The organism is Streptomyces sp. BK340 (assembly GCF_007827595.1).
Taxonomy (GTDB): domain Bacteria; phylum Actinomycetota; class Actinomycetes; order Streptomycetales; family Streptomycetaceae; genus Streptomyces.
Genome location: NZ_VISR01000042.1, coordinates 1 through 57,671, shown reverse-complemented (window position 1 = coordinate 57,671; position 57,671 = coordinate 1). Strand labels below are relative to the sequence as shown.

37 protein-coding genes and 3 pseudogenes (1 of these 40 running past the window's edge) are annotated in these 57,671 nt (G+C 67.2%); 14 read left to right on the top strand and 26 right to left on the bottom strand.

Translation table 11 applies throughout. The annotated features are described in order from the left end of the window. On the bottom strand, positions 1-185 hold the 5' portion of the coding sequence (locus FB157_RS43925; protein ID WP_145886946.1) for a sigma-70 family RNA polymerase sigma factor. Its footprint begins 457 nt before the window's first position; only the first 185 of its 642 coding nucleotides appear in the window; it begins with the start codon at positions 183-185; its stop codon lies off the left edge, out of view. 522 nt (positions 186-707) lie between these two features. On the opposite strand from FB157_RS43925, the gene FB157_RS43920 reads away from it, so the two are divergent. The 3 genes from FB157_RS43920 to FB157_RS43910 all read left to right on the top strand — a co-directional run bounded on the left by FB157_RS43920 (position 708) and on the right by FB157_RS43910 (position 5,105). Next, entirely contained in the window at positions 708-1,262 is a 555-nt protein-coding gene (locus FB157_RS43920; protein WP_145886945.1) for a WhiB family transcriptional regulator, read from the top strand. A 303-nt stretch (positions 1,263-1,565) separates the two neighbouring features. Then, the gene (locus tag FB157_RS43915) at positions 1,566-3,224 is read left to right on the top strand and encodes an aspartate ammonia-lyase (protein WP_261386951.1); all 1,659 of its coding nucleotides are present in this window, start codon (positions 1,566-1,568) and stop codon (positions 3,222-3,224) included. Between the two features lie 222 nt (positions 3,225-3,446). Further along, positions 3,447-5,105, top strand: a complete 1,659-nt coding sequence (locus FB157_RS43910) for a CdaR family transcriptional regulator (protein ID WP_145886942.1) — start codon at positions 3,447-3,449, stop codon at positions 5,103-5,105. Positions 5,106-5,359: 254 nt separating this feature from the next. Here the strand turns inward: FB157_RS43910 and FB157_RS43905 are convergent. Further along, positions 5,360-6,046 (bottom strand): annotated as a pseudogene (locus FB157_RS43905) (M24 family metallopeptidase); the annotation flags it as partial. A gap of 496 nt (positions 6,047-6,542) precedes the next feature. On the opposite strand from FB157_RS43905, the gene FB157_RS43900 reads away from it, so the two are divergent. Together FB157_RS43900 and FB157_RS43895 are read left to right on the top strand one after the other, a co-directional pair. Beyond that, positions 6,543-6,911, top strand: a complete 369-nt coding sequence (locus tag FB157_RS43900; protein ID WP_145886940.1) for a hypothetical protein — start codon at positions 6,543-6,545, stop codon at positions 6,909-6,911. Between the two features lie 176 nt (positions 6,912-7,087). After that, positions 7,088-7,534: an Lrp/AsnC family transcriptional regulator gene (locus FB157_RS43895; RefSeq protein WP_145886938.1), complete on the top strand. Its 447-nt coding sequence runs from the start codon at positions 7,088-7,090 to the stop codon at positions 7,532-7,534. 180 nt (positions 7,535-7,714) lie between these two features. Here FB157_RS43895 and FB157_RS43890 read toward each other — a convergent pair whose 3' ends face one another. The 7 genes from FB157_RS43890 to FB157_RS43860 form a co-directional block, all read right to left on the bottom strand. Continuing rightward, positions 7,715-9,382: an ABC transporter ATP-binding protein gene (locus FB157_RS43890; protein WP_186581952.1), complete on the bottom strand. Its 1,668-nt coding sequence runs from the start codon at positions 9,380-9,382 to the stop codon at positions 7,715-7,717. Between the two features lie 59 nt (positions 9,383-9,441). Beyond that, positions 9,442-10,458, bottom strand: coding sequence for a DUF1611 domain-containing protein (locus FB157_RS43885; protein ID WP_145886936.1), 1,017 nt, complete (start codon positions 10,456-10,458; stop codon positions 9,442-9,444). A 315-nt stretch (positions 10,459-10,773) separates the two neighbouring features. Further along, the gene (locus FB157_RS43880; RefSeq protein WP_261386948.1) at positions 10,774-11,883 is read right to left on the bottom strand and encodes a M20/M25/M40 family metallo-hydrolase; all 1,110 of its coding nucleotides are present in this window, start codon (positions 11,881-11,883) and stop codon (positions 10,774-10,776) included. Then, complete coding sequence (gene menC / locus FB157_RS43875) at positions 11,880-12,989, bottom strand: o-succinylbenzoate synthase (RefSeq protein ID WP_145886934.1); 1,110 nt, start codon at positions 12,987-12,989, stop codon at positions 11,880-11,882. Before menC ends, FB157_RS43880 begins: the two co-directional genes overlap by 4 nt. A gap of 64 nt (positions 12,990-13,053) precedes the next feature. Continuing rightward, positions 13,054-13,839 (bottom strand): GNAT family N-acetyltransferase, encoded by a 786-nt coding sequence (locus FB157_RS43870; protein WP_145886932.1) that lies wholly within the window; start codon positions 13,837-13,839, stop codon positions 13,054-13,056. Positions 13,840-14,038: 199 nt separating this feature from the next. Beyond that, a complete protein-coding gene (locus FB157_RS43865; RefSeq protein ID WP_145886930.1) occupies positions 14,039-15,412 on the bottom strand; it encodes an aldehyde dehydrogenase family protein in 1,374 nt (457 codons plus the stop codon). Positions 15,413-15,431: 19 nt separating this feature from the next. Continuing rightward, positions 15,432-16,499: a homoserine dehydrogenase gene (locus FB157_RS43860; RefSeq protein ID WP_145886928.1), complete on the bottom strand. Its 1,068-nt coding sequence runs from the start codon at positions 16,497-16,499 to the stop codon at positions 15,432-15,434. 294 nt (positions 16,500-16,793) lie between these two features. Between FB157_RS43860 and FB157_RS43855 the strand changes: the two genes are divergently transcribed. After that, positions 16,794-18,044: a cytochrome P450 gene (locus FB157_RS43855; RefSeq protein ID WP_186581951.1), complete on the top strand. Its 1,251-nt coding sequence runs from the start codon at positions 16,794-16,796 to the stop codon at positions 18,042-18,044. A 41-nt stretch (positions 18,045-18,085) separates the two neighbouring features. Here FB157_RS43855 and FB157_RS43850 read toward each other — a convergent pair whose 3' ends face one another. Next, positions 18,086-18,826, bottom strand: a complete 741-nt coding sequence (locus tag FB157_RS43850; RefSeq protein WP_261386950.1) for an IclR family transcriptional regulator — start codon at positions 18,824-18,826, stop codon at positions 18,086-18,088. Between the two features lie 559 nt (positions 18,827-19,385). On the opposite strand from FB157_RS43850, the gene FB157_RS43845 reads away from it, so the two are divergent. The 3 genes and pseudogenes from FB157_RS43845 to FB157_RS47805 all read left to right on the top strand — a co-directional run. Continuing rightward, positions 19,386-19,994, top strand: coding sequence for a UbiX family flavin prenyltransferase (locus tag FB157_RS43845; protein WP_222441028.1), 609 nt, complete (start codon positions 19,386-19,388; stop codon positions 19,992-19,994). 100 nt (positions 19,995-20,094) lie between these two features. Further along, positions 20,095-21,150 (top strand): nitronate monooxygenase family protein, encoded by a 1,056-nt coding sequence (locus FB157_RS43840; protein WP_145886920.1) that lies wholly within the window; start codon positions 20,095-20,097, stop codon positions 21,148-21,150. Positions 21,151-21,523: 373 nt separating this feature from the next. After that, positions 21,524-21,709, top strand: a pseudogene (locus FB157_RS47805) (helix-turn-helix domain-containing protein); the annotation flags it as partial. A gap of 745 nt (positions 21,710-22,454) precedes the next feature. Here the strand turns inward: FB157_RS47805 and FB157_RS43830 are convergent. The 8 genes from FB157_RS43830 to FB157_RS43795 all read right to left on the bottom strand — a co-directional run bounded on the left by FB157_RS43830 (position 22,455) and on the right by FB157_RS43795 (position 32,886). Beyond that, entirely contained in the window at positions 22,455-23,366 is a 912-nt protein-coding gene (locus tag FB157_RS43830; protein WP_222441026.1) for a glutaminase, read from the bottom strand. Positions 23,367-23,585: 219 nt separating this feature from the next. Beyond that, positions 23,586-24,575: a C40 family peptidase gene (locus FB157_RS43825; protein ID WP_261386947.1), complete on the bottom strand. Its 990-nt coding sequence runs from the start codon at positions 24,573-24,575 to the stop codon at positions 23,586-23,588. 88 nt (positions 24,576-24,663) lie between these two features. After that, positions 24,664-25,146, bottom strand: a complete 483-nt coding sequence (locus FB157_RS43820) for a poly-gamma-glutamate biosynthesis protein PgsC/CapC (protein ID WP_145886916.1) — start codon at positions 25,144-25,146, stop codon at positions 24,664-24,666. Beyond that, complete coding sequence (pgsB, locus tag FB157_RS43815; protein ID WP_145886914.1) at positions 25,143-26,447, bottom strand: poly-gamma-glutamate synthase PgsB; 1,305 nt, start codon at positions 26,445-26,447, stop codon at positions 25,143-25,145. Before pgsB ends, FB157_RS43820 begins: the two co-directional genes overlap by 4 nt. A 14-nt stretch (positions 26,448-26,461) precedes the next feature. Beyond that, positions 26,462-28,825, bottom strand: a complete 2,364-nt coding sequence (locus FB157_RS43810) for a HAMP domain-containing protein (protein ID WP_261386946.1) — start codon at positions 28,823-28,825, stop codon at positions 26,462-26,464. A gap of 612 nt (positions 28,826-29,437) precedes the next feature. After that, positions 29,438-30,034 (bottom strand): hypothetical protein, encoded by a 597-nt coding sequence (locus FB157_RS43805; protein WP_145886912.1) that lies wholly within the window; start codon positions 30,032-30,034, stop codon positions 29,438-29,440. Positions 30,035-30,304: 270 nt separating this feature from the next. Beyond that, a complete protein-coding gene (locus FB157_RS43800; RefSeq protein ID WP_186581949.1) occupies positions 30,305-31,351 on the bottom strand; it encodes a S8 family serine peptidase in 1,047 nt (348 codons plus the stop codon). A gap of 290 nt (positions 31,352-31,641) precedes the next feature. Beyond that, on the bottom strand, positions 31,642-32,886 hold the full coding sequence (locus FB157_RS43795; RefSeq protein WP_145886909.1) for an RNA-guided endonuclease TnpB family protein: 1,245 nt from the start codon (positions 32,884-32,886) through the stop codon (positions 31,642-31,644). Between the two features lie 27 nt (positions 32,887-32,913). Here FB157_RS43795 and tnpA point away from each other — a divergent pair, with 27 nt between their 5' ends. Further along, positions 32,914-33,330 carry an IS200/IS605 family transposase gene (gene tnpA / locus FB157_RS43790; protein ID WP_145886907.1) on the top strand — a complete coding sequence of 139 codons (417 nt, stop codon included), beginning with the start codon at positions 32,914-32,916 and terminating at the stop codon, positions 33,328-33,330. 113 nt (positions 33,331-33,443) lie between these two features. On the opposite strand, the gene FB157_RS43785 is transcribed toward tnpA, so the two are convergent. From FB157_RS43785 to FB157_RS43765, 5 genes are all read right to left on the bottom strand, one after another. After that, entirely contained in the window at positions 33,444-36,785 is a 3,342-nt protein-coding gene (locus tag FB157_RS43785; RefSeq protein ID WP_145886905.1) for a right-handed parallel beta-helix repeat-containing protein, read from the bottom strand. Positions 36,786-36,864: 79 nt separating this feature from the next. Next, positions 36,865-38,028 carry a hypothetical protein gene (locus FB157_RS43780; RefSeq protein WP_145886903.1) on the bottom strand — a complete coding sequence of 388 codons (1,164 nt, stop codon included), beginning with the start codon at positions 38,026-38,028 and terminating at the stop codon, positions 36,865-36,867. A gap of 239 nt (positions 38,029-38,267) precedes the next feature. Then, a complete protein-coding gene (locus tag FB157_RS43775) occupies positions 38,268-38,675 on the bottom strand; it encodes a VOC family protein (protein WP_186581948.1) in 408 nt (135 codons plus the stop codon). Positions 38,676-38,790: 115 nt separating this feature from the next. Continuing rightward, entirely contained in the window at positions 38,791-39,810 is a 1,020-nt protein-coding gene (locus tag FB157_RS43770; RefSeq protein ID WP_261386945.1) for an EamA family transporter, read from the bottom strand. Between the two features lie 217 nt (positions 39,811-40,027). Further along, on the bottom strand, positions 40,028-41,140 hold the full coding sequence (locus FB157_RS43765) for a terpene synthase family protein (protein WP_145886899.1): 1,113 nt from the start codon (positions 41,138-41,140) through the stop codon (positions 40,028-40,030). 288 nt (positions 41,141-41,428) lie between these two features. Here FB157_RS43765 and FB157_RS43760 point away from each other — a divergent pair, with 288 nt between their 5' ends. The 4 genes and pseudogenes from FB157_RS43760 (at position 41,429) to FB157_RS43740 (ending at position 44,359) form a co-directional block, all read left to right on the top strand. Beyond that, positions 41,429-41,692 carry a hypothetical protein gene (locus FB157_RS43760; RefSeq protein ID WP_145886897.1) on the top strand — a complete coding sequence of 88 codons (264 nt, stop codon included), beginning with the start codon at positions 41,429-41,431 and terminating at the stop codon, positions 41,690-41,692. A 730-nt stretch (positions 41,693-42,422) separates the two neighbouring features. Then, positions 42,423-42,962, top strand: a complete 540-nt coding sequence (locus FB157_RS43750; protein ID WP_145886895.1) for a winged helix-turn-helix domain-containing protein — start codon at positions 42,423-42,425, stop codon at positions 42,960-42,962. Then, positions 42,959-43,509 (top strand): annotated as a pseudogene (locus tag FB157_RS43745) (transposase). Before FB157_RS43750 ends, FB157_RS43745 begins: the two are co-directional and overlap by 4 nt. A 286-nt stretch (positions 43,510-43,795) precedes the next feature. Further along, positions 43,796-44,359, top strand: coding sequence for a hypothetical protein (locus FB157_RS43740; RefSeq protein WP_261386944.1), 564 nt, complete (start codon positions 43,796-43,798; stop codon positions 44,357-44,359). A gap of 356 nt (positions 44,360-44,715) precedes the next feature. Here FB157_RS43740 and FB157_RS43735 read toward each other — a convergent pair whose 3' ends face one another. From FB157_RS43735 to FB157_RS47800, 3 genes are read right to left on the bottom strand one after another with little or no spacing between them, the layout of a single operon-like run. Further along, positions 44,716-45,036, bottom strand: a complete 321-nt coding sequence (locus FB157_RS43735; protein WP_145886893.1) for a hypothetical protein — start codon at positions 45,034-45,036, stop codon at positions 44,716-44,718. After that, on the bottom strand, positions 45,024-45,827 hold the full coding sequence (locus tag FB157_RS43730) for a hypothetical protein (protein ID WP_145886891.1): 804 nt from the start codon (positions 45,825-45,827) through the stop codon (positions 45,024-45,026). Before FB157_RS43730 ends, FB157_RS43735 begins: the two co-directional genes overlap by 13 nt. Before the next feature lie 12 nt (positions 45,828-45,839). Continuing rightward, complete coding sequence (locus FB157_RS47800) at positions 45,840-57,557, bottom strand: hypothetical protein (RefSeq protein ID WP_222441025.1); 11,718 nt, start codon at positions 57,555-57,557, stop codon at positions 45,840-45,842. Positions 57,558-57,671 lie beyond the last annotated feature (114 nt).

Genomic DNA, 57,671 nt, shown 5'->3' with positions numbered 1-57,671 from the left:
CGGAACAGGTAGCTGCCGTGCAACCGGTACAGCTCATGCAGGGTCTCTTCGTCGAGCGTGGCACGCTCGGTCGGCGGGGCCTCATCTGCTTCCTGAACCGATACGCGCCCCTGATCGCCGCCGCGCCGCTCAGCCGTCTCGGTCCGCCCTCTGGACGCTCTGTCGCCCGAACGCCTGACCTGCATTCCAACCACACTCCCGTTGGCCGCTACATGTGCCGGAGCCCCTCACCCGGTCACCGCTGTGATGCGGGCGCGGTCCTCCCCTTCCCGGCCACCGAGGGTGTCTTCCGTCGCCAACGGCATCCCAACGAACCGCCAAAGCGCCATGCCGACGAGGTTCGCAGGGGTGAAACTTCGCGGTCGGCCGCCTGAGCGCCGGGCCCCTGACGCCCCCAGGTGCACGCACTGGGACACGGCGACAGGCCGATGGACCGATCGATACCGACCCCGGACAGGCGCGTGAGCGCCATGTGAACTCCGCGCGCCCCTCCGCCGTTCACAGGAACAGTTAGTCGCTCCTGACAGCCGAACCCCGGATACTCCAGCCGCCACGCGGTGGAGACTCCTGGTCGCCTCCCTGGCTAATCCGCCCCGCACTACCCGTCGCGCCCGGCCGGAGCGGCCCGAGTCGGCGTCGCACACGCGACACAAGTGTCACGGTTCCCAGCTACCGATCCCGATCAAACATCCGCAGGAAGGTCGACGATGCCTGCTTCCCCCACTGGCCGGCCCCAGTTCGCCCAAGGGCTCGCCCGCGAAACAGGGCACGAGGCCGCGGTGCCGTCGGCAGCACCCCCCTGTTCCAGCATCGATCCGGAGCTGTTCTTTCCTTCTGGCCACTCCCGCTCGGACCAGCTCTGCACCGACGCAGCGAAGGTCGTCTGCTCGACCTGCAGGCTGCAGGACCGATGTCTGGAGATGGCGATGCAAGAGCCCCAGCCCCTTGGAATCTGGGGCGGTCTGACCGCAACCGAGAGGCGAGGCCTCAGCCAGCGATCGCGCGATCTGTGGTGCGGCAGCGAGCGTCTCGTCGAGCGCCTCGCCGCTGGGGAGCGGCTGTACGTGCGGCCACCGCACCGTCTTGCAGTCGTGCTGCGGCTGCAACAGCTCGGATGGGGCAACCAGAGGATCGGTGATGCGATCGGCACGACGCTCCGTGCGGTGTACCAGGTGCGCGGACAGACCGCTCGTGCCCTCGCCTATCTCCGGGTACTCGGTTTCGATCTTCCGGACGTGCCGAACGGCCCAAAGGACGTGTGACCGGCCCCGCAAGAGCTCAGATCCCGTTCGGCTGAACCCGGGCTTCGACCACTTCCGTTCATCTGAATGCAAGAACCGGGCTGCTCAACAAGTCGGCCTGGCCCGCCTCAGGCCACACCTACACGCCATGACGGGACTGCCGCTGAGGCCCAGCTGGCGATGGGGCAACATCCAGATCCCCCTCGGCACCGGCGCGCCCCCCCACCTGGGGATATGGTCCTGGGCTTGCTTCCGTCCGGGACGGAAGCAAGCCCAGGCTTTGCCCCCAACGCGCTACGAACGGATGCAGCAATGACCACCGGCATGATTCCTCCCCAGCCCGTGCCTGCCCCTCCCCAATCCGACGATGAGGTGCGGCAGCTCCGATACGAGCACGATCTGCTTGGTGAGCGCGCCGTAGCGGACGATTGCTACTACGGGGTCCACACGCTGCGTGCCATGGAGAACTTCGCCATCACGGGCACCGCCATTTCCGCCTACCCGGCCCTGGTCACGGCTCTGGCCTGTGTGAAGCAGGCCGCCGCTCTAGCTAACCGGGAGGTGGGCCTGCTTGAGCCGGACAAGGCTGACGCCATCATCCGTGCCTGTGAGGAGATCCGCGCCGGAGCCCTGCACGACCAGTTCGTCACCGACGTCATCCAGGGTGGTGCCGGCACATCCACGAACATGAACGCCAATGAGGTGATCGCCAACCGGGCCTTGGAACACCTGGGTCATCCCAAGGGCTCCTACGAACACCTTCACCCGCTCGAGCATGTGAACGCCGGGCAGAGCACCAACGATGTGTACCCGACCGCGGGAAAGATCGCCCTGCACTTCGGCGCACGTGACCTGCACGACGCCATGGAGGCCCTTCAGAAGGCCTTCTCAGCCAAGGCGATCGAGTTCGCAGACATCCTCAAGGTGGGCCGCACCCAGCTTCAGGACGCTGTGCCGATGACACTCGGCCAGGAGTTCGCCGCCTACGCGGTCATGCTCCAGGAGGACCGTGAGCGTCTGACTGAGGCCTGCGAGCTGATCCAGGAGATCAACCTTGGCGGCACCGCGATCGGCACCGGACTCAATGCGCACCCCAGATACGCCGGGCTGGCCTGTCGCCATCTCACGACGATCACCGGATTCCCGCTTTCCACCGCTGACGACCTGGTCGAGGCCACTCAGGATGCGGGGGCATTCGTCCAGCTGTCCGGGGTGCTCAAGCGCATCGCGGTCAAGCTCTCGAAGACATGCAACGACTTGCGCCTGTTGTCGTCCGGACCGCGGGCCGGATTCGGCGAGATCGTACTGCCGCCGGTGCAGGCCGGCTCCAGCATCATGCCTGGGAAGGTCAACCCGGTAATCCCCGAAGTGGTCAATCAGATCGCCTACGAGGTGATCGGCAACGACGTTACGGTCACCTTCGCCGCGGAAGCCGGGCAGCTCCAGCTCAATGCCTTCGAACCGGTGATCGTCCACAGCCTTCTCAAGAGCCTGACGCACCTTCGAGCGGGATGTCTGACCCTGGCCGAGCGGTGCATTTCGGGAATCACCGCGAACCGTGAGCACCTCGCCCGGCAGGTAGGCCGCTCCATCGGCCTCGCGACCGCCCTGAATCCTCATATCGGGTATGAGCAGGCGACAGCAGTGGCGCAAGAGGCCTTGCTCAGCGGCGCCAGTGTGTACGACCTTGTCCTGGACAAGGGCCTGCTCAGCAGAGAGCAACTCGGGGAGATCCTCCATCCGCGCAATCTGGCCTGTCCGGGCAGCGCGGAATCAGCTGCGAAGCCTGCACGTCACACGGATCTTCAGAGTTCTGGGGAGGCAGACGCCCGCCAGGCGCATCCGGGCCGCCGCAGGCTCGGAAACGAGTGCACCATCTGTGACGACTGGGGCACGCTGGTGCCGGGCGACGGTCAGAACGGCACAGTGCCCTGCCCTTACTGCAGGCGTGGTCGGGAAACAGTCACCACATCAGAGGTGTGAAGCGCAGCTTTGCCCTGCACCGCACCAGGCGGTGCAACGGTCCGTGGGCCACCATCGACCGCTCGCGTCTCTCGATGCGGGCATCTATCACAACCGCGACGGTCGGCAGATCTCTTCGTATGTCATCACTAGGAGGGGTGGCCAGGTGTGTCCCGCCTGCATGTGTCACCCAGCGCCGCAAGATCGTCTTCTAGCACAAAGGGCTTACCAATAGTGGGGACCATGCGTCCGGGAACCGGTCTCAGCCGCGTGCTCGACTATCTCGGAACCACACTCCTTGATCTCATCCACGGTGACCCGGACATAGTCGACAACATCGGTGGCATAGCAATCCACGATCCTATGGACGAGCCGGAGCTTCCGAACCACGCTCTGGTGCTCGGGGTCGGTGTGGAGGGGCCTTATGAGATCACACGGCTGCTCCATACCTTGGGCGGCCATAGAGCAGCCGGGCTGGTGGTACGCGCCCCCGTCCCCGACGACGAGCGGATCAGAGCTGCCAGCCGGCGCTCCGGGACGGCTCTGCTGACTCTTACCCGCGGCGCCTCCTGGTCCCAGCTCGCAGCGTTGCTCCGGTCAGTCCTGGCCGAGGGAACAGTAGGCGGAGCAAGGCCGGGAACGCTGACCGGCATGCCATCGGGGGATCTCTTCGCCATCGCCAATGCAGTTGCTGCACTACTGGACGCCCCGATTACGATCGAAGACCGCAATCACCGGGTTCTGGCCTTTTCCAACCGCCAGGATGAGGCCGACCCATCCCGGGTGGCGACGATTCTGGGCCGACAGGCACCTGAGTGGATCACTCAACGGCACGAGGCACACGGCGTCTTCCGCGAGCTGTACACAACCGGCGACCCGGTCTACTCCGGGCCGATCGACGCTGCCAACCTGCCCCGTGTCGCCATTGCAGTGCGCGCCGGAGATGAAGTGCTTGGCTTCATCTGGGCGATAGCACCCGGGCCGCTCACCGCGGAACGCGAGAAGGCACTGCAGGAAGCCGCTCAAGTCGTAGCGCTGGAATTGCTCGGGATCCGAGCAGGCGCCGACGTATCAAGGCGGGTCCGGACCGACCTGGTGGGGACCGCGCTGGAAGGTGGTCCCGGCGCGGCAGAAGCACTGGTACGACTGGGCATGGTCGAGCAGACCACGGTCGTCATGGCCTGCGCCCTCAAAGAACAGGCATCGGACGACCAGTCTGAGTCTCATGTGAGAGTGGCAGACGAGCGGCAACGGCTGGCCAACGCTCTTAGTCTGCATCTCTCGGTGGTTGACTCCCGGTCTGCAACCGCGCTGATCGGCGAGGTGTGCTACGGAATCGTGCCGATCGTGCGCAGCCAAACGGATGCCGAAGACCGTGCGGTGCGCATCGCGAAGAACTTCCTGGACCGTACCGGTGACAGGGTGACGGGTGTGATCGGGGTGGGAACACCAGCAAACGACGTGGCCGGGCTGGCAAGCTCGCGCCTTGCCGCGGAGCGAGCACTCAGGGTGCTCCGTTCCAGACGAAGTGGCCGATTGAGGGTGGCTCGGATCGCCGACATCCACGTCGACTGGCTGCTCCTCGAGCTCGGCGGCATCGTCGCGGCCGAAGGCAAAGAGCCGATCGGGCCATTGGCCCGGCTGATCGCCTACGACACCGCACACAATTCAAGACTGGTGGAAACCCTGCAGGCGTGGCTGGACACATTCGGTGACGTGACCAAGGCGAGCGCCAGGCTGGCCGTCCATCCGAACACTCTCCGTTATCGCCTGCGTCGCGTCGTCGAGATCGGTGGCATCGATCTCGACGACGCGGAGAGCCGATTCGCAGCGATGCTCCAGCTACGCCTGATGCTCCCGCCGATCACTTCGGATCGGTTGATGGCCGAGGGCAGCAAATGATTCTCCTGTCGCCGGCGTCTCGTTCATGACGAGCTCCTTGAGCATGCTGGCCTACCGCGCTGGCGGAACGGGTGGACAGGACGGTCCAGCTGCTGACGGCGGGCGGTTTGGGCCGTAGCGGGCACTGCCGAGCGTTGCCATCCCGCGGTGGCCAGCCCGGGCGGCGCAGGAAACGGTTCAACGAGTGCCTCGCGACACCAGCTGATCGGGAACGTTGAACGCTTATCGATGAGTTCTGCCTGCTCGTCGCAGCCGAGGGTCAGGAGTTCCTCGTAGAAGCCGCCGAACCCGTGTTCGCGGTTGACGAGGTGGATCTCAACGATCCAGTGACAGCGGCGGCCCGCCTTGTCGTTGCGGCGTAGCGGGGTGTCATTCGCGGGGGCGATGTACGACTCCGGCTCCGCGCCGTCGATCTTCTCGTGGTGGAACTCGCCGACCAGGTGCCCAGCATGCCAACCACCCAGTTCCCAACCAACCTCTGCCGCCAGTCGCTCCACCTCGGCGTACAGCTCATGTCCGGTGATGTCAGGGTCGCTCTCGAAGTGGCGCTTGCCGGCCCTGAACACGCGGGGCAAGTCGTCGCACAGCCGATGCTTGACCGGGTCATCGCCGAAGACGAACGTCCGACCGAAGTCGGCCTCGTACTCCTCAAAGATCGGCCCGAAGTCGGCGAACACGATGTCGTCTGTGGCAATGACACGGTCCGGCGGATTCTCCCGGTACGGCAGGAGGGTGTTCGGCCCGGATCTCACGATCCGCTTGTGCCAGTGCCGAGTTGTTCCGAACAACTCGTTCGCCAGGTCCCGGATTCGGTCGCTGACCGCCCGCTCCCGCTCTCCCGGGGCGACCAGCCCACGTTCCTCGATCGCCGTAAAGAGCCGTTCGGCCTTCGCCTGGGCATCCAGTAGTCGTGCCGCGCGCGCGGGTTCCCTATCCACCATAACAAGGGAGTTCAAAGTAATGAACTTTACAGTCAAGTTTATTACACTTCAGAGGGTGCTCAGATCGCAGCGCAAGGCCGTCGGCAATCGCCACACGCCTGGGCGTGTTCACCTGCATGCGAACCGAAGGACACACGACCGATCGACACGTCGCCCGGGGGGCTGCCGTGACCAATTCGGCAGCCCCCGGGCGCAGCTTCCGGCCCGGGGGAGGTATGCCGGCAAGCTGTGAACACCCAAGGATCGCAAGGGCGTTCACTGAGGAACACGGCCCCTGTTCATCAAATGGTTCACCGACCGCGACACGCATGGACCCACGTCAAGCGGAGGCACGTCCGGGGATGCACGAAACAGGGCTCTCCCCCATGCACCTCCCACCGCATCTGCCCTGGTGTGGCGCCCGGTCCGATGAACCCATACCTCGGCCGCGCCCGTTCACCTGGACATCTAGACCCGGTTCTCGGCTCGCGCCTCAATGCCATGTGAGGCGGAAGGCGTGGCGGTGACGGCCTGCCGCCAACTGCCGCGCAGGAGAGTGGCCGTCGCCATGGCGGCCAAGCAATATGCGGTCAAGGAACAGGCGCTCTTTTCGCCCTGTGATTCACGGCAGTGTTGTCGACCGAGTTCGTTCAGGGTGCAGCATTGGCCAAGGTGGTCAACGCCAGCACCAACCTGGGAGCGCTTCTGCTTCACAGAGCGAGGCCATGTCATGTGGACCCTCGGCATGAGTGTGTGCAACATCCTGGGAGCTCGGTTGGGGACAGAGATGGCACTGCGCAAGGGCACTGGTTCCATCAGCACGGCCCTCATCGCAGTTTTGACCATGATGGCTGCCGATCTTGGCTACAACCGGTTCCACCAGTGAACTTCCGGACAGGCGGACTCTCGAACTGCGGTAGTCCCACGAGCCGACACCCGGTAGATTGTGCGCAAAGCGACTCTCGTCACGGCTGACCGCGCGCTGCGACATCAAACCGTGCTACTCAAAGCGGGCCGGCTACCCCTGACGAACGCCGTTCCTCGTGGACGCAGGAGACATCAATGACCAGGCGAACGCCGGACGAGTTGGACAGACGCATCCTGGCCGAGCTGACAAGGAATGCCCGCATACCTCACGCAGAACTGGCCGACCGGGTCCTCCTGTCCAGGAACGCGGTGCGCCAACGCATTGATCGCCTTGAACGCGACGGATACATCCAGGGGTACACCATCATCTCCGGCAGCGGTGACCGGGAATCCCCTCCCTTCTGCGCCATGATTTTCGTCTATCGCCATGACAGAATGCGTGGCGGTGACGTCATCCGCACCCTGAAGGAAATCCCGGAAATTGTCTCCTGCGACGTCATGAGCGGCGAGCTCGACCTGGTGATTCGAGTGGAGACGAAAGCGTCTGACCGTATCCAGGAAATCTGGTCGGAAATTACCGAGCTTCCCGGAGTGCGCGACACAATGACGACCGTCGCCTTGTCCACTGTGGTCAGACGGTAGAATATTTCGCGTACCCAGGCAATGCAAAACCGTCCTTCCCTTCATCGGGTAGGCGACGATCCTCGCGAGTTCGGCCACGGCCGCGACGAGTCCGCGCACGCCATGAAGAAGTACACCGATCTCAACTCCCAAGTCGCGTCTCCACCCATGGCCGTGATCGACGGCTTCTGACCGGGCTTCTCAGCCGTTGTGAAGCCTAGTCCGGCCCGGCTGGTTGGCCTTCTGGTGGCGAACCGTCAACACCCTGTCGGCGATGTGCCATATCGAGTCCGCCCGTTCCGCGAAACAGCGATCCTGGCTGACGTAGATCACCGTGCCCGGATACCAAGCGAGCACCCTGTCCAGGGCTTCTCCGCCCACAGTGGTTTTCGACTCCACCGCGTCGAGCAGCAGCACCCGAGGTCGGCTCCGGAGCGCTCTGGCCAGCGCCACCTGATTCCGGGCAGCCATCGACAGTCCCTGACCGCCCTCCCCTACCTTCGTGCGCAGGCCCTGCGGCAGCAACGCGGCGAGCGCTTCGTCCTGCCATCGACGCAATTCGGTGAACGTCGCGGCCTCGTCGGGCATGTCCTGTTGCCGGGCCGTACCCTCGCCATGCCGCAGGTTCATCTCCACGCTACCGCGCAGCAGGGGCAGTTCCGGACTGACCAGCCGGACCGCTTGCCGGAGCTCGTTCGGATCGCACCGGGCGATGTCCTGGCCGTCGAGCAAAACCGTGCCGCCGTCCGGTACATGCAGCCGCGCCAGAACGGCCAGCAATAGGGACTTGCCCACCGCCGCATCGCCCTGCAGGCACACCCGTTGCCCTGGAGGCACGACCACCGACGTGCCGCCCAGCAACCCAGAAATGCGTACATGTACCAGCTCCAGCTGCCCTGGACCGTCCAGCAGCGGCTCAGGGGCAGCCGGCTTGCACAGGCGAGCGGGGGTAGAGATCACCTCCGCGATGCGTCGCCGGGCCACCTGCGACAGCTGCCAGTACTCCTGCACCCTGACCAGAGAGGAGAGCGGTGGCCCCAGGAAGCCCGCGACCGGCATGAGGGAGAGCAGGGCATCCGGGCGGGCTCCTGCTGCCACCCCCGCGCCGATCACGACCAGACCGGAGCCGGTACGGGCGGCTTCCGCCACTGCCTCGAGTGCCCCGTTCAGCCGTGCCTGCGCCACCACGGCGTCGCTGAACTTCTGGCTACGCCGCGACAGGACCCGGCGGTCACGCGCCCCGCGGCCGAGTGACTGCATCACGGCGAAGTGGGTGGCGCGCTCGTTGACGAAGGCTGCGAGACGGCCGTTGTGGCGACGGGTCTCCTTCACCTTGTCACGCAGCCTCCGGCCCACCAGGGCCGCCGCGGCCCCGCACAGCAGGACCAGGACCGCCGTGGCGGTTCCTGCCACCGGCGAGAACACCGCCAGTACAGCCAGTGTGCACAGGACGAAAACGCCGTCCGCCAACAGGGTGGCGACACCCCGGCTGACCCACTGCCGCAGGGCAGTGGAGTCACCAGTGAACCGGAGGACCGTCACACCGACCGTCCGGCGGTTGGATCCCCATGCCTCGCTGTGGGATATCTGATCGAACAGCGCCAGACGGACGCTGTGCACATAGCTCTGTGCCAGTCGCTCCGCCAATGGCGGAGCGACTGCCTTGAGTCCGACGGCCGCCGCCGCGGCAACGGCGAGCGCGGTCAGCAGTGCCGCGGAGGGCCAGTGTGCGAAGGGCCGGTAGATACCCGTCATCCGGAGGCCGCCGGAGGGATGCCGCGCGCGGTCTGCCACCACATGAAGCACCACGGAGAAGGCGACCACACATATCGCCTGGCAAAGGCCGATCAGCGCCAACTGGACGGTCATCCGCCGACGTCTGCCCCCGAAGGTACGCGGCAGCCTGACCATGTGGCTGCCCCGCTCCGTCACGCCGTCGCTGCCGCAGCGTTCGTGTCGAGGGCAGATGTAAGTACGGCAGGCCCGCCCGGAACCCGGTCCGCGCTGAATTCGCGCGGGACGTCCGGTGCGGCCAAGATCGAGGAGGCCACGGCGGGATCGGCCAGCGCACCGGAGGACAGGACGGGGATGTCGAGCAGACGTGTCGCCTCGGCCACGGCCAGCGGCGCCGTCGTCACCAGGCCGCTGACTGCCACGACGGGCACCCCCTGGCCGGTCAGCATGCGTGCACCCGCGACGGCGCTCACCGCGTCCCCTGCCGCGAACACCACACGGTCCACTCCGTCGCGGAACTCAGAGGCTTCTACCAGGGCCGCGGTCTCGGGCTGCAGAATGCCGTCGGCGATCTCCAGTACGGCCACATCCACCTTGTCCGAGGCCAGTTGCTCGATCGTCTGACGCAGGATGGCGGCGACCTCACCGGCGTCCAGCTGATAGGTGCTGGGGTGCCCCAGATCGGTGAAGTCCATGACGCAGGCCGCGCCGGCGGCGGCCATCAGCCCGGGGTCGTTGGGAGATCCGGTGCCCGTCACCTTGGCCGCACCGACTCGGCGGCCGGCCCGTGTGAGTCCGCGAACGAGAGAAGCCACCGCAGTTGTCTTTCCGGCGTTCATCGACGTGCCGAGGACGGCGATGACGGGAGGCCGTTCGTACGGGCCCGAGGCCACGCGACGGGCAAGACTGCGGAGGTTGATGACCTCCTCGGACTCGTCGACGACCAGCCCGAGGGGTCGCACAGCAGTGGGATCGGCCATACTCGCGTGCCGTGACACCACTCTGGAGGCGATGCCGCCTGCTGCAGCAAGGTGGCAGGGGCCGAGATCTTCAGGTAGTTCCGCCTCGAACTGGTCGGGCGCGTACCGGGCACCGTAGACCAGCAGTACCTGGTCACCGACGAAGAGCTTGTTACGCGCTCCGTCGCGCTGTGCCAGGAACTTGTGCTGGCCTATGCCGGTGACCTCGCAGAGTACGACGTCCCCTCGCACGGGACGCCTCACTCGTGTGCTCACCCCGGCGTGCCGGGTCTCTCCGAAGCCGGCCTCGACTATTCGCCGAGCCGCGTACGAAACCTTTACCGAGCCATGGGTGAACCCATGTACGGACAGCAGGTCCACTGCTCATTCCAATTCTCGCGGTGAGGGGAATCCCGGCCGCAACCCGGCCAAGGGCATTCCATCGAAGCGGCAATCGAAGCGAGCGGATCAAGCACACCCTTTGTTGCTGGGCGAGTTCACTGGTCCATGGCCAACGCTTCGCGCACGCAGGGCAGAGAATATACGCTGTTCCAGCCATGATCCGTTTCAGGTCTGCGAAAGCAGGCGGGCGGTCAGCCCGGCCACCAGGGCCGATCTGCGGGGCATCTCGGTGATGAGGGCGTACTCGCCGTCGGCATGCGCGTGCCCGCCGACCGCGCCGAGGCCGTCCAGGGTCGGGATGCCGATGCCAGCGGTGATGTTGCCGTCAGAGGCTCCGCCGACGCTGACTGCGTGGACGGCTCCGAGCCCGAGGTCCATGGCGGTGGTGCGCGCCATGTCCATCAGCTTTGCGGATTGGCCCGGCTCCATCGGAGGACGGTTGGGGCCACCTTCGACGGTGACTTCTGCACGCGGCAACACGGGAGTCAGTGTGCTCATCCGCGTGTGGAGGGCGTCTTGTTCGGCGCGGGTTCGAGCCCGGACGTCCACGTGGAAGTATGCCTCGGCCGGCACCGTGTTGGCCGTGGTTCCGGCGGCGGCGAGGGTCGGGGTGACAGTGAGCCCGTCGGAGCCGAATGCGGCGACTGCACGCGCTTGCGCGGACAGCTCCAGGAGGGCGTTCACACCCTTCTCCGGCTCCAGGCCGGCGTGTGCCGCTCGTCCCGAGATCCGTACCACGTACTGGCTGATGCCCTTACGGCCGGTCTTGAGTGCGCCGTCCGCGCTGGCTTCCAGCACCAGTACCGCCCGTGCCCGGCTGGCGGCCTTTTCGATCAGCGGTCGGAAGACCGGCGAACCGATCTCCTCGTCTGTGGTCAGCAGCATGCCGGCTCCCGCAGGGGCACCGATCGCAGTCATGGCGTAGAGGCCTTGCACGATGCCGGCCTTCATGTCGAAGACACCAGGGCAGGAAAGTGTGGTCTGGGTACGCAGCGGCGTCGGCCAGTTGCGCAGGGTGCCGACGGGCCAGACCGTGTCGAGGTGGCCCAGCAGCAGCACGCCGCCAGGTTGTGGTTTCCAGTAGAGCGCCGGTCGGCCTTCGGCCTGGATCCGTTCGGGAGTGCGGCCGAGTAGGCGGGTGCCCAGTTCCGCGGTGTGTTCGGCGATCTCGGCCAGCTGGGTGAAGTCGTGTGATGGTGACTCGATGCGGCACAGGCCGAGGACGTCCTGGACCATGTCCTCGGTGCGCATGGTCAGTTCGTCGAGCAGGGTCACGGCTTGAGCACCTGTGTGGAGACGGTGAGTTCCTTCAGCACGTGGGGGATGGGTGCGACGCCGATGCCGGGGCCCTTGGGGATCTCGATCCGTCCGTCGGCGCTCATTGTGATCGGCTCGGTCAGGTCTTGCTGAAAGTACCGGTCGGAGGCAGAGATGTCTGAAGGGAGTGTGAAGTTGGGGAGGCCCGCGAGAGCGAGGTTGGCCGATCGGCCGATGCCCGTCTCGAGCATGCCGCCCGCCCAGACGGGGATTCCGGCCGCTGCGCACAGGTCGTGCACGCGCCTGGCCTCCAGGTAGCCGCCGACCCGGCCGGGCTTGATGTTGATGATCGCGCAGGCGTCGGCGCGGATCGCCTCGTATGCGGTCTGGGCGGAGACGATCGACTCGTCGAGGCAGATCGGGGTGCGGACGATACGGGCGAGTTCGGCGTGGCCTGCCACGTCCTCCTCGTCGAGCGGCTGTTCGATCATCAGCAGCCCGAACTCGTCGAGCGTGGCGAGGTGGCGGGCATCGCTGCGGGTGTATGCGGAGTTGGCGTCGACCTGCAGGCAGATCTGGCTGCCGAAGCGCTCGCGGACCGCTGCGACGGGCTCGATGTCCCAGCCGGGTTGGATTTTGAGTTTGATGCGTCGGTACCCGGCGAGCAGGTAGCTCTCCACCGCGCCGAGCAGGGCCGGAATCTCGTCGTAGATGCTGACGGACACGCCGGAGTCGACGTGGGTTGCGGTGGCGCCCAGATGGCTGCTGAGCGAGACGCCGGAGGCCTTGAGCTGGGCGTCGAGCACGGCCGTCTCCACTGCCGCTTTGGCCATGCGATGGCCGCGCACCGGCCTCAGGAGCGGGGCGACCAGGTCGGCGTTGACGCGGGTGGCGGCGAACAGGCGGGGCAGCAAGTGGTCGGCGATCACGCGGTGCGCGGCGTCGGTGTACTCGCTTGAGTACAGCGGGTCCGCGATCGCGACGCACTCTGCCCAGCCTTCGGCTTGGTCGGTGACCACGCGGACCAGCAGCACGTCGCGCCGTGTCTGGGTGCTGAAGGAGGTGCGAAAGGGCGACACCAGGGGGATGGCGACCCGTCGCAGTTCGACAGCCTCGATGTTCATCAACACTCTCCCTTTGTGTGCGAAGTTGCTTCGGTGGTCCGTGCCGACCGGGCGACGTCGGCCGCTAGTGCTGGGCATCCTCGGTGGGCGGGGTGAGGACGTAGGTGCCGTCCGCGGCCGCGGTCGTCCAGCGGTAGCCGGTGTGCATCAGCGGTTCCATCGCCTCGCGCAGCGCGAGCCGCCAGCGCAGGACCGTCGGCGGGTCGGCCGGCGGAGTGGGAGGTACACGTAGCCGCACGTCCGCGCCGGAACGGAAGGTGGCTGCGTTGCTTGTCGGCCACCCGTCGTCGCCGATATCCAGCAAGGTGACGTCGGGCGAGGGGGCCGCGCAGGGGGTGGGGCTGGTCCCGTCTTGCGTCAGGTACCAGTGGGCCAGAACTCGGTCGGTGGGGATGCCCCGGTTGAACCCGTCATTCATCGGCCCGTAGAAGTCCGCGTGGTAAGAGACACCCACGGCGCCGAGCCGGCCCAGGTTGAAGTAGGCGTTGTGGACCCGCAGCGGGTCAAACGTCCACGCTATCCGCTTGATCCCGCGCTCCAGGCACCAGTCGCGCTGGCCGAACTTGATCGCCCGGCCCACGCCGGTGCCTCGCCACGGTTCATCGACGCCGACCGCATGGGAATGGAGCAGTGATCCCTGAGCATCGCGGCCCTGGAACCCGACCGCCACGCCGGCTAGCCGCCCTTCGACGTATCCCCCCAGGACCTGCGCCCCTGCCTGGCTGAGCGCCCGCATGAAGGTGAACGGCACCGGTGGATTTTCCGCCTGCCACACCTTCGTGATCAGAGCTGTTGCCGCCTGCAGCTCCTTGGTGTCGGCCAGCTCCCGTATGTGCACTTCTGTGACCATGGACTGTTGACTTCCTCGTTGACTCAGGCATCGACGATCTTGCAGATATCGCCGTGGAAGCACATGGCTGTGAGACTCGACCCGCCTCGCACCGCCCAGGAGGCCCGTCAAGGTTGCCGAAGACGGCTCCTTCAGCGTTTGGGGGCGCCTGCTGACCTGTGCCGGCCCTCAGAGAGAGGGCTCAAGCAGCAACTGATGGCTACTGCCGCCTGATGCACAGCACCTTGGGCTGTGTCATCTCCTCGTAGGCGAACCGAACTCCCTCACGTCCCATGCTGCCGTACTTGAAGCCACCGAAGGGCATTCCGTCGAAGCGGTAGTCGGAGGAGTCGTTCACCATGACGCCAGAGGCGTCGATCCGCTCGGACACCGCCAGCGCAAGGTCGAGATTCGACGTGAAGACCCCGGCATGCAGGCTGTATTCGGTGTGGTTGGCCATGGAGACCGCCTCCTCCAGATCGGAGAACTCCTGGAGGACGACAACGGGCGCGAACGCCTCGTCGGACCAGAGGGCGCTGGTTTCGGGGACGTTCTCCAGGACCGTCGGGTGGTACAGGGATCCCACGCGTACATTCCCGCACAGGAGGTCAGCACCCGCGGCGCAGGCTGCTTCGACCATCGCATGGGCGCGCTCTGCGTGATCCTCGGTGATCATCGGCCCGACATCGGTGGCCTCGTCAAGCGGGTCACCGACGGCGAGAAGGAGGGTGGCTTTGATGAAGCCCTCACGGAACCGATCCATTACGGCGCTTTCCACCAGAATCCGCTGGGTCCCCACGCAGTTCTGACCGGCTGCCCAGAAGGCTCCTGAGACGCAGCTCTCGATGGCGTCCTCGATATCGCTGTCGGCCATGACGATGACGGGCGCATTCCCGCCCAGATCCATGGCGAGCTTCTTCAGACCCGCTGTCCTCGCGATGCTTTCCCCGGTGACGAATCCGCCCGTGAAGGACACCATCCGTACATCGGGTGCGCTGACGATGGCTTCGCCCAGTTCCGCCCCGCCCGTCGCCACAGTGATCACTTCGGCGGGGAGCCCGGCCTCGATGAGCGTGTCGACGAGCTCTATGGCCGAGAGGGGGGCCAGGTCGGAGGGTTTGAGTATGACGGCATTGCCTGCGGCCACTGCTGGCCCGAGTTTGTGCGCCACCAGGTTCAGCGGATCGTTGTAGGGAGTGATGGCCGCGATGATCCCGAGTGGCTCGCGGGTGAACCATCCTTGCCGGTTCTCCGAGCCGGGGAATGCGTCGAAGGGGATCACCTCACCCGCGTTGCGTATGGCTTCGTGGGCAGACAGCTTCAGCGTGTTCACACAGCGGGAGACCTCCTTCCGTGCCTGCCGGATCGTCTTTCCGGCTTCCTCGACGATCAGCCTTGCGAACTCCTCGGCGCGTTCGCCGACGAGGCCGGCTGCGGACTCCAGAATCGCGGCCCGCTGGTGCCGGGGCATAGCCCGGCCGGCCTTGGCACCGGTGCGGGCGCGCTCCAGGAGCGCCTCCACGCCGCGGGTGTCCATGTCGGGAACCGTACCGACCAGGTCCTGGTTGAACGGGTTGAATACCTGGGTGATCATTTCAGCAGCACTTCCGCAATCAGCTGGACAGGACGGAACGGGTGGTGGGCGTGGTCTTCGCCTCGTGAATGGCGATGATGTCGGAGAGAAGCGCGTACGCCGTCTCGAGGCGTCCCGCACCAGGCCCCGAGATCGTCACCACTCCGAGCAGGTCGGTGTCGAATGCCACGGCGTTGACGGCTCCGGAGACTCCGGCGAGATGGTGGCTCAGCGGCACAGCGTGGGGTGCCACCTGCGCGGACACGCTGCCGTCGGGTTCCCGTCGTGCTGAGCCGATCAGCTTCCACCGGGTACCTTCCGCGGCGGCCTTGTCGATGTCCTCGGCGGTCAGGGCAGAGATCCCCGTGCAGGGAACATCGGCCGGCGAGAGGCATGCGCCCAGGAGTTCATTGGCCAGAATGGCGACCTTCAGCCGCACGTCATGTCCTTCCACATCAGCGGTCGGGTCGGCTTCCGCGAAGCCGAGCTCCTGGGCCTCCCGCACCGCGGCGTCGAAGTCGAGCCCGCTTTCCATACGCCCCAGAACATAATTCGAGGTCCCATTGAGAATGCCCTCGAAGCCGCTCAGTTCCAGCCCGCCGAACATGCGCTTGACCAGCCGAATGACCGGTGTCCCGCTCATGACCGCGCCCTCGAACTCGAACGCCGCGCCACTTCCGGCCGCCAGGGCCTTGAGCTCTTCGGCCGCGAGTGCCACCGGCCCCTTGTTCGTGGTGACCACGTGCCTGCCCGACGTCAGGGCCCAACGGCAGTGAGAGACCGCGGGTTCCCCGTCCAGCGGATTCGTGAACGTCGCCTCCACGACGACATCCGCCGGCGCGTTCTTGATGACCCACTCGTTGCGCGGCTCCGGGCTCCCCCCCTCGTACTGCGAGAAATCCCCGTCTCCGGGGCCGAGCGCCAGAATGGCATCCAGGTCGACCCCGTCGGCGCAGACGATGGAACCCAGCCGGAGGTCGGTAACAGCGACCACGCGCAGTCCGAAACCGAGCTCCTCGCGGAGTCTTTCGTTCCGCTCCGCGACGATTTCTGCGAGCGCCCGATTGACGCCGCCGAATCCGATGAGTGCCAGGTTGTAAACGGTCATGGATGCTTCCGCCCTTCGACAGGTCCCGAAGTAGGACCTGCCAAGAGTCGCCCGTGTGGTTGTCATCCGTCCGCTGTCAAACCGCCCGACATCATGGTCGATGCGACCAGTCGCCGAGCGGTTCGCCCGCCGACCGGATGCCGGCCCCTGGGGAGTGTGTTCCAGTCGCTGGAACGAGAGGTAGGCGCCCTGGCCACACCCGCCTACGCTGGCGCCGACGACGAGGCCACCGAACGGGCGGACCAGCCCACGGTGGCGGCCCCGGCGTTTCTGCGCCATGGACGTCAAGGAGCGGTGAAGACCTCCGCCACCCTCCGGACGCAGGCCAACCGCCCAGCAACGTCTTCTGCGACGGAAAGGCAGGGACCCGACGTGCTCCAACGTCCGGAGTTGCCGTGGACCGCGTCCACGCCGGTTCATTTCGATGACACGAGCCAGGCGTGGATCGTCTGCTCCTACGCCAACGTCGAATCCGTACTGCTGCGGACAGCCGATTTCTCCTGGGAGGTCTGGGACCGGCGTATCGACCCCGTTTTCGCAGGCATGTGGAACGCCGACGGTCAGCGCCATGCCGCACTCAGGCGACTGTCCCAGCGCTACTTCCAGGCTCGGCGCGTCAACTCCATGTCCAGCATAATCGAGGACATCGTGAACGACCTGGTGGACGACATTCTCCTGCCCGGCACCGGCGAAGTGGATGTTGTCAACCAGATCTCCAACCGCCTGGGCGGCCGGCTGATGAGCGCCATGGTCGGATTGGATTTCGCCGATGTTCCACGCCTGATCACCTGGCGTAGGGCGCAGCAGGCAGCCATCAACGAGGGGCGCTCTCCGGCGATCCCGGAGATGTGGTCGTACTTCGAGGACCTCATCGAGCGTCGTCGCCGAAAGCCCGAAGGCGGCTTGCTCGACTATCTCATCGCCGCCCAACAGGAGGGATACCAGATAGAGGGGGCACCTCTCAGCGACTGGGATCTCATCGGATCGGTGTGGACCGTGGTCACCTCAGGACTTACGGGTGCGAATGTCGGCTACACACTGGTGAATCTCGCCGCTCACCAGCTGCTGCAGCAGGCGCGTCACGAACCGGAAGTAGCCTGGGGTGCGGTAAATGAATCCCTGCGCCTGTATCCGGGTATTCCCGTGATGCGTGTGCGGGCCCGACGGGATATCGCGCTGGGGGGTGTGTTGATTTCCAGCGGTGACTTGGTGCATGCCTGTATCTCCACGGCGAATATGGATCCGGGTCATTTCCCCGAGCCGGAGCGTTTTGATGTCACCCGGACACCGAGCCGTCATCTTTCCTTTGGTCGTGGTTCTCACCACTGCTTGGGCGCTCAATTGTTCAGCATCGAAGTACTGACGGCCGTCCGGGTCGTACTGGAGCGTCTCCCCAATCTCAGGCTGCATGCCGACAAGCCCCTCAAGCATCGCTATGGCGCGATGTTCGGCACTCTGCTCGAAGCTCATTTCCAGTTCGACACCCCAGGCCCTCGCGGAACAGGGCACACTGCGCCGGCCCATGCCGTGCCAGTCGGTGGGTGAGGCTGGCCGATGTGGTGTCAGAGCCGCCGAAGCCATCAGGCTCAGGAGGTGTCGGGCCGCGTTCCCACGGATCCGCCGCGAAGTGCCAGGGACACGGCGAAGGCCGCGCGTCGCGCGTCTGCCCCGGCTCGCTGCGGGTCCAGCCGGGATACCGAATCGCCGATGGCGATCGCTGCGACGGGCTGACCCGTAGGTCCGACGATCGGAGCCGCGGCACAAGCCACTCCGGCGACGTATTCTCCTCGGCTGAGCGCGAAGCCTTCAGCGCGAATCCTTGCCAGGTCCTGACACAGCACAGCAGGTGTGGTCATGGTCCTAGCGGTCCTGGCCTCGAGTGCCTGGCCAGCCGGAAGGACTCGCAGCAAGGCGTCCGCTTCATGGGCGAGGAGAGCCTTGCCTGCCGCGGTGCAGTGCGCGGGCGCGCGGTCGGTCACCCATGAAGGCGTCCTCACCGATCTCTGTCCGTGGATGCGTTCCACATAGACGACATCCGCTCCGCGCAGGATGCCCACGCAGACGGTCGACCGGTACTTCTCGTAGAGGTCGAAGAGGTACGGCGCCGCCGTCTTCCGCAGCAGTCCGGGCACCTGAGCCCCCATTCGCTCCCCGGGCTCATACTCCATCCCCACACGATGCACCAGGTGGTGGGCGACCAGTACCCGGAGCATGCGATGGATGGTGGACTTAGCCATTCCGGTCCGCTGGGCCAACTCTGTCAATCGCAGCGGGCGAGCCTCTGTCATCAGTATGTCCAGGAGGCCCAGAGCCCGGTCCAGAGCCATGGTCCCCGGAGCTGCTACCCGCCCCCTTGAAACGGAATTGTCTGTGGTCATGGAAACTCCGTCGGGAACGCTGCGTAGCCTGAGAAATTCAGATGGAAAATCGATAACCGCGCACGACTGATCGCGACCCGGCGCAGGCTCTCCGCTCCCAAAGTCCGATCACCGGGGAACTCCCTGAGTGAACCGAGAATCGACAAGACCTGCACCCACTACAACGGACGGCGGGCACCGTCCGGTTCAACGCCTACAAACCAGATGAAATATTCAGCCAATGTGTTGCGCACTGGCTGGAAGTGCTGCTTACCTGTGCCTCGGGCTCCACCTGGCCGGATCCTACGCACGGGCGGCCGGAGATCGCCACCGGCGCGTGAATGCGACGACTTCCGTTGGCCTTCGCTGCCACGCATGATCGCAACACCGTTCCGGTCACAATACGATCACCCGCGCCCTAAGGGGGATTGCATCACTCATGAACACGGGATCAATTTCATCTGCCCGCCACAATCAATGCGCATGCGATTGCACCAACCGTGAGCAGCGACCCCGGTTCGTCGTGGCGATGACCGGTGCGACCGGGGCCATCATCGGCATCCGGCTGCTGGAAGCACTGCGTGACCGGGAGATCGACACACTGCTGGTCATGAGTTCCTGGGCCGAGAAGACGATTCGGATCGAAACCGACTATCAGGTGGACGAGGTACGGAAGCTCGCTACCGCCGAATACCGGAATGACAACCAGGCTGCTCCGTTTTCCAGCGGGTCGTACCACGTCGACGGCATGGTGATTGTCCCCTGCAGCATGAACACACTGGCGTCCATTGCGCACGGAATCGCCGACAACCTCATCGCCCGGGCGGCAGACGTAATGCTCAAGGAACGTCGTCGCCTGGTTGTGGTCCCCAGGGAGACTCCCCTGAACTCCACTCATCTGCGCAACATGCTGACACTGACGGAGATGGGCGCACAGATGCTGCCGCCCATGCCTGCCTTCTACAACCTGCCCGAGAGCGTCGACGACGTGGTACGGCACATCGTGGCCCGAGTGCTGGACCAGCTCTCCGTGGACAACGACCTCACACCCCGGTGGGGCGAGACCCGAAGGCTGCACGCCAGTCCCACCAGGACCCGCCGCGAGAAGAGTGCCTCTTCCCCGACCCCGTCGGTGTGACAGCACCCGGACTCCGCGAGAGGCACATGCCTTTCAGTACCCGGTCCGACCGGCGAGTCCCTGTCGATCGCGGGCTGGGAATCGAAACGAACGGAAGCACATGTCCATTCAGACCGTGCTCACCGCCAAACTCGGCATAGAGCACCCCGTGATACTTGCCCCCATGGGCCTAGCCGCCGGCGGGTTGCTGGCACGCACCGTCAGCGAGGCCGGCGGCCTCGGCATGATCTCGGGTGGCTACGCCGACTACAACTGGCTGGCCGGCGAATACGCCGCGACCGAAGGCACCAAGGTCGGCTGCGGCTTCATCAATTGGATGCTGAAGAAGGACCCCAGCTGCCTGTATCGCGCGCTGGACGAGTTGCGTCCACCCGCCGTACTGCTCTCTTTCGGCGATTCTGGTCCCTTCCCCGAAGCGGTGAAGCGCTCCGGCGCACTTCTGATGATGCAGCTCCACACCCTCGCTGAGGCCGAGCGAGCGCTGGACCTCGGCGCGGATGTGATCATCGCGCAGGGTACGGAGGCGGGGGGCCATGGCATCGACAACCAAGCCACCTTCACGCTGGTCCCGTCCGTCGTGGATCTCGTATCGGATCGAGCCCCGGGCACACCGGTCGTCGCGGCCGGCGGTATCGCCGACGGCCGGGGCATCGCTGCCGCACTTGCGCTGGGTGCCGACGGAGTGATGATGGGCACTCGGTTCTGGGCGACCCGGCAAGCGCTGGTATCCGAGGCGGCCTGGTCACGCCTGGTGGAAGCCACGGGCGACGACACCGTGCGTACCAGCGTCGACGACGTCGTCAGTGGGCATGCCTGGCCGGCCCCGTACACCAACCGAGTGCTGCGCAACTCCTTCACCGACCGATGGCACGGCGCCGAAGAGGCGCTTTACGACCGCCTTGGCATAGTCCGCCAGCAGTACGAGCAGGCCCTCGAGGAAGGTGACTTCGATCTGGCGAACGTCCCCGGCGGCCAGAACGCGGGGCTGATCCACAGCGTGGAATCCGCCGACGACGTGCTGAGAAAGGCGATGTTCGAGGCCGAGGAGATCCTCGCACGGCTGACGCCGCGTCAGCCGTCGCAGCCGAGACCCGAACCCGCGGATGCGACGGCTTCCGGGGCAGCCGAGGGCGACACCCACGAAGAAGGAGCCTGAGCCTCCAGCGCGTGCAACCGGGTTGGACTCACCGAGACCGCGGTGCGTGAGTGGTCAGGCAGCAAGGCGCAACACCACCCCTGAACCACCCGCCGCCGCTTGACCCGCCCCGGTCGTACGGGACTTTCAGCCGACCCGCGCGCCCGTGACGCTCGCTGGTGTGGCGACGTCACCTACCCGCCGACCGAAGAGGGCCGGCTCCACCTGGCCGCTGTCATCGGCATCACCTCCCGCCGCACCGCCGACCGGCCCGCCGCCGACCACCAGCGGACCGAACTGACGGCCGAGGCTGCGGCCCCTTGGCGCACGCACGTTCCGCCCTGTAGCGGCGGCCGTGGCGGGGTGTCCCGGCGATCGGGGCACGGTGGTTCGGCGCGCACAGGATGTGGGGGTCCGTGAGATCGTGCATCGGTCGGGCCGGTCACCGTCGACGATCTCGCGAGAGCTGCGCCGGAACGCGTCAACGCACACCTACCGCCTCGGCCATCGGGCGTCCAGCGCGCGGTGGCATGCCGAGCGGCGCCGCAGCCGAATGCGGCAAAGCCGGTGTTGTGACAACCGGTGAGGCCGGGCAGTACACCGGGCACGAGTTCGCTACTCCGGCATGGGAGTTCGATGTCCATCCGCCCGTCGGCCGGACCGGCCGGCGCTGAGTCAACGCGCTCACCGGTCCTGGTTCGCCGCCCCCGAAACGCTGCCCGGCTCGGCCACCTTTCCTGGCCCAGCCGGGCAGCCGTACCCGCCGCGATCTTCTTTTGGATCGCAAGCCGGTACACCTACGAAGGGTCAAGTAATCGGATACGGAGGAACATGAACCGGCCCCGGTCCGTCGTTGGGGGATGGATGGACCGGGGCCCGCCGCGAGAATGCGCGAGCGAAGCCCGTCAACTAGGGGGGGAGCAGTCTTGACGGGTAGTCAGCCGACGCATGCTCTCGGCAGCCCGTAACTCGGCCACTGCGGGACCAGTGAGTGAGCCACGGGAGCATCGAATTGTGGCCGGTACACTCCGGAACCGGCCCTGTGGTGGAACCTGCATCAACTAGAACGGATGGAGCACCATTCCCGGTTCACCGTTCAGAAGGAGAAGAATTCGCGAGAGGAGCGGCACCCCGCAAACGCCCCACCCAAGTTACCCAAAACACAGAAGAGGGCCTCCCCGATCGACGGGATGGGGAGTCGGGGAGGCCGTGAACCCCGGCACGACGGCGTTCAAATAGAAACACGTATGGGGCCACCGGATCGGTTCACGGGCCACAGCGCCTATCGAGAGGCGAATGCGATGGCCGCGAGCCGGTGGGGCCGCTCAGAAGACGGACAACCCGCTGTGCGTGGTGAAGGCGTCTAGAGCGGCCACGGCAGCCATGGAATTGCCGGCGCTGTCCAGGCCCGGACTCCAGGCGCACAGTGCCGCCCGGCCCGGGACGATGGCCAGGATCCCGCCGCCGACGCCACTCTTGCCCGGCAGACCGACGCGATAGGCGAACTCCCCGGCGGCATCGTAGGTGCCACACGTCAGGAGCGTGGCGTTGACCTTCTTCGCCTCGCTGCCGGAAAGCAGGCGTGAGCCGTCCGCGAGGACACCGTGCCGCGCCAGAAAGAGGCCCGCGAGGGCGAGATCCCGGCAGCTCGCCGACAGCGCACACTGCGCGTAGTACTGCGCGAGCACCGTGTCCACCGGGTTCTCCAGGTTGTCGCAGGAGGCCATGAAGTGGGCCAGCGCCGCGTTGCGGTGGCCGTTCACCGCCTCGGAGAAAGCCACATTCCGATCCGTGTCCAGCGCCGGACTGCCGGCCTCGCGCCGGAGGAAGTCCCGTACGGTGATGCCGGCATCACCGGTCAGGGTCTGCAGCCGGTCGGTGACGACCAGGGCTCCGGCGTTTATGAAGGGATTGCGGGGGATGCCGCCCTCGGCCTCGAGCTGGATGAGCGAATTGAAGGGATTCCCCGAGGGTTCGCGCCCGACCCTCTTCCACAGGTAGTCCCCACCGTGCGCGAGAACGAGCGCAAGGGAGAAGACTTTAGAGATGCTCTGTATCGAGAACGGACGCTCCCAGTCGCCGACCCCGTACACCTCCCCGCTCACTGTGGCCAATGCCATACCGAATGCCTGCGGATCGGCGGCCGCAAGAGCGGGAATGTAATCAGCGACGCGCCCCTGGCCTATGGCTGGGCGAGCGTCACGCATGGCGGTGTACAGAAGGTCCTGGTAGTTCACGCGGTGATTATGCACAGGAGACCGGCGAACAGGGAGGGCGTCGGGGTGCCAGCGGATGCATTTGTTAAGATTTTCTCTTCATTTTCCTTCGCTTCGCTTTCCACTGAACTGTTCGACCGTCCGGCCACGTAGTAATTGGTGGCCTTCCGCCTCTGGCGGGTTACCGGCCGATGGCTGTGTACGAGGCTGAGCCCGGCGGCCACACGAGTAGGCACACGCTCACAGCCGCCGGGCTGCACGGAATCCACGGGCATAGAACCCGTCGCCGTCCAGCCAGGCGGTACCGCCGAGGTCACCGAAGGTAGGGCCATTGGCCTGTTGGCGACTGGACAAGAAACGCGGGTGGCCTTCATTGTCCGGCCCGATGTACATGCCGCAGTGGTTCAGCAGGTTCGGTTCGAAATTGCGGGTCGCGAAGAACACGAGGTCGCCCGGCTGGAGCGAGTCGAGCGCCTTGGGGCGCTCGTGTGTGTCGGGGATGATCACGACGCCGGGCCCGTAGGCGGCTATGGCGTAGGCCCGGCGGGGCAGTCCGATCCCCGGTGCGTCGGAGTCGTGCATGGCCAGACCCATCCGATAGCCCCACAACAGACGCATGAACCCTGAACAGTCGACGTCTCCGTAGCGGCCCTTCTCCGGGGACTTACGAGTACCGTCCGGAAATGTCCATGGAACACCGAGGTAGTCGTAGAAGTCGGAACGCTCGTCCCTGGTCGAGAGGCCATGCCCCGAGGACTGGGACACCATCGGCCCATAGCGGGCACGGCCCGCGTAGCGCACACCGTCTGAGTTGAACCGGTCCGGTGCACCGGTGAGGTATTCCATGGCGACGCCGAGGACGTCCGGACCGCGGTTCGCAAGGGTCCGAGGGAACCAGGTGCGAAACCAGGCAGACGTCTCCTGCCCACGGGCCCACGCGGTCGGCATCAGGCGTACCCAGCTGTTGGAGCGCACTACGGCTCTGGTGGCGCTCGGTTCGGTGAAGTTACGGAAGGGACCGGTGAAAACGGCGGTTCTCGCTCCGTCCGTGAGTGTGGCCAGCACACTGCCGTCGTCAGCGAGCACGAGCGTACGATCCGGCGACGACGTCCGCTCGTAACGGAAGGCACCGGCGCCGGTCCCCGGGATGTCGGAGGGAGGATCCTCACCCGATAGTGCGATGGTCAGTTCCCCGGCGAGGGCGGCCAGCAGGCCGGCCCCGGCCACCATCCCGAGGACGTTGCGGCGGCTCGGCGCGCCGCTGCGGGGTGTCGTGTTGTGCATGTCAAAGCCTTGGCAGACATCAGGTGGGAGGCGGTCACGCTGTCGGCAGTGCGCCGAGCAGGAGCCCGGTGGCCACAACGACATAGGTGGCCAGGGTCACGGCCGTGGTGGAGATGACAGTCGCTGCAACGGGCTGCCGGACCAGCTGGTAGGCGATGAGTCCGGGGACGATGAATCCCAGCGTCTGGGTGGTGTACAGCATCGGGAACTCGTGCTGCAGGATCAGCATCAGGGTCGCCTGCAACAGCACGGCGGTCAGTACGACGGCGGCGAACTGTCGTTTGCCGTAGAGAATCACGACTCGCTGCATCAGTTTGGTGATGCCCAGGGTCAGGACCGTGATGGCGATCATCAGGAGGGCGCGTTCCACGTCGGTGGCAATGGTCAGCGCCAGCCAGCCGGGACTGATCATGCCGCCGGGTGAGAGGTTGGTGGTCAGGTAGCAGATCAGTGAGAAGGCCAGCCCGAGGGATATGCCCAGGGCGGCCATCTGCGGCGTGAGGGTTGCGGAGATCACGAGGGGTTCCTCATCAGCGGCTCGTTCGGGTACAGCGTCTGGTCCGGCACGGTGTGGCGTGGCCCGGACGGCTCGCGCGGACCAAGGGCACTCGGGGACGAGGTCTGTTCTGCACGGCTGTCGTCGCCGATCAGCTGGGCGAGTTGCTCCAACAGCAGTTCGCCCTGCCCGTGGATGTTGCCGACGGCGACGAGCGAGGAGTCCGGGCCCAGCTCCGCAATCAGGTCCCGGGTCAGCTCCGCCGGGTCGCGGCTGTCGCCGCCCAGGTCCACCACCCGGCCGGACCACTGTGCGGGGATGCCGTCACGGGCGCTCTTGGTGGGGTGGCCGATCAGGAAGACGGTTTCCGGATCCAGATCGGGCACGATGGCACCCATCTGGCCGTTTCGCTCCACTCGGTCCGGGCGACAGTTGATCACGACATGCAGGGGTCTCCGGATCGCGTCGCGCTCTTCCAACTGGCGCACGTTCATCAGCGTGGACTCGGGGTCGTTGGCCGCGAAGACATTGGCGAAGCGCAGCCGCTTCCCGTCCGGCGTGCGGTACCGCTCCACGGAGAGCACCCCTGGGTCGGGCGGCGCGTCCCACATGCCCTGCAGCGCCGTTTGCCGGTCCACACCGAGCAGTCCGGCGACCGCAAGCGCGATGGCCACGTTCTCCTTGAAGGTGAACCAGGAGAAGCCGCGCAGCTCCTCGTCGGTCACCGATTCGGGATCCACGGCGATCAGCAGGCAGTCCCGACTGGCCGCCTCCTCGCGCAGGATGTGCAGCCGATCCTGTTCCGCGGTGATGCAGACACCGCCCACGGGCATGGATCGCGACAGTGAGCGGGCCACGTCGTCCAGCGTCGGCCCCATCTCGGCCAGATGATCCTCGCGGACATTGCACAGCACACCGATGGTGGAACGGATCAGCTTCTCCTGGTTGATCTCCTGCAAGGCCGGCATGACCGCCATGCATTCGATCACCAGGGCGTCCGGCCGGTAGGTTGCCGCCCGTCGGACGATGCCGATCTGCTCCACGACGTTGGCTATGCCGAACTTGCGGTACACCGGTTCCTCGGTGGCGTCCGGGTGAATGAAGCGGGCCGCAGTTCCGGTGGTCTTGGCGACGGTGACCAGCCCGCCCCCGCGCAGCGCCCCGGCGCACAGCCGGGTGATGGAGCTCTTGCCGCGGATGCCGTTGACCAGCACCCGCACCGGGATGCTTTCAAGGGACGTGTTGTGCCGGTGCTGCTCCAGCATGCCCGAGACGAGCAGACCGACACAGCAGAACAGCAGGACGTAGTACAGGAAGACCATGTTTCACCAAACCTTCAGCCCGGCCAGGAAGCGGCGGCTTCGGCGGGGTTCGCCGAAGCGCCTCTTGCCCTGTCGCGCTCCTGCTCCGCGAGCTGTTGCCGGATCAGTTCCAGGCTTCGGCTGACCGAACCGATCTCGTCGTGGTGGATCGGGTACAGGACGGTGCGCCGGTCCCCGGCGACGAGGCGCTCGGCGTTGGCTGCGAGTGTGCGCAGCGGGCGTACCACCACGAAGTACAGCCATCCCAGACCGACGGTGGTCGCGGCGAGGCTGAGCAACCCGGCGAGCACGGTGCGCCATTGCGCCTGATAAGCGGCCAGGTCCAGCCCATCGGCGTCTTCGGAACTGACGAGCTGCCACTTCAGTCCTGCGGTGGCACCGGTACTGGGGAGTGGTGCGCCCGCGACGACCGCCGGGTCCGTGCCATCGGTCAGCGCACCCATCCGTCCTCCCTTGGCAGCGAGGGCGGCGAGCTCGCGCTGAGGGAGCGTTTCAAAGGCACGGAAGCCGGTGTTGGCCGCGAGGATCCGCTCCCGCTCATCGACCAGCCACACCCGTCCGAGCGCGGGGCGCGTCAGGAGACGGCCGAGGACCCTCTGATCGATCTCTCCGACAAGCGTCGTGGGGGCGTGGCCTGCGCCGTGTGTCGCCGTCCCGATGTACGCATAGGCAGCGATGACTGGTACCCGGCCCGAGGCATTGACCAGGGACACCCGTCGGCCGGACGGTGGGTGGGCGAGGGTGGCCAGGGGGGTCTCTCCGACCTGGACCACGACTCTGCCCGCTCCGTTCACTACGTACAGCGAGCGAAAGATCTCGCGCTTGGCGGCCAGGCTTTGACCCAGAACGCCCTGGAGTCGGGCATCGGACAGCCCCCTCAATGCGGTGCCCACAGAGGCCAGATCGGTCTGAGCCTGCTTCAACGACCGGCGGATCCGGTCCGCTTCGGTGTCAATCCGCGCCTGCTGGTCGGCAATGAGCTGCGCCGGGACGGCCCGGCCGGCAACGGCCCGGTTGACCGTGACCAGCAGCGGACCCGACCAAGCCGCCAGTAGCACCGCGCAGTAGGCGATCAGCGCCCTGCTTCCGGCCCTGCGGAGCACGGGCAGCGGCTTCGGCGCCGTCCCGTGCAACAACTGGCGGCGCAGTGACTCCAGCGCCCGGCCGATCCGTGCGGGCTCACCCAACAGCGGTATCCGTACCGGCCGCCGCAGGTCTCGTTGGGACGACCCGCTGCCGCTGATCCGGGCAGCCGTCAGGTGCAGCCGCAGCAGGGGGCGTTGGAGACCGAGAACGAGCAGAAGGGTCACCAAAACAGCCAAGTCGATCAGTGTGCCGGCGTTGCCGAAGGCGAACTGGAAGTACCCGGTCGCCTTCGCGGTCTGGACGATGGGCACCGACGTCAGGACGACCAGCCCCAAGGGACTGATGCTGTCAGGCCTGCCGTCTGCGGCGCTGCCGTCGGCCCCGGGTGCGACCGCCGCCCATCCGGCCGCCGTACGGCGGCCGTCCCTGACGGGACCGAGCAGGCTCCCGGACGCTGCTGTGACACGGTCGGCCGCGGCGGCGCGCTCAGCGGCGGCGGACAGTTTCCGGTCGACGGCGGCGAACTCCGCCGAGGCGAATCCGGCCGTGGCCAGCGGAGTACCCGTGCGGTTGACCAACTGCACGACCCGCCCGGAGCCGTGGACGGGCGGCAGGCTGAGCGCGGCAGAGGTGACCAGCAGCCATCCGTGCCCCTTGGCAGCCTCCATCTGGACGAAGAGGAGCAGGCGGGGTTTTCCGCTGCCCGATGAGGCGAGTCGCAGTGCGACTCTCGGGCCCGACGGCAAGGACTCGCCTTTGCGCAACGGCACCTGCTCCCCACGCGCGGCGAGCTGCCTTCCGCTCTCGACATCGACGACTGCGCTGCCCCGCCAAGCGCGGCCCGAGACGCTGAGCCCCTTCAGCGCGGCCACGGGATCCTTGGTACCGGCAGCGGTCAGGGCCTCGGCGGAACGCCCCAGGGCGCTCATGTCTCCCCGGATTGCGTCACGGAGCCATGCGGCTCCGTCGGCGGCGATCTGCTCCTGGGAGTCGGTCACAGCCCGAGGCACGTCGCCGTCGCCGACCCCGCTCAGAGTCAGCGCGGTGAGAGCACTGACAGCGAGCAGCATGCACAACAACGCGGCGATGGGCGGGCGGACACCGCCGAGCAGCGGCATATCGCTGCGGAACCGGGCGATACGAAGACGGCTCCTCAGCCTCGAACCGACAGCGCCCAGCAGCGGCACACCGACACGGAAACGGTTGATACGAAGACGGCCCTTCAGCAGTCTCGTCATACCGACCACCGTGGTGAAACGTGTTTCGGCGGGTTCGGCACGGTGCTTCGGCATACCCTTCCCTCCCTCCCTCTGACTGGTGATGAACTTTCCACCGCTCGTTCCTCGTGACCTCAAGGCAGACAGACCTTCGACGACCCCGACGGGTGTCCGGTGGGCGGCCTTGAGTCCGGCGGACGAGGTGGGGAACCGCGCACGCCGCAGTGCACCCGCACCACACCGCTGCGGTGCGCAGCATGACCGTCAGTTGTCACACTCTTCTGTACGGCGGGCTCGGCCCCAACGGTTCGATCAGTGCCGACACGGGCCTTGTGGAGACTCTGGCCGTAGGCTTGTTGCCTCGCCCAGTGGGTTGGCGTCACTCACCGTGTTCTGCTGCTGTTCGCCTCGCGGACTCCCGCACGAGACCATCGGCCATGTGCTCTACGACTCCCGGATCGTCGCCTGAGTCTTCGTCGGCCCCATACGACTCATGGTGGATGAGGCGGCTGCCCCACCCACCATGAGGTGACACTTGTGTTCATCGGTCCCCGGAGCCCCGGCGACATCCATCGTCATGACGGGCCAGAGGGGGCCCGGAGCGCTGGTGGCCACATGACATCAGATGCCGGACGACGGACCTCAGGTGATCCCGGCCGACAATGAAGGCCACTGGCGGATCCGCACTCAGGGCTTCTCGAACTGGGTGTTGTTCGATGCCTCCCCATTGCTCGTCGTGGGGACGCCGACCGTCAACGACTTGGCCGCCGCAGGCGACTTCGCCGAGGTCTCGCCAGTGGAGCCGCCGGCGTGACATGACCCGTCGTAGAGAGGCGTGCTGTCGACGGGGAGGTCGGGATCCGGGTCGACAACGATCGACTGTTCGCCCGGCTTGGTGCTCGCCTGCTCGCACTGGACGATGCCGTCGTCGTTTGCCGAGCCCATGTACAGATCGACGTGGTTGGCTCCGCAGTCCGCGCAGCTGTCCTCCATCACGAAGTACTTCTTCAGGGCCGGATAGTAGATCTTGGTACCCGGCTGGTAGCTGCCCTCACCAGCCGCGAAGGTGATCGGGTCGTCGAAGGTACCCGTCCCACCCGCCTTGTCGTGGACAGACGGGTTCGAGATCTGCGTGCTGCCCCCCGGGTCGTTGTCCGCCGCGCCGTAGAAGGTCACATTCACGTCGGCTGCTTCCGACGCCGAGGCGTCGGAGCCCCCCAGCAGGCCGAGTACCGGCCCGAGGGAAGCAGCCAGGAACAGGCCCGCGTAGGACCACCGCTTCATTCGTCCTCCTGGTGTAACACCCATTGCTTGTGCGCTAATTCGGGAACGGTGTCGAAGAGCTCCGTGGTTCACGACATACCAACCCGGGCCCATGCCGGGGTAAACCGGGTGCGTTCGAGGCACGGAAGAGCGCCCTCCCGCGCCCTGCGAACGGGCGGCGTAGACCGTGACGGGCAGGAGCACGGCGCTGGCCACCTCAGTGGGGCTGCGGTGGACCGACGGCGGGCAGGTGCTGACCCGGTGCCGGGAGCGCTCGCTCCGGAGTCGCTGTCAGCTCGGTGCCCGGTAACGCCCCGGCCGCCAGTGACGGAGCCGCCCGCGTGGAACCACGGCCACGGCCAGCGCCACCAGCGCCACAACACCCGCGGCGAAGCCCCCCACCATGGCGGCCAGGCGCTCGGCGGAGTGGTCCGGGCGCGGGGGCATGGCCAGTCGCGGTCCAGCCGCGGCCGGCCGGGGCGAGGGGGAGGCGCTGCGTTCTTCCGGGAGTATGGAGGCCACCGCGCCGACCGGGTCCACGCAGCCGTAGCCCAGTTGTGCCTGTGGCAGCGCGGTGCCCGGGGCATAGGCTGTGGCCTTGAGCCGGTGCACCAGTTGGTCGAGCGTCAGCCGGGGACGGTAGTCGAGGACGAGGGCGGCGGTGCCGGCCACGAACGCGGTGGCGAAGCTGGCTCCCGTCCCGGTGAAGTAGCCGCCGCCCGGGCCTGCGCTCATCACCGTGTCACCGGGCGCCACCAGATCCACCGGCGCTCCCTGGGCCCCGTTGCCCAGCGGCTGCCCGCCCGCACCGATGGCTGCCACTGACACAACTCCGGGGTAGGCCGCCGGGTAGACCGCGCCGGACGAGGCCTGGGTGTCCATGGTGGCGGGGGCGACCACCAGCAGTCCGTTGTCGGTGGCCCGTCGTACCGCCTGCCGCAGCGCCTCGCTGCCGGTGTCGACGGCGACCGCGACGTCGATCACCTGTGCTCCGGAGTCCACGGCCGCGTTCAGGCCCTTGGCGATCAGGTTGGCCGTGGTGTCGCCGGTGACATCGGTGACCGACACGGCGAGGATCCGGGCCTTGGGCGCCATGCCGGAGAAACCCGCTCCCTGCTGCCGGGCGCCGGCGATCAGCCCTGCCACGAATGTGCCGTGCCCGACGCAGTCCCTTCCGACACCGTGGGGGTCGAACACACTTGGGCCGTTGGAGAGCCGGCCCTTCAGTGCCGGTGCGTGGGCGTCCACCCCGGTTCCCACCACCGCGACGGTGACGCCCGCCCCTTGGGTCAGTCTCCATGCCAGTTCCGGCCGCAGGTAGAGCTGCGGCCAAGGCACGCCACGGATCTTCCGTGCCGCCCCCTTGGTACAGCCTTCGCCCGCTCCTGGCAGCCTCTGGGAGATCTCCGGCAGGGAAGCCGCCGGGTCGGGCCCCGGAGACGTGGGCAGGCCCCCCTCCGCCGGTCGGTGACCCAGCGCGGCAGCCGTCACCGGAGGGGCGCACAGCAGCAGCAAGAGCGAGAACACGGGGACGGCGACGCAGGTCCGCCAGCCACCGGGACCGCGCCGCGGGACCGGCACCTCATGCCCTACCTTCACACATCGCTCCTTTTGACGTACTCCCTGGCCTAAAGTCCAGGGATTCCGGCCTGGGTCGTCTGACCCTTCCGGGGGCTTCCTGCTTCAACGCGCTGTGCGGGCACGTGTGCCCGTCTTACCGGCGCTCCACAGGCGTTTGGCGTCTCCACCCGTCCGGTGGCGACGATTCGGCGTCCTTCGAAGAGGACGTTGCGGGCTGCGTTGTGGTCGCGGTCGTGCACGGTGTGGCACTCGCCGCACGTCCACTGCCGGACGTGCAGGGGCTTGGGGCCGTCCCTGAATCCGCAGGCCGAGCAGACCTGAGAGGAGGGGAAGGCCCGGTCCACCTTGGCGAAGGTGCGGCCGTGCTTGAGCGCCTTGTACTGCAGCATGCCGACGAATGCGGACCATCCCGCGTCGTGCACGGACTTGGCGAGCCGGGTGCGGCCGAGGCCTGACACCGCGAGGTCTTCCACGTACACCGCTTGGTTGTCGCGAATGATCTGCGTGGATGCCTTGTGCTGCCAGTCCCGGCGCCGGTCCGCCACTTTGGCGTGCTGGCGTGCGACCTTGATGCGGGCTTTGGCCCGGTTCTTCGATCCCTTGGCCTTGCGGGACAGCTCCCGCTGAAGGCGCTTGAGCTTCTTCTCGGCCCGGCGCAGGAAGCGCGGGCTGTCGATCTTCCGGCCGTCGGACAGGACGGCGAAGGCGGACAGGCCGAGGTCGATACCGGCGTCGGTCTCCGCCTCGGGGAGGATGTCCGGTTCGGTGTCCACGACGAAGCTGAGGAAGTACCGGCCGGAGTTGTCTTTGGTGACGGTGAGGGACGTGGGTGGGGCCGGAAGCCGACGGGACCACTTGACCTTGAGGGTACCGACCTTGGCCACGTACACGGTGCCGTCGTCCTTCAGGGAGAAGGCGTTGGTGTTCAGGCGGATCGATTGCCGGGTGTCCTTCTTCGACTTGTAGCGGGGCGGCCCGACCTTGCGACCCGGCCGCTTGCTCCTGAGGTTGTCGAAGAAGTTCTTGTAGGCGGTGTCGAGGTCCCGGAGGGATTGTTGCAGGACGACCGCTGACACGTCGGCGAGCCAGGCGCGTTCCTCCGTGCGCTTGGCCTGTGTGATGCGAAGTCGAGACAGATCCGCTGACTTCACGTATGGCAGCCCCGCCGCGTGCGCTCCCTTGCGGTCGCGCAGGCAGTCGTTCCACACCACGCGGGCGCATCCGAACGCCTGGGCCAGCGCACGGCGCTGGGAGGCGTCCGGGTAGGCCCGGTAGTTGTAGCGGAGCTGCATGACCCGGATCCTAGTACGATTGGTCTCATGGATGGCAGAAACGATTACAGGCTTGGTAGGCATGTAGTTTCGGCGATGCACGTGCACTTGGTCTTCGTGACGAAATACCGGCGTGGAGTCTTCAACGACGAGATACTGACGCGCTGCGAAGAGATCATGCGCAAGGTGTGCGAGGACTTCGAAGCGGAGCTGAAGGAGTTCAGCGGCGAACGCGATCACGTCCACCTCCTGGTGCACTACCCGCCGAAGGTCGCCGTCTCCAAGCTGGTCAACAGCCTCAAGGGCGTCTCCGCCCGCCGGATACGGCAGGAGTTCACCGGCCGGATCAACCACGCCATCATGCACGAGCACCTGTGGTCACCCTCCTACTTCTCCGCGTCGTGCGGCGGGGCGCCGTTGGCGATCGTCCGCCAGTACATCGAGCAGCAGCAACGTCCGCTCTAAGGTGCACGTCAGAGCAGTCTTGAGATGCATTCATCCCCGGCGTGAACGCCGGGGCTTTCTGCAAGGAACCCGGTAAGGGTGAGTCGACTCCGCACCCGCGCGGACGGTCCCGCTCACACGGGGCCGACCGCCCGGTCGAGCGGGATGTCCTCGGGCAGCAGCAGGCTCAGATCCTCGAGACTGGTGGCGGACGACCGGCTGAGCCTGCCCGCCTGACGTGTCACCGCGGCCTCCAGCACCTGCCGGGCCAGCCGGGCGTTGCCGAAGTTGCGGTCCCTGGGCACGCTGTTGAACAGTGTGTGCAGCAACTCGACCGTCTCGGGGGCACAGCTGTAGCCCACCGACTCGGCATGTCCCTGCACGATCGTCACCAGCTCGTCGCTGCTGTAGTTCTCGAAGAGGATCTGCCGGGAGAAGCGGGAGGCGAGCCCGGGATTGGAGTCCAGGAAGCCGCGCATCTCCTCCTGGTAGCCGGCGACGATCACCACGACCTCGTCGCGGTGGTCCTCCATCAGCTTCACCAGCGTGTCGACCGCTTCCTGGCCGAAGTCGCCCCCTGTCGCATACGCGGGCGTCAGTGCGTACGCCTCGTCGACGAAGAGGACACCACCGCACGCCCGTTCGAACGCTTCACGGGTGAGCTGCGCGGTGTGGCCGACATAGCGGCCGACCAGATCGGCGCGGGCCACTTCGACCAGCTGGCCCCCGGGCAGTACTCCGAGCGAGGCCAGCAGCTCACCGTAGAGGCGGGCCACGGTGGTCTTGCCAGTACCGGGCGGTCCCGCGAAGACCAGATGGTTGCTGATCTTCGCTGTCGGCAGTCCCGCCTGCTCACGCCGGCGCACCTGGGCCAGGAGGTTCACGACGTCCTCGACCTGTTCCTTGACCGCCTGCAGGCCCACCATCGCGCGCAGTTGCTCCAGTACGCCAGGCGTACCGTCCTCACTCTGGCCGCCCCCGGCGACGACTGCCGCGGCTGCCTCGCCGACGTCGACCGGTACCAGCCGGACCAGGTCGTCGAGGGTCGTCTGAGGGAGTCCCGCCAGCCGTGACGCCTGACGGTCGATCATCTCTTCGAACACCTTCCGGGCCGCTCGGCCGTTGCCGAAGTCCGCGCCCTTGGGCATCCGTTCGAAGTGCACCGACAGCGCTTCGCGCGTCCCCTCGGCCAGTTGGTAGCCATGTGCGACGGACATGGTCTCCACGATGGTGACCAGCTCCTGCACCGAGTAGTTCTCGAACTCGACGGTCCTGCTGAACCGGGAGGCGAGGCCCGGGTTGGAGTCCAGGAAGCCCCGCATCTCCTCGGAGTAGCCCGCGGCGACCACCACGATGTCGTCGCGGTGGTCCTCCATCAGCTTCACCAGCGTGTCGATGGCCTCCCGGCCGAAGTCGGCTCCGGATCCCTTGCCCTGGGCGCTGAGCGTGTACGCCTCGTCGAGAAAGAGCACGCCGCCGAGCGCCTCCTTGAACTTCTCGGTGGTCTTGATGGCCGTGCCGCCGACGATCTGGGCCACCAGGTCGGCTCTCGAGACCTCCACCAGATGACCGCTGCGCAGCACTCCGAGGTTGGCCAGGATCCCCCCGTACAGCCGGGCCACGGTGGTCTTGCCGGTACCGGGTGGTCCCGCGAAGATCAGGTGACGGCTCATCGGCAGCGCGGGCATACCGGCCTGCTCCCGTCGCTTGGCCAGCTTGTTGAGGTTGACGAGGGTGCTGACCTGTTCCTTGACGCCGTCAAGGCCGACCAGGGCCTGCAGCGCGGCCAGCGGCCCCTCCGGGTCGACGTGCGGCTCGGATGCCGCTTGCGCCACGGCGTCGGGTCCCGCGTCCGGTTCCGCCGCGGCGGTCGCCGTACCATGCGCGTCGGCGATGCCGTTGTCACGGCTGGACAGCCCCTCGACCGACAGCCGGTTACTGGGCTTTGTCTGCCTGAGCCCCGAACCCCGGTTGTCGAAGACGGAGCAGTCCGCCACCCGTACCGGCTCGGTGGTGTCCAGCCGGACTCCGTCGCCCGTGTTGTTGAAGAGTTCGCATCCGGTGAGCGTGGCACGGGCCCCGTCCGCGACCGAGATGCCGTTGCGGCGGCTGCCGCGGACCCGGGATCGCGACGCCGTCAGTTCGCCCTCCGCCTCCACCGCCAGCCCGTCCGCACCGGAATCCACCACTTCGCAGTCCCGCAGTGTGGCCTGGCCTCCGTCCGCCACGGACACCCCGGCGTGTCCTGCCCCCCGCACCGTGGTCCTGCCCACATAGGTGTTGGCTCCCTCGGCGACCCGGATACCGGACTTGCCCGCCGATGAGACTTCGGAGTCCTCCAGTCTTCCGCGGGCGTCCCGCACGACTTCCACGCCGTGCCCGCCGACCTCGGAGATCGTCGTCCGGCGCAGCAGCGGATTGGCGCCGTCGGTCACGATGACTCCCGCGTCCCCGGCGTCGCGGACCTCCAGCCGGTCGAATTCGGCCGTGCACTCCCCCACCAGCTCCACGCCCGCGCCACCGCAGTCGCGCACCAGAGCCCTGGTCAGGGTCGGGCTGCAGTGCTCCCCCACCCAGATGCCCGAGCTCTCGGCGTCGGCGACCTCGCATTCCTCGAAGGTGCCGCGTGAGCGCGCGTCGATGTGGATTCCGCTGCCCTTGGTGCGCGAGGTACGCAATCTGCGCACCACCGGATCGGTGCCACCCGCGAGTACGATGCCCTGCGCGGAGGCCCCGGAGACCGTGCAGTCCTCCACCACGGCCCGGCCCGAGGTGCTCAGGTAGACGCCCACCGAGGTGTCGCGGATCGCGGTGCGCATGACCCGGGTGGAGCTGTTCTCCTCGAGCGCCACGGCCGGCTTGTCGGTAGCGGAGATCTCGCAGTCCTCGACCGAACCACGCGCCTCGCCGTTGGCGCACACGCCATTGCCCCGGGCGTCCCGCAGTACGCACTTGCGCACCACGGGATTGGCCCGCTCACCGATGACCACGGCAGATGTACCGAGGTGCTCGACGACGCAGTCCTCGATCACGCTGGACCCGTTGGAGGTATCCACGATGCCGGCGCCCGCGGCGTTGGTCACCCGGCAGCCCCGCATCGCCAGCGTGCCCTGCTGCCGGGTGAGCACGGCCGTCCACGACGAGCCGATGACCTCGCAGTCCTGCAGCGCGGCCTGGCCCCGGGAAACATCCACGGTGGGCAGTTTGTCGTCCCTGCCGTGCAGCACCAGTCCGGTGAGCTGTACGGCCTCTGCGGCGATCTGGACCGCAGCGCCCCGCCGCGGCGTGATCTTCACTGTGCCGCGAACGTCTTCGGCGGTGATGGTCACCATCTTCGTGATGACGAGGTTTTCCTCGTACCGGCCGGGCCGGACGCTGATGACCGCACCGCTGCGGGCCACCTTCAGCGCCTCCCCGATCGTGGGGAAAGAGCCGTTGTGCCGCTCCCCGCACACCGTCAGTACATGGCGTACCACGCCGCCTCCGTTCCGTTTCTGCCAACTCCGTGGTCCCCATGCGCGAGCCGCGTGCCCGTACGGGCCGCGTCGACCGCGATCACGGCGAGCAGTCCGCCCGTACCGCCGCCGCGGCGAAATGAGCACCGTTCTGCGTGTCGTCGCCCCGGGTGTGCAGCACCACCGCGATCAGACCGTTCTTGAGCGGGAAACGTCCGCCGTTGACCCACTGACCTCGGTTGGTCACCTGGTTGACGTCGAGTGTGCCCAGCGCTCCCTTGCCCGGCGACGTGCTGGTCTGGACGGTGTAGTAGGCGGGAGCGCCTCCGACCTCCTTCGGATTCGCGCTGTCCGGGACGTAGAAGGAAATCGTGCAGGAGCCGCCGGCGACCGAGCCGGTTCTGAAGGCCCACACCGCGGAGTTCTCGTCGTCCTGGCGGGGATCGCCGGACATCGGCACCGACACATAGGCTCCGCTGCAGCCGTTGCCCGCGAAGCTTCCGCTGGAGTGATTCGTCCAGCCTGCGGTGCCGTCGGTGAACCAGCCGTTCTCGGTGAAGGTGCCGCTGTGGCCAGTACACCCGGGGCCCGCGACTGCCTGGTAGGTGCTGGCTGCGGGAGTGTTGTCCGCGGACGGGCTCGGCTGCGGGGTGCTGTGCCCGGACGGGCTCGGCTGCGGGGTGTTGTGCCCGGACGGGGATGAAGGGGTGCTTGCGGGCTTGTGGGGCGTGGGGCTCGTCGCGGGCGTCGGTGCAGCGTGCTGGCTGTGTGCGACAGGAGCCACAGGAGCGGGTTGTGCGGCGTTCTTGTGCCCACTGGACGTCGTCAGGTGCGCGATCACCAGGGGCAGACCGACCAGGACAAGCCCCGCCAGAGCCGCTGCCGCGACCATCGGCCTTGAGATCTGGCCCGGGGGGAGCTCACCGTCGTCGTTGCCGTCTCCCCCCTTGTCGTCCCCCGGCCCCGGGTCCTTGCCCACCAGGGTCACCGCCGCCGACACGGGCTCAGCCTTGGTCGCGGGCTTGGCTTGTGCCTCTTCGGTAAGGGCCCCCGGAACGGCTTCGGTCTCTCCCCTGCCTGTCCGGGGCTCGGGTACCTGCCACTGCGGCGTCTCGGGCAGCGTCGCCCTCGCCGGCAACACCACGTGCGGCTCCGCCAGCGCGACCGGTTCCGGGTGCTCTTCCCAGGCCACTACGGGCAGTTGATATCCCCCGGTGTCCTCGGAGTCGGGTGCGTACCCGCTTGTGTACCGATCGGTGTCCACCTTGGCCCCTTCGACAGTGCGGCGGGCTTCAGGTGCCTCGCCCGCCCCGACCGGAGCGCGCCCCGACGGTTGCCCCACGCGAGCGCCGGGACACGCTCCCTACCCCTGACGACGGACCGCCGACCGTGACGGGTTCACATTCCGGCACCTGGAACACGGTCGCCCTGCACCGGCATCTGGTCCCTCGCGCGTCTCCTTGGCGATGGCGGCGTCACCGATGTCACGGGTGAGTGCTGGTCTCACTCCGGATCGCGGATCTCGCCGGGTATGTGCGCCACTTCGATGCGCAGGCCGTCCGGATCCTCGACGAAGACGGCGAAGTAGCCTTCGGCGTATTCGGGGTACTCGCGTGGCTCGTGCACCACTGTCCAGCCGCCCTCGGTGACATTGCTGTGCACGGTCTGTACGGTGTCCCGATCGTCGGCGAGGAAGGCCGCATGGTGCCAGCCGGGGCGGCCGAACGTGTGTCTGGCGCAGTCCTCGCCCTCCACGGGCCACAACAGGATTTCCGGGGCCGGCCCGTGCCACATGCTCAGTCGGTCGGTGGCCATGGCAGGGGTGTACCCGAGTGGGCAGAGGACGGCGTCGTAGAAGCGGCGGGACTCCGCCATCCGGGCGGTCGTCATCGACAGGTGGTGAAGGGTCATCGTGATGGCTCCCATCGCTGTGTTGGGTCGGTGTTAGCTACGGCACGGCAGACCTGACATTCGATGCCCCTGTTGGGCAGGCGAGCCGGTCGCCGGGCTCGGCATGAAGTCCAGTTCAGCGTCTGCGCTCTGTGCTAACGACCAGGAAGACGCCGGCTACGACGATGGCTGCTCCGAGCAGGACGGGCCAGGAGAGCGGCTCGCCGAGGATCAACCAGCCCAGAAAGACGGCGACCACTGGATTGACGTACGCACACGTGGCAACCCCGGAATGCGGGGCGGTGCCGAGCAGCCAGGCGTACGCGGTGAAGGCAACCAGCCCGCCGAAGAGCACTAGGTGGGCGAGCCCTGGCCAGGAGACGGTAGAGATCGCGTCGAGGTTCAGATCATGTTTCTCCCAGCGGACCAGACCCACCAGGAGGCAACCCGCGCCGCCGGCAAGCATCTCGTAGGCGCCGGCTGCCAGCGGGCTGCGGGGGAACGGCAGCCGAGGAGAGAAGAAGGATCCGATCGACCACAGCAGCGCAGCCGCGATCGCCGTGAGTACTCCGCCTAGCTTCACCTGTCCGCTCAGCCCGGGCACGATCAGAACCGCTGATCCGGCAAGCCCTACCAGCACCCCCAGAAACGTGATCGCGGGGACCCGTTCGCCAGTGACGGCGTGCAGCACCACAACCCAGAGCAAGGTCACGATGATGAGCAGGGCTGCGAGCCCGGAGGGCACCGACTCCTCCGCCAGGACCACCATGCCGATGCCACCCACCAAAAGCAGCAGGCCCACGGCGGCCGCCGCCAGCAGCTGGCGGAGGGTTACCCGAAGCTCGGCCGCCCCTTCCCGCCAGGCCAGCAAACCGGCGAGCACCAGCCCAGCCGCAATGAATCGAGTTCCGGCGGAGAACATCAGGGGTACGGCCGCGGTCACTACCCGGATGCCGAGTTGGGCGGAGCTCCAGACCAAGTACACGACCGCCAGGGCGGCCCAGGCCGTGACACTGATCCGCCGGGCCGTCGGGTTCTCGTGGCGTCGCTCGGCGGGGAACTGCGGGACCGAGCCCAATGATGTGTTCGGGGTACGGGGTGGCATTCGCCGTTCCTCTTCAACCGTGTAGAGCTGCCGCCTGCTGGAGTTCGTCATGGGCCTGATATGGCGCGTCGCAGCAAGATTCACCACGCTGAGTGGGACGGCACACCCCTTGGAGCGACGGAGTCGACATAGTCTCCGGCACAGAGAACGGCGCTCGTTCCGTTTCAGGTTCACAGGACCGTCATGGCGGGCAGTCGGAGTTCGGATCGGCCGGGCTCGGGCGAACCCGAGCGAACGGGTCGCCGCCGGCGCTCTGGCGGACGGTGGACTACTTCGCCGTGCTGGCCGGGTCGTACTGCCACCACCAGGCGATGCATGGGATGGACAGTGGCGCGGTGGAGTCGTCGCGCGGGTGGGGGTGCAGACCGCTTCCGGAGGTCTGCATGATCTCGTCGCCGCCCTCGCCGTCGGCGTAGCGGTAGCGGGCGGTGGCGACGGACATGTCGACAACGCCGCGCACGTACTGGGCTATGACGTGAAGGTAGTCCGCGAGAGCGGGGGTGGCGCTGACGAGGTGATCGCGCAGGCGCAGGAAGAGGGTCATGATCCTGTCCCAGATGCGCATTGCCAACTCGAGCGCTTGTTCCTCCGAGCAGTCGTATTCCGCACGTATGGCATCGACGATGTTGGGCGGGCCGTCGGTGCGGGCGCGCTCTTTGCGGTAGGAGGCCACGTCGGTGGCGAGTGTGGCCAGGGCGGCGGACATCTCGGTGATCGCGCGCACCGGGCGGTGTTCGAGGAGGTCCGGAGGGAGCGTACGTTCGGCGATGATGGTCATCAGCTCGGGAAGCAGGTGACCGCCACCGGTGGACAGGCGGTACAGCATGTACTCGTCCAGTCGGGGGTGGTCGGCGCGGGCGTTGAATCCTGCTCCCTGGGTCTCGACGAGGAAGTACCTGGTGAGTGCGTTGGTGAAGCGTGCCGTCTGGTGTACGCCGACAAGTGCTTCCATACGCGTGCGCACGTCCCACAGGGCCGCTCCGTACTTGTCGGAGGGGTACAGTTCCTCGCCCACCTCCGCGGAGCGGTGGATCCGCACCACCGCGCGGGCCAGTTCGCCCGGCTTGTCGCGCAGTTCGCCTTCGTCGCAGTACTCGTCGTCGAAGGCGAAGGTCCACAAACTGTAATCGGACAGGACCCGAAGCGGCTCCGGGCGTGCGGTCGGGCACATACGCGCGGCCCAGTACCCGGAACGGGTGTGGATCATCCGTCGCCGCGACGCATCGTCGGCTCCCAGACCGAAGCGGTACATCCACGCGGTGCTCTGAGCGTTGATGTCGTGCGCGTCCGGATGCATGGCAGGGCCTATGGGGCAGTAGAAAGCTGGCAGGACCGTGGCCGACTGCTTCTCCTGTGCGCCGATCGTCTCTGTCGATCCCATGATGTCGGCAAGACCTTCCGCGCGGTCGGCTCTCGTCTGACGGCCGGCGCGGATTCGCCGGCGGCCCACTATGAATGACGGAGGCCACAAGAGCGCCGGTTCACCTCCTCATGTGGAGGTCACGTCAGCGGTCGCTGCGTGGTGACGCAGGCCAGTCAGGTGCCGATGTGGCCTGCTGCCGGGGCCAGAGGGGTCGATCTCGGTGTCGGCCACCCTCGGGCGGCCCACCGACGGCCCAGGGCGGGGTAGTTGTGTCCTCACCTCGGTTAGTGATCTATCCTCCGCGCCATGAATGTGATCATGGCTTCCCTCGCCTCCCTCTGTGGGCTCATCGCCGCCGGAAACCTCGTTCAGGTGATCACCGGTCGCCGGCTCATCAAGCCATCGGCGAGCACGTGCTCTGTCCCCCAGCTCCGGCGCGAATCCGCAGTCAGCGCTGTTGTGATGATCGGTACTGCGTTCGCGGTGATGCATGTGTTCTGGGGACTACTGCTGGCCATACCCGGCATGGCCTGGTTCATCCTCACACGGAAGCGAGCTACCACGAGTTGAGACCAGTCTCCGAGCCGACCAAGTAGGGATGGTGATTTAGCCTGACACCGTTGCTGACCATATAGCGGACCGAGTCCGGCATCACGCGGTGGCAGAAGTCCTCCGGCCCCCCACCCCTGAAGCCACGCAGGCACCCGGCAGCAACCGCCGGACAACCTGCCACTCCGCCTCCGTCGGGTCCGAGCCGTAACACCGCACGCGCGCCAGACCGTGCGCCGCTTTCCCAAACCTGTACGCGGGGCAGCACACTCCGGTGACGGCGCGCTGGACTCTGCGCCCACGAGCACGAAAGACCGCGACACAGGGCCTCCTGGTACTACTCGGTTGGGGTCACAACCCCGAGCTACCAGGAGGCTCTGCAGTTGTGCCACGGCCACCGAGAGATCACCCAAACAAGAACCGTGTTCGACTGACCAAGCCTGTCGACCGGTAAGCGGAAGGCTTCTGAGAGATCTGGCCTGTGGAGTCTCGATGTCTCTGCAGTCCCGGCGAGCTCCGGCGCCCAGACCAGCCTCGACTCCGTCGCCAGCGTATCCGTGCCCACCGGCAACGTCATCTGCACCATCGCCGTCCGGCGGCGGCTTGCCAGCAGGCTGGGGAAGAAGCTGCCAGTGCGGACCTCAAGGCCCGCAGGCCCAGGTCTCCAACCAGCGTGGTCAGCGTTTACTGAGCTTGAACTCGGGTTGTCGTGGCTGCTGACAGAGCTTGATCCTCGCGGTACGCCGTTGTCATGAGGTATGCGCAGGGCGGAGGCCTGACGGACGAGCGCAGGCAGTTCCGCGAGGGTATCCGGATGACAGCCGCCGAGCGGTTCGCCCTCAGCAAGCCGAGTTCGGTGATCGCGAAGGAGTTACGGGTCAGCGTGCGCTCGGTGCAGCGGTGGCGGCGGGCTTGGGACAAGGGCGGACCGCGGGCCCTGCGGTCGACGGGGCCGGCCTCGCCGTCACGGCTGAGCGAGGCCCAGTTCGCCGTACTTGTAGCCGAGCTGGCCAGAGGACCGGTGGCGCACGGCTGGCCGGACCAGCGCTGGACGCTGTCGCGGATCAAGACCGTGATCGGCCGCCGCTTCCACAAGAGCTACACCCTGCAAGGAGTGCGCAAGCTGCTGATCCGACACGGCTTCTCCTGCCAGGTGCCGGCCAGACGGGCCGTCGAACGCGACGAGGACCGGGTGACCGGATGGGTGAAGGAGACCTGGCCGCAGGTGGAAGCCTCGCGGCGGCGCTCGACGCCTGGATCATCTTTGAGGATGAGTCCGGCTTCTCGATGACGCCGCCTGCCGCCCGCACCTGGGCCCGCCGGGGCCACACACCCGTCATCCGGGTCCGCGGCCGATTCCGCCGCCGCATCTCGATCGCGGCCCTGACCTGCTACAAGCCGGGCGAACGCTCCCGGCTCATCTACCGGCCCCGCCGCGACGACGCCCGACGCGACGGACGCAAGAGCTTCGTCTGGACCGACTACCGTGACCTGCTCATCACCGCACACCAGCAACTTGGCGGCCCATCGCGCTGATCTGGGACAACCTCAACGTCCACCTCGCCGCCGGGATGCGGCAGTTCATCGCCGAACGGAACTGGCTGACCGTCTACCAGCTGCCCTCCTACGCGCTGGACCTCAAGCCAGTGGAGGGCATCTGGTCCCTGCTGCGGCGCGGCTGGCTGTCCAACACCGCCTTCACCACGCCCGAGCACCTGATCCAGACCATCCGCCGCGGTCTGAGAACGATCCAGTACCTCCCTGGCCTGATCGACGGGTGCCTCGCCGGAACCGGGCTATCCCTCCCGTCCGCGACAACCCCAGTTCAAGCTCAGTAACCACGGTGCCCGGCACAAGGCCATCGTGTAATTTCTCTCAACGAGCTTTGTAATTCGCAGAGTTGGGTGACCTCTACTCCATGGTTAAGGACTCTGCGGTGATCGCTTCTGTGCCCTCGGCGGGACACCATCGAGTCTCCGACCGGCTGCCGGTGCGCAACACCCCCGCACGCATCAGGGAAGCTGCGCTGTCATGTATTCGCATGACTTTCCACAACGACCTCTCGGCCATATGTTTCAGACGTCCCAGTTCATTCGTCCGGTAGTCAACGGACTGCAATGAGTAATGAAACGGAATGAAATGAAACGCCTTGCGCTGTCCGTTGCAGCGGTGCTGCTCGGTCTCACAGGCTCCCTGGCCGCAACCGCCACGCCAGCCGCCGCTGCTACCGCGCCGAACACGTGCTGGACGGTGACCGACACCTCGTCGAACTACGAGTACAAGTGCGAGTTCGGAATCTTCCCGCTGGCCAACACGGCATCGGGCGACCAGGTCAAGCAGGCGGTGTTCAAGACCGCGATCACGCACTTCAGCACGTACTTCCCCTTCAGCGGCTGCGGCAGCGTGTTGGTGGTCGGTAACAGCTGCACCCTGCAGCCGGGCAACGCCCCGGTCAAGGTGGACACCATCGGGGACAACTACTTCATCCTCAAGTCACTTCCCGGACACCCGGAAGGTGCCGACCGCTACATCAAGTTCGCGTTCTATATTCTCGACAACCAGCTCCGGCTCGGTGTCCGCGCCTGGGGCCCGCCGACGTACGCAGCAAAGGCGACTGTGAGCTCCGGTACGGCCGATGCCGTTTGGGGACAGTACGCCGAGAACCTTTACCACATTGTCTACCCCTGAGCCGTCGTGAGGGCTTCCTCTCCCTCCTGAGTCGGCGACGCGCGTAAATGCTAAACGCGTTGCAGGTGCCGCCCGATCTGACGATCGGGCGGCATTTCGGCATTCGCCCGAGGGATTGTTGTGCGTCAGTCTGTGAGCGACCGCTTCCAGACGGTGCAGCTCAACGAGGGACGAAATCCGTAATGGCCCTCCCGAAGAGAAACGAATAGTGGGCCGAGTCACGCCGCTGCATCGACCCCCACATACTCGCCGAGTGGACACTGTCCGGGCCGCGTCTCCTGGCGGCTGTCCTTCATCCCCCTGATCCGTCCCAGGCCCTGGCGGCGGCGTCTTGGGCACCGCCAGGGCCTCCGGGGTCACGGAGCCTTCCATGCCTCCACCAGGGCATCGAAGAAGGCTGCACGCTGCGGAGCCTTCGCGCGTAGTTCCTCCAGAGCCACGAAGTAGAACTTGGCCGCCTCCGAAAGGTCCTCGTTGGGGTTGGTGGCGCCGTACAAGGTGATCGGCCGCTCGCCGTCGAAGTTCAGGAATCCGTCCTGGTCCCAGGTACCGGCCTGGGCCGTGAACTCTGGAAGCTCGGCGGCCAGTTCCTTGGCGATGCGGGTTGCCGCCCTGCCCGAGATCTCTCCTTCCTTCTTCACGAACACCGCCGGGTGCCGCTGCTTCAACGACTCCACGGCAGCGGCGTGCCTCGGTGCCCCTCGACCGCGAATGCCTCCGGGCGCAGCAGGAACGACTTGACCGACGCCTCGAAGTCGGCCTTGGGTGACTTGGCGTCGCCGCGCGGGGGCTCGACACCGTCGGCGAGCTTCGGCTTCCCGTCCGCGGTCCAGGTGCCGAACCGCTCAGTGAAAGTCGGCAGGGCGTACTTGAGCAAACCGTGCGCCAGTTCGTGGGTGGCGGTTCCCTCGATCTCCCGCTCACCACCGCCGAATCCCTTCGCCAAGAGCACCGGCGCGCAGACGTTGAAGACCTTGTGAGAGCCGATGTACTCCCCGGCCATCGTCAGATCCCGCTTCTTGCGTTCCAGGCCGAACGTGACCGCCCCCACCATCGTCACTTCCTGGTCGTGGCCGGCACGGCTTGACTCGGCGCGCCGCCGGCCGAGAATCGGCGCGTAGTGCGCCAGTGCCTTGTAGAGGCCGCGCAACTCACCTATGGACCACTTGCGCACGGCGACCCGCTCCAGCGTTTTCGCATCCGCTCCCGGGTTGGTCTCTACCACTGCCGAAGCCGCCAGCCCCGACGCCACCTGTACGCCGTACTCATCGCTGAACTTCCCCACCAGCTCGGCGGCTTCGGCGATCGCCGCCTGCTCGTCGGTGCCCGCAGGCACTGTCAGCCGTTCCCCGGCGGGCAGCGCCGTCGGCTGCGGCAGCAACGTCGTGCCCTGACCCGACGACTGCGAACTCTCGCCCGGCTCTTCCGGCCGATCGTCCTGGCGGCCCCCTCCGCCGGGCGGGAACATCCCTGTCCGCCCCTACGCGCCGCGGGCCCTGCGCAGGTGGTTGGCCAGCTCGATCGCCGCCCGCTCCGGATCGATGCTGCCGCGGTCCAGGTGCAGCGCGTATTCGACCCTTGCCAGCGCTTCTCTCTGCTGCGGGTCGGGGGGACCGTCGATCACGGGTGGGTAGTAGTTGTGAGTATGCATGATGCCCGAGGCGGTCTGCCGCAGGTCGGCGCGCACTGCGGCGTTCATCTTGTGGTGCGCCAGGAGGGCCGCGATCTCGTCCAGGGGGGTGTCGAGGGCGGTCAGCGCGGTTTCCGACATCAGCGCTCTCTGCCACTCGGGGTGGAGGAGGGCGAGGCTCTCGGAGAGTGGCTCGTCCGGCAGGTCGAGCGTGAGCCTGGGGCCCTCGTGCACCTGGCCGTCGGGGTCGGGTTCGATGCTGGGGGGTACCTGGGTCGTCTCCTCGTCCACTGCCAGGGCAAGGGATTCGCCGGACTCGGACGCCGGCGCACCGAATTCGTCGTTCGCCTCGGACTGTGGTGCAGCAGACTCGTCGTCCTCCTCGTCCGGCAGCTCGGGGATCGGCGCGAGCTTCGGCTGATCGAGGACGTCCTGGGGCGATGGCTCCTCCACCAGTTCCGTGGGCGGCAGCAGCGAGTCTCCGACGCCCTTGGGGTGTGCGGCGTCGAAGATGGCCGGGCCGTCGTAGTCGTGGGTGAGCGTGGTGGTTTCGGCCAGCGGCAGCCCCAGTTCTACCGGGATGACGCCGGAGATCCGCTCGGTCTCGTCGCCGTACCGCAGGGTGAGGTCGATCCGCACGAAGCCGTCGAAGATCGCGCTCGGGTTGGGGAACAGTCCGCTGTTCACTACCCGGCCGCCGCTGTCCTGCAGGTCGGTACCGCGGCCGCGGTACTGCCCGCCCGTCTGGAGCCCGGCGCTGACGGGAATGCCCAGGCCCTCGAGGTCGGCTGTGACGTTGCCGGTCAGGCCCACGGTGTGTCCGTCCTGTCGGCGGTGTGCCGTGCCTGCCGTGTTGAAGCTGACGGCATTGGTCTTCGCCTTGTGGTCCTGACGGACGTAGGAGAGCTGGAGGATTTCCGCCGTGGCGGAGATCTGGATGCGCCGGCCGCCGGCCCGGTTGTTGGTGGTGGGACTGAGCAGCACTTCACCGCGGGTCATCGCTGGGAGGTTGGCCATCAGGATCTCGCGTGAGACGACGGCGTGGATCATCGGGCTGTTTCGCTTCCACAGCGATGTGCCGAGCAGTTGCTTCCCATGGATCTCCAGCGCCTGGCGGAGGCCACCGGTGGCGGGCAGGTCGCGCACGGTGTCCGTGTCCGCGAGGCCGGACTCCCGGCCGTTGGGGGCCGGCCACACTCGGGCGGGGGGCGCCACGGCGTCCGGGGGTGCCGGTGTACGAACCGCGCTGGTGGGCGCCGGCGCCGGCGGCTCCTCCTCGATGACGTCGTAGATGCCTGTGGGCCCACCGACGCCGAGACCGGCCGACTGCCTGGATTCGGACTGCTCGGACAGGAACCGGAAGCCGACCGGAACGCTGCCGACCGCCGATCGCTCCGCCTCCAGTGGCAGGGGCTTGTGCTTGAACCTGAAGTGCAGCATGGCGACCCCGCTGAACGAGGCGCCGGGCACCTTGGTCTTGGTGTAGATACCGCTGACCGTGGTGTGCGAGCTGGCGGTGCCGTGGGCGCGGGTCAGTGTTCCGGTGATGCCGCCCCCGAGCTGCAGTGGTACGACCCCTGTGCCGGTGGGGTCGACAGAGCCGCTGACCTGTGCCGTCCCGGTGAGCTCGGTGGAGGTGTCGGACGTCGTGGAACCGTCGGTGCCGGACCTGGCGGTGGTGACGCGGGTGCCGATGTTGAACTCGACCGGGTCCGCGTTGCTGGTGTGGACCGCGTCCACGTCGGTCCCCGTCTTCCGGACCGAGGCCGTGATCTCGACTGCGCCCCAGGCGGTGTGCACCGTGAGCGGATCGCCGGCGTTCATGGAGCGGAGCGAGTGCTGGAGCCGGTCCAGGGTGACTTCCTTGAGGATCTTCGCCCGGACCTTCTTCCAGCGCCATGCCCCGTAGACCGAATGGCCGCTCTCGTCCAGATCGTTGACGAGGTCCGCGCAGGTGCGGGAGCGGCCGTCGAGGCCGGGCAGCACCCACATGTCCTCCACGAGGTCGGAGGAGCCGAGAATGTGGCGCTGTTCGATCCGAAGCGGCGGCTCGAAGGCGGTCTGCGGCTGCTGGGCGGTCGGTGCGCCGGTCGCGTCGGCGATCTGGAGGTCTCGCTCCGGGAACAGCAGTTCGGCCGTGAGCGGCACCGTCCTGCCTCCGATTGCGAAGGGCTTGAGCCCCAGCCACTTCTTGAGCCGGTATTCGACCTCGACGTAGATCCTGCCCTGGAAGACCGCCGCGTTTCCTACGGCCTTGCCGCGGGTGACGGTGCGTCCGGTCATGGTGGAGGTCTGGCTGTGGGAGCGGGTACGGCCCGGGGCGCCCGAGAGCGTCAGCGAGACCGGGCCGGTCTTGCCCTTGGCCTGGACCGTGAGCGTGTCCCGGGACCAGTCTTCCTGCTCGGTGGCCAGGCCCGTTTCGGTGTCGGTACCGATCTCGTACTCGGTGCTCCGTGTGGTCTCCCGGTAGACGGGCTGGTCGAGGGGGTCTATCCAGGCCCTGCGGACCACGATCTTCCCGGACCACCCGTTGCCGGAGACCGGGACGGATATCTGGCCGCCGCCTCTGGTGAGTTCCGAGAGGAACGGCTTGAGCGCATCGCCTTCCAGCGTCTCGTTCAGGGCCTTCTCGGTATCGGCCCAGCCGCTGCCCAGTGCGTCCTTCAGGTCCGTCCTGATGGTGTCGACGAGCGCGTTGCCGTCCGGGTAGAGGCTCAGCACGACGTCGGAGGCGCCGAGTCTGCCTGCTTGCACGTGCGCTGGGGGCAGCAGGACCCGTCCGTCGGGCGTCGGCTTGGTGCTGAGGTATCCGGTGGGCTCGCCCACCGCTCCATGTTCGGTGAGCTGGTCGATCACGCCCTGGTAGGTTCCGGGGGTCACCGTGATGGGTGTCAGGCCCCCGGTGGATACCGTCAGCGATTCGCCGGCCGGGATGGTCACTTCGCCGTTCAGGTGCGCGGTCCGCTGGACGGGTGTGCGCAGGGCGGCCTCGAAACGGAAGCTCACCTCGAAGCTGGCGTCGAAGACACCCACCCTTACCGGGATCTTGCTGTTGGTGAGCACCGCGCCGGCACCGTTGGCACGGGTACCGATGAGGCTGTGGTACTTGCGATTGCCGGAGAACTGCAGGCTGAGCGCGGTGGAAAGGATCTTGGCGGGGCCTCCCGCCGAGCCGCCGAGCTGGGCCTCCCAGGTCTCGCCGCGGCGCTCCTGCTGGCCCGACAGCCGTCTGGAGACGGGAGCCAGTTCTGTACCGGCCATGCGCCGGAAGGTCATCGAGGTGACCTTGGCCGTGGCCGTGATCCTGAGGCCCGGGAACGCGGTCAGCATCCCGGTCGGCTCGGGTCCGTGCAGCACCCTGCCGCGTGACATCCCGCCGAGGTGTGCCAGGAACCGCTCCAGCGAGTAGGCGCCGCGCACGGCATTGCGGTACGTGCCCCACAGCGGGCCGAAGAACCGGGAGCCGGCCTGGTCCAGTGCCCGGAGCACACCCTCGTACCCGTAGAGGTCCCGGATGACGTCCGTCTCCTTCAGGCCGGTGCCCGGCTGTCCACCCCACACCCGCTCGGGTGGCAGAAGCTGGCCGTCCGCCGTGTGCCGGGTCGGTCCCGGCTCCTCGGGGGTGGTCGTGCCCGAGTCCTGGGGAGAGGTCGCCGCCTGCGGCGCCGTCCATGGCTCCGCGGCCTCCAGCGGCTCCGTCTCGGCGCTCTCGATCAGGGTCTGCACGCCCACCCGCAGTTCCCCGGTGCCATGCCGGGCGCCGCTCCTGAACTTGACATGGAGGGCTGCCACACCGTCGAAGACCTCGCCAGGCACCTTGGACTTCGTGGTGACGCCGGTACGGTAGCCCGAGGACACCACCCCGGTCTCGGAGGTGTTGAACACCCCAGTCGGCGTGAAGCTCCCCTGACTGGGAGGCAGGGCGCTGACGTTCAGCCCCGGGATCGCGACCGTCGTCTCGGACGAGCCCCTTCGCTGGACGGCCGTCGCGCCGCGGATCTCGTAGCCGGCGTTGAACTCGGTGGCCTTGGTGCTCCGTTGATGGTGCAGGGAGACGAGGGAGGCGGTGATCTCCACGCTTCCGCCGTCGGTCGTGACGATCAGGGGCTGGCCCGACATCATGGGCTTCAGCTCCTGGTGCAGGGAGACCAGCGTGAGCCGGCCCCCCAGCTGCTGCTTGACGGCCTGCCAGCCGTTTCCGAAGACCCGGCGGCCCACGTGGTCCAGCCCGTCCGGCAGACGGTCGAAGGCGCGGGGGTCGCGGGCACCGGGTTCGCCGCCGTCGGGGAGGAGGGGGTACACGTCCTTGACGATGTCCGTGGAACCGAGTCGCCGCTGCTGCTTGATCCGCTCGGGCACTGAGGCGTGGTGCGTCAACGCGAGGAAGTCGTCACCCGGGTTCAGTGTTTCGGCGCGCGGGATCGCGATCTTGACGCCGGACACCACCTCGGTACGGGGCATCTGGATGTGGTGCACGGAGATCCGGTTGGCGAGGTCGACGGAGACCCCGAAGACGGCCCAGCCGTCGAAGAGGGCCGCTTCCTCCACCGTCTTCGACTTGGACAGATACCTGCCGGCCGACGTGCGCTCGCTGCCCGCCTGCCAGTCCTTGGCCTTGCCCAGGGTGCTGGTCAGGCCGACCCCCGAGTCGAGCGCCATCTTCCCGGTGAGGGAGCCGGTGAGCCGCAGACGCGCGTCCTCAGTCCCGCCCACACCCTTCTGGGTCTCGGTCCCGTTCTCGAACTCGAACGAGTCCGCGTTCCGGTCGTGGGCGAACAGACCGACCAGCCCGTCGATCGTGATCGCACCCGTCCAGCCACCGAAGCGGACCGGGACGACCCAGGGTTCGCCGCGGGTCATACCGGACAGCCGTGACGCGAGCGTGGCCGCAGTGAGAGACGGCATCACCTGCGGGGCGAGCTCGCTCCACTCGTGTGGACGGAAGTGGCCCTTCAGCGCCTGCTCGACCAGTTGTTCAACTGCCCTTCCCTGAGTGGTAAGTTGGAGTATCTTGTCGGAGGCGCTGAGGCGGTGTTCGTCGGTGATTCGCGCCGGCGGGCGCGGCCCTTGCTGTTGCTGCGGTTCAACTGCCAGCACCTGTGCAGGGGTCGGCACGGTCGGCTGGAGAGGGTGGTCGGCTTCGGTGTCGTGTGTCTGGGCGGCGGCCTGGAGGGACAAGGACTGAGTGTGGGCCGATGCACCCAGTGCCGACTTGCCCTGGAGTCGGCTCCCGTCCTGAAGCGAGGGCTGGGAGGACTGGGAGAACTCGTCGGAGACGTGCTGGACCGAGAGCTGCGGCAGCACCGGGTCCGAGAACATGACGGACTGGGACGTCTGCCCGTTGTCGGCGAAGCCCGGCGTGTATGTGTACTCGGGGCCGGTCGACGTCAGGAGGGGCTCGGAGCCGGCTCCGCCCGGATGGAACAGCCGCCACTCGCCCGACGGAACGTCGTCCTCGAGTTGGCGCACCACCAGCACACCCTGGGTGTCGGTCTCGAGCCAGCCCACGGGCGCGATGACCGGGTGTTGGAGGGCGCTTGCCAAAAGTTGTGCCGGTGTCTGGCTCCCGTCCACTACCGTGTTGACGACGCCACCGTCCTTTGTCGACGACCGAGGCGGGATGCCGGCTCCGTCCACCAGCAGGACCAGCGGTTGGTCCTTGGGCAGGGCTACCACCTCGGGCCGCGAGGCGAGTTCGGCCATTGTCAGGACCTGTTCCCGCCAGCCCCCGTTGCCGTCCGGAACGAATGCCTTGACCCCTGATCCGTGCCGGGCAGCCTCGACGAACGAAGCGCCCTGGGGGATGAGTCTGCTCAGTGACTCGGAAGGGCTCAGAGGGTGTCTCCACGGGTTCTCGGAGGAGAGCCGTAGTGTGACCCCGCCCACAAGAGGCCAGGTCCAGTAAAGCGCCGCAGGGACAAGGGGCTCGGCCGTGAATGTCTGCCACATGTCGGAGTCCGGAGTGTCCGGCGGGACTTCCAGTCCGATGTAGCCGTTATCGGCGATCTTAAAGATGAGCGGAGTGGTGTGCGTGACGATCGGCAGGTGGCCCAGGGCCTGCGCGATGTTCCTCGCCGTGAGAATTTTCTGGCCCATGTCCACCGCGATGTAGCAGCTGCCGAACACCAGATGGAGCGACTTCTGACTCGCTCGCGCGAGATTCAGAGCCTTGACGACAGTGTCATCCGTCGTCAGCAATGTCGCCAGGTGTTCGGCACTCATGCGCGAGAGGCCGTCGGCATCGCCCAGCCCCTCTTCGGCCAGCGCGGGCCCGAACACGTCCGGCGCGCCGTGGAGAAGCACGTACACGGTCGGCTCGTCTGCCCAGGGGAGCGGCCGGGTGTCGTATATCGCGCCGTCGCGCCAGAGGTGGAAGTGGGCATCCGGGCCGGGGCCGGCGTAATGCAGGGCCCACCAGTCGGTGTTCTGGGCGGTTTCTGCCGCGTTCATCATGCGAACGACTGCGGCATTGGGGGACTTGGTCGGGCCCGGCTCGATCAGGAACTTCTCGGGCCCGGCCGAGCCGAGCGAGGTGTGCTCCAGCGCATGTGCCTTCTCCTGCGCCTTCCCCGGTCCCTTCGTGATCAGGAGATGAGCGACCTCGACCAAGCGGCGGTGCGCCTCCCACTCGGCTTGCTTGAGGAACGCCTCTGTCTCCGGCGACACCATGTGCTGCGGCGGCAGTTGGCGGGTGAACCAGGACGGATGGTGGCGCTCCATCACCTGGAGTGCCTGCTTCAGAGTCTGGTCCAGGACCGAATCGCCCAAGAATCGCAGGACGTCCTCGCGGACGTAGTGTTCGGCGAGCACGCCTGCGGCGTCCGTGCCCTTGTGCCACGCCTCGTGGAGGAGCCGAGCGGCCATTGCCTGCTTCAGCGCCGGGTCGAGGACCGCCCAGTAGGGGTGGTGCTGCGAACCGAGGCCGTACAGCTCCTTGAAGACCTCTTGCTTCTGGTTCTGCGTGAGAGCCCGAGCATTGGTGATCAAGGTGTCCCGCAGCAGGTCCTTGCCCAGCAGTCGCACCGCTTCGAGCGTTGTCCCGGCCCAGGCCGACTGGCTCTGAATGCCGGACTCGAAAAGCACCTGCGCCGCCTGGGACACCTGGTCGTCGCTGAGCGGCCATCCCCGCGCCTCCAGGGTCCCTCTGACCCATGGCCCGCTCAGCTGCTGCCAGCGCGTCGGATCCAAGTGTGCCCAGAGCGGGTGGGACTTCGCTCCCTGGTTGAGCAGCGCGTCCACGGCTTCGTCGATCTGGTTCTGGGTGATCTGCCCGTCGGCTTTGGCTTCGGCATCGGTCAGCAGCTTGTTCAGCCAGTTCGCATGTCCGTCCGGGTCCCGCTCCAGCTCCCGGCGGGATGCGTCCATCAGGTTTTTCGCCGCTGCCGCGTACCAGTCCACTACCGATACCTGAGGCTCATGGCCAGGGAACTGGCCCGGTCCCTCCTCAGGTGCGGACGACACCCACGACATCGGCTGCGGCTGGTGGAGGTCGGCTCCGAAGGTGCCGACCCCCACACCGTTGTCCTCCGCGTTGGCGAGCCGCTCGCGCCCGTCCGGGCTGGGGTGGTTCTGCGGCCGGCTCTCCCCCACGCTGCGGTCGGGGCCGACGGACGTCCGGTCCCCCGACTGGCCGGGCATGGGCTGACCGTCCAGGTGGTCCCGCTCGTCCCGCACGTCCCGCACGTTCGACGGCGGTCCGGACGGCTGCTCGGAGCCTCCGGAAGGACCGGGACGCCCAGGGAGGAACAGCTTCCACGCCGGGCCGCTGCCGTCCAGCCTCTCGACCAGCAGCACGCCGAAGTCGTCGGGGCTGTCCGGATCCTGTCCCAGCTCCAGCCAGCCCATGGGCGCGATCACCGGGCCGCCACGGGCATCGGCGAACAGCTGCGCCGGCGCGGCGCCCCAGTCCACCGTGGTGGTGACCGCCTCGCCGTCCTTTGCCGACGACTGCGGTGCGATCCCCGCGCCGTTCACCAGCAGGACCACGGGGACGTCCTTGGGCAGGGCCTCGACCTCAGGCTTGGCGGCAAGCTCCGCCATAGTGAGCTTCTTCTCCTGCCAGCGTCCCTGCCCGGCCGGTTCGAGCGAGATGACGCCGCTGCCGTCCCGCTCACCGCCCACGACCGAGGCGCCCCGCCCCGGGGGGATCAGGCTCCGCAGGGCCTGTGACGGCACCAGGGACTGCCGCCAGGGCTTCTTATCCGCCGGCCACAGCGACACACCGTCCTGCAACGGCCACTGCGCCTTGAGGTCGGAGGGGGCGTGGGGAAGGGCGGTGAAGGTCTTCCAGTGGTCGGCGCCGGGTGTTTCCTGGGGCGCTTCGACCTGGATCTCTCCCAGGCCGTTCAGGACGACGACGAAGGGGCTCGCGTGCGTGACGATGCCCGGGCCACTGAGGTGTGCCAGGTGCTGGGCGAAGTCGAGGGCGGGAAGCTTGGGCAGGCCCACGTCATTGGCCGGGTAGCAGGCCACGGCCACCACGTGGAGGTCAAGTCCGCTGCTCCGAGCGGTGCCGAGGGCGGCCGCGAAGTCCGGGTCCGAGGCCACGAGTTCGGCCAGATGCTCACCGCCCATCCGCGCCCGACCGTTCTCGTCTCCCAGCTCCGGCTGGGACAGGTCCGGCTTGAAGCCGAACACGGAAGCGTGCAGCTGGACGTAGACCGTGAACTCTCCGGCCCAGGGAAGGGGCTCGCTGTCGTACGTCGTGCCCTCGTGGTAAAGGAAGTATTCGCCGTCGCTGCTCGCGTCGTGCTGCCGCCACCTCGGTTCTTCCGTCAGGTAAACCGTCGGCGACTTGAGGTAGATGACCCTGGCACTGTGCGAGCCGGTGGACAGCACGTGCTTGGTGAACTTCCCAGCGCCTGCGGATCCGACCCGCCTCAGTTCCATCCGGGTCGCCTGCTCCGCTGCCTGGGACCGTTCGTGCCGGGCCACCAGGAAGGCGACCTCGACGAGGTCCCGGTACCGCTCCGCTCCGGAGGAGTCACTCAGCTCGTGGCCGCCACTGGGCTCAGAACCGTGCGTCCCGGGATCGAACAGCGGGAACCACGAGGGATGGAACTTCGCCATGAGGCCGACTGCCTGCTGCAGCGCGCCGTCCAGCTCGCTCTGCGGCAGGCTGCGCAGCACATCCTCGCGCATCAGGTGCTCGGCGAGCAGACCGGCCGCGTCCGTCCCCTTGTTCCATGCCTCCTGGATCAGCAGCGTCGTCAGAGCCTGTTGGCGCTCCTCGGGAATGTCCGCCCAGCCGGGGTGGTGCTTCGCCCCGATGGCGAGCAGCACCTGACGGGCCTCGGCGAGCTGCTCGGCCTTGAGTACGTGCCCGTTCTCGTTCAGCGTGCGGCGGAGCACGGTCTCGGTGAAGCGCCACATCTTGTCGGGCTCGATCGTCGACCAGAACGATTGGTGGTACTTCCCACCGAAGTGGTAGAGCGACTTGGTGGCGTCGGCGACCCGGGCCTCCTCTGCCGGGTGTTCAGGGGTGGTGAGCAGATCACGGACGAGGTCCGTGGTCAGTTCCTGCCATCGCTTCAGCGGCATGCCCTCCCAGAGGGGGTGGTGTTTCGCCCCGAGGTCGGTCAGCTTCTGGACGGCGTCGCCGACCTGCTCGGCCTTGACCATCGAGTCCAGCCACCGGTCCCGTGCGTCGGCTCCGTTCAGCAGGTCGTCGAGCGACTGTGCGAGCTGTGCGCGGGCCTTGTCAGCCCACTGGAGGACGGACGGCGTGAGCGCTGTGTCCTCTCCGCCGTCGACGTCGAGGTCCATGCCGTGCTCGGAGATGGCGTCGGGCGGAACCTGGCCGGAGTCGTCGGAGCGGCTGTGCTCCACGTGCTCCGTCGACTGAATCCCCGACTCGAACCCCGACTGAATCCCTTCCCGGGCCGGCCGCACAGTCTCCTGCTGTGTCGTCGTTTCGCGCGCTCCGGTCCCTTCCTCCGCGTTGGTCTCCCGCTGGACGGTGTCCCCGGCGTCGGTGCGGGTGTCAGGAGCCTCGTCCCGGTCGGGGCCCATGGGCTGGGAGGCGTTCTCGAGCCTGTGGACCGGGTCGTAGTAGGGGTTGGGCACGAACTCGACGGTGGTGGTGTAGGCGCCGGTGGACTGGTCCAGCAACGTGCCCTGGACGATCTCGGCACCGACGATGAACGCGCGCTTGATCCCTCCGGGGAAGGCGACCTCCTGCTCCAGCTCCGCCATGGGCGAGTGCGGCAGCGTGGCATGGACGTCGATGCCTCCCGGGGCGTCGATGAGGTACCGGTGGGCGGTGCCCCAGCCCTCGTTCTGCTGCGTCGCGGACCGGGTGGTGCTGACGAACACGGACGGGGTGTTGTCGTTCTTGTACTCCTCAAGACTTGTGTATGCGCCGGGGTTCTTGGCCTGCAGACCGTTTGCGAAGACGTCCTCGATACTCTCGAATTGCGGACGCTCACGCTCCCACCGGAAGAGCAGGCTCCGGTCCTGACGGAACCGCAGGGGGCGCTTGCCCTTGCTGTCCGCCCGCAGTCGCGCGATATCCACAGGATGCACCGGGGTCAGGGCGAAGTCGGCCGACGGGTCCAGGCCCGACTGGGGGTCGCCGGGCAGCGGGATGGTCCCGGTGGGCAGGTACGCGGCTTCGTCCATCACGACGTTGCGTGAGTCGAGAAACTCCTGGGTCTGGGGATCCAGGGACGGTGGCGCCTCGATCGGGCTCTCCGCGTTCACCGGAGACACAGCCTCGAAGTTCGGCCTGCTGACAGTGATCGTGGAGCTGCGACGGCGCCTCTTGAGCGGCTCGTTCGGCAGGACGTTGGGCTCGGGTACCAGGCGCCCGGTGGACAGCCGGCGGTTCAGGAGGCCGGCCACGTCGAAATCGGGGTGGGTGTCGGCCAGCTCTCGTGACAGATGGGTCTGCAGTGCCTTCAGCAGGCTGGTTGCCCGCCGGTCACCCGTGCGCTTCGCGTTGAGCAGCGAGTTGCCGCGCCCGACCACGTCGAACCTCGGGAGCGGAAGTTTCCGCGACAGGGCGTTCTTCAGTTCCGGCGCCACCGCCCTGGCGAATGCCGCGACCTCCTTCTCCGCCGCCGCGTCGAGTTCGCTGCTCTCCTTGTCGAAGGTGACCGTGAGCTCCGTCGGCGCTCCGTCGAATTCGGAGGAGTCGACGGTGAAGATCACGGACGCCGTGTCCTCGGACTCGTTGAACTGCCCGTGGGCCATCGGGTCCTGGGTGAGTTGCGGGTGCTGGGTGGGCTGCGGCTGCTGTGTGGGCTGCGGCTGCTGTGTGTCCGCCGGGTCGCCCGGGGTGCCCCATCGTTTCAAGGCGGACGGCGGCGTGACGGGACTTCCGGGCTCGACGACCACCGCCGGCGAGCCGCCGTCCTCCGTCGCCTGCGGGGTCGTGTCCAGCGGGCGCAGGTGCGGGCGCGGCTGCGGGGTCGCTTCCTGCAGGGTCGTTTCCTGCGGGCGCAGCTGCGGAGTCGTGTCCTGCGGGCGCAGCTGCGGTGGTGGGGGCGTGTGGGACGCCTGCTCGCCGCTCCCGTCGCTACCGAAGACCCGCCACTCGACGTCCGGGGAACCCTCGTCGGAAGACACCTCGACGCGCATCTCGATAACGCCGGTGTCCGGGGCCGTGACCTGGGAGAGCTTGCCACGCGGCCCGACAACGGGGTTGCGCTTGCCCTGGGAGCGGAGGAACCCGGCAAGCTC

Bases quoted from the DNA above. Each gene is read 5' to 3' on its own strand.
- FB157_RS43840 (WP_145886920.1), top strand. From the start codon at position 20,095: ATGTCCATTCAGACCGTGCTCACCGCCAAACTCGGCATAGAGCACCCC.
- FB157_RS43850 (WP_261386950.1), bottom strand. From the start codon at position 18,826: ATGGCTCTGGACCGGGCTCTGGGCCTCCTGGACATACTGATGACAGAG.
- FB157_RS43870 (WP_145886932.1), bottom strand. From the start codon at position 13,839: ATGGTCACAGAAGTGCACATACGGGAGCTGGCCGACACCAAGGAGCTG.
- FB157_RS43915 (WP_261386951.1), top strand. From the start codon at position 1,566: ATGATTCCTCCCCAGCCCGTGCCTGCCCCTCCCCAATCCGACGATGAG.
- FB157_RS43920 (WP_145886945.1), top strand. From the start codon at position 708: ATGCCTGCTTCCCCCACTGGCCGGCCCCAGTTCGCCCAAGGGCTCGCC.
- FB157_RS43860 (WP_145886928.1), bottom strand. From the start codon at position 16,499: ATGACCGTTTACAACCTGGCACTCATCGGATTCGGCGGCGTCAATCGG.
- FB157_RS43865 (WP_145886930.1), bottom strand. From the start codon at position 15,412: ATGATCACCCAGGTATTCAACCCGTTCAACCAGGACCTGGTCGGTACG.
- FB157_RS43910 (WP_145886942.1), top strand. From the start codon at position 3,447: ATGCGTCCGGGAACCGGTCTCAGCCGCGTGCTCGACTATCTCGGAACC.
- FB157_RS43795 (WP_145886909.1), bottom strand. From the start codon at position 32,886: ATGCAGCTCCGCTACAACTACCGGGCCTACCCGGACGCCTCCCAGCGC.
- menC (WP_145886934.1), bottom strand. From the start codon at position 12,989: ATGAACATCGAGGCTGTCGAACTGCGACGGGTCGCCATCCCCCTGGTG.
- tnpA (WP_145886907.1), top strand. From the start codon at position 32,914: ATGGATGGCAGAAACGATTACAGGCTTGGTAGGCATGTAGTTTCGGCG.
- FB157_RS43810 (WP_261386946.1), bottom strand. From the start codon at position 28,825: ATGCCGAAGCACCGTGCCGAACCCGCCGAAACACGTTTCACCACGGTG.
- FB157_RS43805 (WP_145886912.1), bottom strand. From the start codon at position 30,034: ATGAAGCGGTGGTCCTACGCGGGCCTGTTCCTGGCTGCTTCCCTCGGG.
- FB157_RS43890 (WP_186581952.1), bottom strand. From the start codon at position 9,382: ATGACCGTCCAGTTGGCGCTGATCGGCCTTTGCCAGGCGATATGTGTG.
- FB157_RS43845 (WP_222441028.1), top strand. From the start codon at position 19,386: ATGACCGGTGCGACCGGGGCCATCATCGGCATCCGGCTGCTGGAAGCA.
- FB157_RS43770 (WP_261386945.1), bottom strand. From the start codon at position 39,810: ATGACGAACTCCAGCAGGCGGCAGCTCTACACGGTTGAAGAGGAACGG.
- FB157_RS43775 (WP_186581948.1), bottom strand. From the start codon at position 38,675: ATGACCCTTCACCACCTGTCGATGACGACCGCCCGGATGGCGGAGTCC.
- pgsB (WP_145886914.1), bottom strand. From the start codon at position 26,447: ATGGTCTTCCTGTACTACGTCCTGCTGTTCTGCTGTGTCGGTCTGCTC.
- FB157_RS43825 (WP_261386947.1), bottom strand. From the start codon at position 24,575: ATGGTGGCCGGGGCCGGCCTGCTGGCCGCCCTCGCCGGGGAACTGACC.
- FB157_RS43730 (WP_145886891.1), bottom strand. From the start codon at position 45,827: ATGTTCCCGCCCGGCGGAGGGGGCCGCCAGGACGATCGGCCGGAAGAG.
- FB157_RS43765 (WP_145886899.1), bottom strand. From the start codon at position 41,140: ATGGGATCGACAGAGACGATCGGCGCACAGGAGAAGCAGTCGGCCACG.
- FB157_RS43740 (WP_261386944.1), top strand. From the start codon at position 43,796: ATGAAACGGAATGAAATGAAACGCCTTGCGCTGTCCGTTGCAGCGGTG.
- FB157_RS43760 (WP_145886897.1), top strand. From the start codon at position 41,429: ATGAATGTGATCATGGCTTCCCTCGCCTCCCTCTGTGGGCTCATCGCC.
- FB157_RS43750 (WP_145886895.1), top strand. From the start codon at position 42,423: ATGAGGTATGCGCAGGGCGGAGGCCTGACGGACGAGCGCAGGCAGTTC.
- FB157_RS43895 (WP_145886938.1), top strand. From the start codon at position 7,088: ATGACCAGGCGAACGCCGGACGAGTTGGACAGACGCATCCTGGCCGAG.